The sequence below is a fragment of the Agromyces solani genome (assembly GCF_058349925.1).
Genome location: NZ_JBYRER010000001.1, coordinates 1,580,637 through 1,638,307, shown reverse-complemented (window position 1 = coordinate 1,638,307; position 57,671 = coordinate 1,580,637). Strand labels below are relative to the sequence as shown.

Annotated in this window: 47 protein-coding genes and 1 tRNA gene (2 of these 48 cut by a window edge); 19 read left to right on the top strand and 29 right to left on the bottom strand. The window is 70.8% G+C overall.

Annotated elements, in window-relative coordinates:
* The 7 genes from AC3RJ7_RS07520 to AC3RJ7_RS07490 all read left to right on the top strand — a co-directional run.
* On the top strand, nt 1-1,055 hold the 3' portion of the coding sequence (locus AC3RJ7_RS07520) for an ABC transporter substrate-binding protein (RefSeq protein WP_491455163.1). 604 nt of this gene lie to the left of the window's left edge; only the last 1,055 of its 1,659 coding nucleotides appear in the window; the start codon falls outside the window, past its left edge; the stop codon is at nt 1,053-1,055.
* Nucleotides 1,033-2,061 (top strand): ABC transporter permease, encoded by a 1,029-nt coding sequence (locus tag AC3RJ7_RS07515; protein ID WP_491455162.1) that lies wholly within the window; start codon nt 1,033-1,035, stop codon nt 2,059-2,061. Before AC3RJ7_RS07520 ends, AC3RJ7_RS07515 begins: the two co-directional genes overlap by 23 nt.
* Nucleotides 2,058-2,924, top strand: coding sequence for an ABC transporter permease (locus tag AC3RJ7_RS07510; protein WP_491455161.1), 867 nt, complete (start codon nt 2,058-2,060; stop codon nt 2,922-2,924). Before AC3RJ7_RS07515 ends, AC3RJ7_RS07510 begins: the two co-directional genes overlap by 4 nt.
* On the top strand, nt 2,921-4,627 hold the full coding sequence (locus AC3RJ7_RS07505; protein WP_491455160.1) for a dipeptide ABC transporter ATP-binding protein: 1,707 nt from the start codon (nt 2,921-2,923) through the stop codon (nt 4,625-4,627). Before AC3RJ7_RS07510 ends, AC3RJ7_RS07505 begins: the two co-directional genes overlap by 4 nt.
* 117 nt (nt 4,628-4,744) lie before the next feature.
* A complete protein-coding gene (valS, locus tag AC3RJ7_RS07500) occupies nt 4,745-7,327 on the top strand; it encodes a valine--tRNA ligase (RefSeq protein ID WP_491455159.1) in 2,583 nt (860 codons plus the stop codon).
* 8 nt (nt 7,328-7,335) lie between these two features.
* Entirely contained in the window at nt 7,336-7,782 is a 447-nt protein-coding gene (locus tag AC3RJ7_RS07495) for a GNAT family N-acetyltransferase (RefSeq protein WP_491455158.1), read from the top strand.
* Nucleotides 7,782-8,006: a hypothetical protein gene (locus AC3RJ7_RS07490; RefSeq protein WP_491455157.1), complete on the top strand. Its 225-nt coding sequence runs from the start codon at nt 7,782-7,784 to the stop codon at nt 8,004-8,006. The genes AC3RJ7_RS07495 and AC3RJ7_RS07490 overlap by 1 nt, the downstream gene beginning before the upstream one ends.
* Nucleotides 8,007-8,062: 56 nt before the next feature.
* Here AC3RJ7_RS07490 and AC3RJ7_RS07485 read toward each other — a convergent pair whose 3' ends face one another.
* Entirely contained in the window at nt 8,063-8,884 is an 822-nt protein-coding gene (locus AC3RJ7_RS07485) for a methyltransferase domain-containing protein (RefSeq protein ID WP_491455156.1), read from the bottom strand.
* Between the two features lie 9 nt (nt 8,885-8,893).
* On the bottom strand, nt 8,894-9,334 hold the full coding sequence (locus AC3RJ7_RS07480; protein WP_491455155.1) for a YdeI/OmpD-associated family protein: 441 nt from the start codon (nt 9,332-9,334) through the stop codon (nt 8,894-8,896).
* Between the two features lie 102 nt (nt 9,335-9,436).
* On the opposite strand from AC3RJ7_RS07480, the gene AC3RJ7_RS07475 reads away from it, so the two are divergent.
* The gene (locus AC3RJ7_RS07475) at nt 9,437-11,497 is read left to right on the top strand and encodes a M3 family metallopeptidase (RefSeq protein ID WP_491455154.1); all 2,061 of its coding nucleotides are present in this window, start codon (nt 9,437-9,439) and stop codon (nt 11,495-11,497) included.
* A gap of 66 nt (nt 11,498-11,563) precedes the next feature.
* Here the strand turns inward: AC3RJ7_RS07475 and AC3RJ7_RS07470 are convergent, their stop codons facing one another.
* The 5 genes from AC3RJ7_RS07470 to sufB are packed head-to-tail and all read right to left on the bottom strand — an operon-like array spanning nt 11,564 to nt 15,675.
* Nucleotides 11,564-11,893 carry a metal-sulfur cluster assembly factor gene (locus AC3RJ7_RS07470; protein WP_231430951.1) on the bottom strand — a complete coding sequence of 110 codons (330 nt, stop codon included), beginning with the start codon at nt 11,891-11,893 and terminating at the stop codon, nt 11,564-11,566.
* A gap of 20 nt (nt 11,894-11,913) precedes the next feature.
* Nucleotides 11,914-12,693: a Fe-S cluster assembly ATPase SufC gene (gene sufC / locus AC3RJ7_RS07465; RefSeq protein ID WP_491455153.1), complete on the bottom strand. Its 780-nt coding sequence runs from the start codon at nt 12,691-12,693 to the stop codon at nt 11,914-11,916.
* Nucleotides 12,694-12,743: 50 nt separating this feature from the next.
* Complete coding sequence (locus AC3RJ7_RS07460) at nt 12,744-13,070, bottom strand: non-heme iron oxygenase ferredoxin subunit (protein ID WP_491455152.1); 327 nt, start codon at nt 13,068-13,070, stop codon at nt 12,744-12,746.
* Nucleotide 13,071: 1 nt separating this feature from the next.
* Entirely contained in the window at nt 13,072-14,253 is a 1,182-nt protein-coding gene (gene sufD / locus AC3RJ7_RS07455) for a Fe-S cluster assembly protein SufD (protein ID WP_491455151.1), read from the bottom strand.
* A 3-nt stretch (nt 14,254-14,256) separates the two neighbouring features.
* On the bottom strand, nt 14,257-15,675 hold the full coding sequence (gene sufB / locus AC3RJ7_RS07450) for a Fe-S cluster assembly protein SufB (RefSeq protein WP_491455150.1): 1,419 nt from the start codon (nt 15,673-15,675) through the stop codon (nt 14,257-14,259).
* Between the two features lie 254 nt (nt 15,676-15,929).
* Between sufB and AC3RJ7_RS07445 the strand changes: the two genes are divergently transcribed.
* Nucleotides 15,930-16,838, top strand: a complete 909-nt coding sequence (locus AC3RJ7_RS07445; RefSeq protein ID WP_491455149.1) for a COX15/CtaA family protein — start codon at nt 15,930-15,932, stop codon at nt 16,836-16,838.
* A gap of 115 nt (nt 16,839-16,953) precedes the next feature.
* Nucleotides 16,954-17,199, top strand: coding sequence for a hypothetical protein (locus AC3RJ7_RS07440; RefSeq protein WP_491455148.1), 246 nt, complete (start codon nt 16,954-16,956; stop codon nt 17,197-17,199).
* Between the two features lie 36 nt (nt 17,200-17,235).
* Here the strand turns inward: AC3RJ7_RS07440 and AC3RJ7_RS07435 are convergent, their stop codons facing one another.
* On the bottom strand, nt 17,236-20,106 hold the full coding sequence (locus tag AC3RJ7_RS07435) for a helix-turn-helix transcriptional regulator (protein ID WP_491455147.1): 2,871 nt from the start codon (nt 20,104-20,106) through the stop codon (nt 17,236-17,238).
* Nucleotides 20,107-20,237: 131 nt separating this feature from the next.
* Between AC3RJ7_RS07435 and AC3RJ7_RS07430 the strand changes: the two genes are divergently transcribed.
* Nucleotides 20,238-20,468: a hypothetical protein gene (locus AC3RJ7_RS07430; protein WP_491455146.1), complete on the top strand. Its 231-nt coding sequence runs from the start codon at nt 20,238-20,240 to the stop codon at nt 20,466-20,468.
* 1 nt (nt 20,469) lies between these two features.
* Here the strand turns inward: AC3RJ7_RS07430 and AC3RJ7_RS07425 are convergent, their stop codons facing one another.
* Complete coding sequence (locus AC3RJ7_RS07425; RefSeq protein WP_491455145.1) at nt 20,470-21,390, bottom strand: heme o synthase; 921 nt, start codon at nt 21,388-21,390, stop codon at nt 20,470-20,472.
* A 315-nt stretch (nt 21,391-21,705) separates the two neighbouring features.
* Between AC3RJ7_RS07425 and tkt the strand changes: the two genes are divergently transcribed.
* From tkt to pgl, 6 genes are read left to right on the top strand one after another with little or no spacing between them, the layout of a single operon-like run.
* Nucleotides 21,706-23,799 (top strand): transketolase, encoded by a 2,094-nt coding sequence (gene tkt / locus AC3RJ7_RS07420; RefSeq protein WP_491455144.1) that lies wholly within the window; start codon nt 21,706-21,708, stop codon nt 23,797-23,799.
* Nucleotides 23,800-23,825: 26 nt separating this feature from the next.
* Nucleotides 23,826-24,935: a transaldolase gene (gene tal, locus AC3RJ7_RS07415; protein WP_491455143.1), complete on the top strand. Its 1,110-nt coding sequence runs from the start codon at nt 23,826-23,828 to the stop codon at nt 24,933-24,935.
* On the top strand, nt 24,932-26,536 hold the full coding sequence (locus tag AC3RJ7_RS07410) for a phosphoglucose isomerase-related protein (RefSeq protein ID WP_491455142.1): 1,605 nt from the start codon (nt 24,932-24,934) through the stop codon (nt 26,534-26,536). Before tal ends, AC3RJ7_RS07410 begins: the two co-directional genes overlap by 4 nt.
* A 20-nt stretch (nt 26,537-26,556) precedes the next feature.
* Nucleotides 26,557-28,098, top strand: a complete 1,542-nt coding sequence (gene zwf, locus AC3RJ7_RS07405; protein ID WP_491455141.1) for a glucose-6-phosphate dehydrogenase — start codon at nt 26,557-26,559, stop codon at nt 28,096-28,098.
* Nucleotides 28,095-29,054 carry a glucose-6-phosphate dehydrogenase assembly protein OpcA gene (locus tag AC3RJ7_RS07400; RefSeq protein WP_491455140.1) on the top strand — a complete coding sequence of 320 codons (960 nt, stop codon included), beginning with the start codon at nt 28,095-28,097 and terminating at the stop codon, nt 29,052-29,054. Before zwf ends, AC3RJ7_RS07400 begins: the two co-directional genes overlap by 4 nt.
* Complete coding sequence (gene pgl / locus AC3RJ7_RS07395) at nt 29,051-29,821, top strand: 6-phosphogluconolactonase (RefSeq protein WP_491455139.1); 771 nt, start codon at nt 29,051-29,053, stop codon at nt 29,819-29,821. Before AC3RJ7_RS07400 ends, pgl begins: the two co-directional genes overlap by 4 nt.
* A gap of 75 nt (nt 29,822-29,896) precedes the next feature.
* Here the strand turns inward: pgl and AC3RJ7_RS07390 are convergent, their stop codons facing one another.
* The 12 genes from AC3RJ7_RS07390 to coaE form a co-directional block, all read right to left on the bottom strand.
* Complete coding sequence (locus AC3RJ7_RS07390) at nt 29,897-30,262, bottom strand: RNA polymerase-binding protein RbpA (protein WP_491455138.1); 366 nt, start codon at nt 30,260-30,262, stop codon at nt 29,897-29,899.
* A 12-nt stretch (nt 30,263-30,274) separates the two neighbouring features.
* A complete protein-coding gene (gene secG, locus AC3RJ7_RS07385) occupies nt 30,275-30,526 on the bottom strand; it encodes a preprotein translocase subunit SecG (protein WP_491455137.1) in 252 nt (83 codons plus the stop codon).
* A 103-nt stretch (nt 30,527-30,629) separates the two neighbouring features.
* A complete protein-coding gene (gene tpiA / locus AC3RJ7_RS07380; protein WP_491455136.1) occupies nt 30,630-31,418 on the bottom strand; it encodes a triose-phosphate isomerase in 789 nt (262 codons plus the stop codon).
* Nucleotides 31,409-32,623 carry a phosphoglycerate kinase gene (locus AC3RJ7_RS07375; protein WP_491455135.1) on the bottom strand — a complete coding sequence of 405 codons (1,215 nt, stop codon included), beginning with the start codon at nt 32,621-32,623 and terminating at the stop codon, nt 31,409-31,411. Before AC3RJ7_RS07375 ends, tpiA begins: the two co-directional genes overlap by 10 nt.
* 11 nt (nt 32,624-32,634) lie before the next feature.
* Entirely contained in the window at nt 32,635-33,639 is a 1,005-nt protein-coding gene (gene gap, locus AC3RJ7_RS07370; RefSeq protein WP_491455134.1) for a type I glyceraldehyde-3-phosphate dehydrogenase, read from the bottom strand.
* A gap of 96 nt (nt 33,640-33,735) precedes the next feature.
* A complete protein-coding gene (locus AC3RJ7_RS07365) occupies nt 33,736-34,362 on the bottom strand; it encodes a superoxide dismutase (RefSeq protein WP_491455133.1) in 627 nt (208 codons plus the stop codon).
* A gap of 192 nt (nt 34,363-34,554) precedes the next feature.
* On the bottom strand, nt 34,555-35,535 hold the full coding sequence (gene whiA, locus AC3RJ7_RS07360) for a DNA-binding protein WhiA (protein ID WP_491455132.1): 981 nt from the start codon (nt 35,533-35,535) through the stop codon (nt 34,555-34,557).
* A gap of 33 nt (nt 35,536-35,568) precedes the next feature.
* Complete coding sequence (rapZ, locus tag AC3RJ7_RS07355) at nt 35,569-36,447, bottom strand: RNase adapter RapZ (protein ID WP_491455131.1); 879 nt, start codon at nt 36,445-36,447, stop codon at nt 35,569-35,571.
* 105 nt (nt 36,448-36,552) lie between these two features.
* On the bottom strand, nt 36,553-38,493 hold the full coding sequence (gene uvrC, locus AC3RJ7_RS07350; RefSeq protein WP_491455130.1) for an excinuclease ABC subunit UvrC: 1,941 nt from the start codon (nt 38,491-38,493) through the stop codon (nt 36,553-36,555).
* Between the two features lie 4 nt (nt 38,494-38,497).
* Nucleotides 38,498-41,389, bottom strand: a complete 2,892-nt coding sequence (uvrA, locus tag AC3RJ7_RS07345; protein WP_491455129.1) for an excinuclease ABC subunit UvrA — start codon at nt 41,387-41,389, stop codon at nt 38,498-38,500.
* Between the two features lie 123 nt (nt 41,390-41,512).
* Complete coding sequence (gene uvrB / locus AC3RJ7_RS07340; protein ID WP_491455128.1) at nt 41,513-43,579, bottom strand: excinuclease ABC subunit UvrB; 2,067 nt, start codon at nt 43,577-43,579, stop codon at nt 41,513-41,515.
* A 9-nt stretch (nt 43,580-43,588) separates the two neighbouring features.
* Nucleotides 43,589-44,218, bottom strand: a complete 630-nt coding sequence (coaE, locus tag AC3RJ7_RS07335; RefSeq protein WP_491455127.1) for a dephospho-CoA kinase — start codon at nt 44,216-44,218, stop codon at nt 43,589-43,591.
* 50 nt (nt 44,219-44,268) lie between these two features.
* On the opposite strand from coaE, the gene AC3RJ7_RS07330 reads away from it, so the two are divergent.
* On the top strand, nt 44,269-44,880 hold the full coding sequence (locus AC3RJ7_RS07330; protein WP_491455126.1) for a DUF4126 domain-containing protein: 612 nt from the start codon (nt 44,269-44,271) through the stop codon (nt 44,878-44,880).
* A gap of 119 nt (nt 44,881-44,999) precedes the next feature.
* On the opposite strand, the gene rpsA is transcribed toward AC3RJ7_RS07330, so the two are convergent.
* The 4 genes from rpsA to AC3RJ7_RS07310 all read right to left on the bottom strand — a co-directional run bounded on the left by rpsA (nt 45,000) and on the right by AC3RJ7_RS07310 (nt 51,809).
* Nucleotides 45,000-46,451 carry a 30S ribosomal protein S1 gene (rpsA, locus tag AC3RJ7_RS07325; protein ID WP_491455125.1) on the bottom strand — a complete coding sequence of 484 codons (1,452 nt, stop codon included), beginning with the start codon at nt 46,449-46,451 and terminating at the stop codon, nt 45,000-45,002.
* A gap of 179 nt (nt 46,452-46,630) precedes the next feature.
* On the bottom strand, nt 46,631-48,304 hold the full coding sequence (locus AC3RJ7_RS07320) for a DUF885 domain-containing protein (RefSeq protein WP_491455124.1): 1,674 nt from the start codon (nt 48,302-48,304) through the stop codon (nt 46,631-46,633).
* Nucleotides 48,305-48,370: 66 nt separating this feature from the next.
* Nucleotides 48,371-51,058, bottom strand: a complete 2,688-nt coding sequence (gene polA / locus AC3RJ7_RS07315) for a DNA polymerase I (RefSeq protein WP_491455123.1) — start codon at nt 51,056-51,058, stop codon at nt 48,371-48,373.
* Between the two features lie 142 nt (nt 51,059-51,200).
* Nucleotides 51,201-51,809 carry an ANTAR domain-containing response regulator gene (locus AC3RJ7_RS07310; protein WP_231430921.1) on the bottom strand — a complete coding sequence of 203 codons (609 nt, stop codon included), beginning with the start codon at nt 51,807-51,809 and terminating at the stop codon, nt 51,201-51,203.
* A gap of 36 nt (nt 51,810-51,845) precedes the next feature.
* Here AC3RJ7_RS07310 and AC3RJ7_RS07305 point away from each other — a divergent pair.
* Nucleotides 51,846-51,931, top strand: a tRNA-Leu gene (locus AC3RJ7_RS07305).
* Nucleotides 51,932-51,953: 22 nt separating this feature from the next.
* On the opposite strand, the gene AC3RJ7_RS07300 is transcribed toward AC3RJ7_RS07305, so the two are convergent.
* The 4 genes from AC3RJ7_RS07300 to gltB form a co-directional block, all read right to left on the bottom strand.
* Nucleotides 51,954-52,373: an SRPBCC family protein gene (locus AC3RJ7_RS07300; protein ID WP_491455122.1), complete on the bottom strand. Its 420-nt coding sequence runs from the start codon at nt 52,371-52,373 to the stop codon at nt 51,954-51,956.
* A gap of 135 nt (nt 52,374-52,508) precedes the next feature.
* A complete protein-coding gene (gene pyk, locus AC3RJ7_RS07295) occupies nt 52,509-53,924 on the bottom strand; it encodes a pyruvate kinase (RefSeq protein ID WP_491455121.1) in 1,416 nt (471 codons plus the stop codon).
* Between the two features lie 76 nt (nt 53,925-54,000).
* The gene (locus AC3RJ7_RS07290) at nt 54,001-55,458 is read right to left on the bottom strand and encodes a glutamate synthase subunit beta (RefSeq protein ID WP_491455120.1); all 1,458 of its coding nucleotides are present in this window, start codon (nt 55,456-55,458) and stop codon (nt 54,001-54,003) included.
* Between the two features lie 53 nt (nt 55,459-55,511).
* Nucleotides 55,512-57,671, bottom strand: the final stretch of a protein-coding gene (gene gltB / locus AC3RJ7_RS07285; protein WP_491455119.1) for a glutamate synthase large subunit. 2,433 nt of this gene lie beyond the right edge of the window; the window shows 2,160 of its 4,593 coding nt (coding positions 2,434-4,593); the start codon falls outside the window, past its right edge — the gene reads right to left on this strand; its stop codon occupies nt 55,512-55,514.

Genomic DNA, 57,671 nt, shown 5'->3' with positions numbered 1-57,671 from the left:
TCGGCACCGGCCCGTTCGTCGTCGACGGCTGGGTGAAGCAGGAGCGGGTCTCGCTCGTCCGGAACGACGACTACGTCTCGCCGCCCGCCGACGCCGGGCACGAGGGCGCCGCCTACCTCGAGGCGATCGACTGGCGGTTCATCCCCGACGCCGCCTCCCGCTACGCCGCACTCCAGGGCGGCCAGGTCGACGTCATCGACAACCCGCAGCCCGACACGGCGGCCGCGGCCGAGAAGTCGGGCGATCCCGTCTGGATCGACGCACCCCGCCCCGGCGCTTCCAACCGCATCGAGCTCAACTCGGGCCAGGCGCCCTTCGACGACGAGCGCGTGCGCGAGGCGTTCATCGCCGCCGCCGCCGTCGACGAGGGCATCGACGCGCTGTACTTCGGCACCGCCGAGCGCTCCTACTCGGCGCTCTCCTCCGTCGAAGCGCTCGCCTACTCCGACCCCGACCTGTTCGCGACCGACCTCGAGGCGGCGAACGCGCTGCTCGACGAGGCCGGCTGGACCGAGCGCGACGACGACGGCACCCGCATGAAGGACGGCGAGCGGCTCGTGCTGCGCTTCCCCGTGAGCACCAACCAGTCGGTGCCGGCCGAGCAGTCGCTCTTCGAGCAGGTGCAGGCGAACGCCAAGGAGGCCGGCTTCGACGTGCAGATCTCGCTGCTCGACCTGTCGAGCTGGTACGGGGCGCTCTTCGCCCACGAGTACGAGATCGTGAGCGCGCCCTACACGAAGGTCGGCCCCGACGTGCTGCGCATCCTCTACCACTCCGACAGCATCACCCCCGCGCCGAGCGGCTACTTCGCCAACCTCGCGCAGGTGGACGATCCCGAGATCGACGCGCTGCTGACCGACGCGGCCTCGACGAGCGACCCCGGCGAACGGGCCGACCTGTACGAGCGGGCGCAGGAGCTCATCCTCGGCGGCCACTACCTGCTGCCGCTCTACGACCAGCAGAACAGCTTCCTCGTCGCGAAGTCGGTGCACGGCGCCCGCGCGCTGCCGACCGTGTCGACGCCGACCTTCTATGACGCCTGGATCGCCGACTGACACGGCGCCGGTCGACGGCGAGGCATCCCCGCCGTCGACCGGTCGCCCGGCCGCCCGCGGAGCCGGGCCTGCCGCACGCCACCTCGCACTGCTGGTCGGCGGCGCGGTCTTCGTCATGTGGGCGGTCGCGACGCTCACGTTCTTCGCCATCCGGCTGATCCCGGGCGACCCGGCGCAGGCGATCCTCGGCGGGCCGGGGTCGCAGGCGTCCCAGGAGGCGCTCGACCAGGTGCGCCGGGACTACGGGCTCGACCAGCCGCTCGCCGTGCAGTACTTCGCGATGCTCGGCCGTCTCGTCACGGGCGACCTCGGCAGCTCGTACGCCCTCAAGGTCCCCGTCGCCGAGCTCCTCGGCGCGCAGGTCGGCGGCACCCTGCTGCTCGCCGTGTGCGCGCTCGCGCTCGCGTGGGTGCTCGCGACGCTCCTGTCGCTCTGGTCGACGGGCCGGGGCCGGCTCGCCGCCGCGATCGGCCAGGGCGTCGAGCTCGTCTCGGCGGCCCTGCCGCACTTCTTCCTCGCGGCCGTGCTGATCGCCGTGTTCAGCTCCGGGCTCGGGTGGCTGCCGCCCGTGTCGACCGGGACGCCCGTCGGGCTCGTCCTCCCGGTCGTGACGCTCGCCGTGCCGCTCGCCGGCTTCCTCGCGCAGATCATGCGGGAGAGCCTGCTCGAGGCGATGCGGCAGCCGTTCGTCGTCTCGGCGCGCGCCCGCGGCGAGAGCGCGCTCGGCATCCGGCTGCGGCACACCCTCCGTCATGCGGCCCTGCCCGCGATCGGCCTGTCGGGCTGGGCGCTCGGGTGGCTGCTCTCGGGCGCCGTCGTCGTCGAGACGATCTTCGCGATGCCCGGGCTCGGGCGCACCCTGCTCCAGGCGGTGACGCTCCGCGACATCCCGGTCGTGACGGGCGTCGTGCTGCTCGTCGCGCTCGTCTACGTGATCATGACGGTCGTGACCGACCTCGCGATGCGCATCGCCGATCCGCGCCTCGCCGGGGAGGCGAGAGGATGAGCGACCTCGAGCTCCAGCAGGCGACGGTCGACGCGGCGGTCGCACACACCCGTCGCACGGGCCGGCCGCGCATCGGCACGCTCGTGGCCGGCGCCTTCGCCGTCTTCCTCCTCGTGGCGACGTGCTTCCCCTCCCTCCTCGAGACCTACGACCCGACCGCGATCGCCCCGGCCGACGCGTTCGCGCCGCCGTCGGCGGTGCACTGGTTCGGCACGGACGAGTCCGGACGGGACATCTACAGCCGGGTGGTCGCCGGCACGGCGACCTCGCTCGCCATCGGGGTCGCCGCCACCGCGATCGGGCTCGCGCTCGGGCTGCTGCTCGGCGTCGCGGCGAGCTTCGGCGGCCGGACGGTCGACTTCGGGATCGGCCGCCTCGTCGAGGTGCTCTTCGCCTTCCCCGGCCTGCTGCTCGCACTGCTCGTGATCGTCGTCGCCGGGCCGGGGCCGGTGACCGCGACGATCGCCGTGGGGCTCTCGACGGCGCCCGGCTATGCCCGCATCATCCGCGGACAGCTCATCTCGATCCGCACCGCCCCGTACGTCGAGGCGGCCACCGTGCTGGGCCGTTCGCGTCCGCGCATCCTCGGCGTCCACATCCTGCCGAACGCGCTCCTGCCGCTCGTCGTGCTCGCGACGCTCGGCATCGGCCAGGCGATCGTGTGGGCGTCGGCACTCAGCTACCTCGGACTCGGCGCCGAGCCGCCGGCACCCGAGTGGGGTGCCATGCTCTCCGCCGGACGCACCTACCTCGCGACCGCGTGGTGGATGACGGTGTTCCCGGGCCTCATGATCGTCGGCACGACGATCGCGACGACCGTGCTCGGCCGCGCGCTCGCCCGGCGGGAACGGGGCGTCCGGTGAGCACGACGGGATCTCCGCTGCTCGAGGTCGACGGGCTCACCGTCGAGTTCGGCGCGACGCGCGTGGTCGACGGCGTCTCGTTCAGCGTCGATCCGGGCGAATGCGTCGCCCTCGTGGGCGAGTCCGGGTCGGGCAAGTCGGTGACCGCGCGCAGCCTGCTCGGCATGGCCGGCGACCGTGCGCGCGTCGAAGCGCGCGTGCTCCGCCTCGCGGGCCGCGACCTGCGTGCCGCGTCCGAACGCGAGTGGCGCGCCGTGCGCGGGCGCACCGCCGGCCTCGTGCTGCAGGACGCACTGGTCGCGCTCGACCCGCTCCGACCGGTCGGCCGCGAGGTCGAGGACGCCCTGCGGCTCCATGAGCGGATGCCTCGTGCCGAGCGCCGCGCTCGCGTGCTCGAGCTGCTCGACGCCGTCGGGATGCCCCACCCGGCGTCGGCCGCGCGCCAGCGGTCGGGCGAGCTCTCGGGCGGGCTGCGCCAGCGCGCGCTCATCGCGGCGGCGCTCGCGCTCGAGCCGCCCCTGCTCATCGCCGACGAGCCGACCACCGCGCTCGATGCGACCGTCCAGGCGCGCGTGCTCGACCTGCTCCTGGCGATCCGCGAACGCGGCACGGGCCTGCTGCTCATCAGTCACGACCTCGCCGTCGTCTCGCGACTCGCCGATCGGGTCCTCGTGATGCGGGGCGGCCGCGTACTGGAGCGCGGGCCGACGGACGAGGTGCTCGGCGCGCCGGCCGACCCCTACACCCGTCGGCTCATCGCCGCCGTGCCGACCGACGTCCCGCGCGGCGTCGCGCTCTCCCGCCCGCGACCCGCAGCGCCGTCGGATCCGGCTGCGAGTCCCCTCGTCGGGACCTCCGCGCCGGCCGGGCCCTCCGACGGCGGCACGACGGCGCCGCTCCTCGTCGTCGACCGCGTCGGCAAGTCGTTCAGCGCTCCCGGGCGTCGCCGGTTCGCGGCGGTCGAGGACGTGTCGCTCGTGGTCGCGCGGGGCGAGACCGTGGGACTCGTGGGCGAGTCGGGCTCGGGCAAGTCGACCCTCGCCCGACTCGTGCTCGCCCTGACCCGACCCGACAGCGGGACGATCGCGTTCGACAGCGAGGCGTGGTCGGAACTCGACGAGCCCGCACGGCGGCCCCGCCGCAGGCGCATCGGCGCGATCTACCAGGACGCGCTGAGCTCCTTCGACCCGCGCTGGACCGTCGGCCGCATCCTCGCCGATGCCGATGCCGATGCCGATGCCGATGCGCGTGACGCCGCGGCATCCCCGATCATCGAGCGCGCCGGCGCGCGCGCCGGCCGGGCCCGTCGCATCGCCCGGCTCCTCGACCGGGTCGGCCTCGCGGCCGACGTCGCGCACCGTGAGCCGCTCACCCTCTCCGGCGGGCAACGGCAGCGCGTGGCGATCGCACGCGCGATCGCGGCCAGGCCCGAACTCCTCGTCTGCGACGAGCCGGTCTCCGCGCTCGACGTCACGATCCAGGCGCAGATCCTCGACCTGCTCGACGAACTGCAGCGCGAGGCCGGCCTCGCGATGCTCTTCATCTCGCACGACCTCGGCGTCGTCGGTCACATGGCCGATCGGGTCGCGGTGATGCACGCCGGGCGGCTCGTCGAACAGGGCCCCGCCGACCGCGTCCTCGTCGCCCCCGAGCATCCGTACACCGCACGCCTCCTCGCCGACGCCCCTCGCCTCGTGCGCTGACCGCGCCGCCGCGACCCGGCCTCACCGGGCATTCCCCGCCGCGCTCCGCTAGGCTTGAGCGTCACATTCAGGCACCTCATCACGGACTCGGTGCCGCAGATATCGAACCGGAGCATCATGACCGACACCCCGCGCATTCCCGACAAGCCCGCTCTCGAAGGCCTCGAATCGGTCTGGGGAGGCGCGTGGGAGCGCGAGGGCACGTACCGGTTCGACCGCGACTCGGCCACGCGCGAGTGCATCTACTCGATCGACACTCCCCCGCCGACGGCCTCTGGCTCGCTGCACATCGGCCACGTGTTCTCGTACACGCACACCGACGTCGTGGCGCGCTTCCAGCGCATGCGGGGCATGAGCGTGTTCTACCCGATGGGCTGGGACGACAACGGCCTGCCGACCGAGCGTCGCGTGCAGAACTACTACGGCGTGCGCTGCGACCCCACACTGCCGTACGTCGAGGGCTTCGTCCCGCCGTTCGAGGGCGGCGACGGCAAGTCCACGAAGGCCGCCGACCAGGTACCGATCTCGCGCCGCAACTTCATCGAGCTCTGCGAGCGGCTCACCGTCGAGGACGAGCAGCAGTTCGAGGCGCTCTGGCGCATGCTCGGGCTCTCGGTCGACTGGACCCAGTCGTACCGCACGATCGCCGACGAAGCCCTGTTCACCTCCCAGCTCGCCTTCATCCGCAACGTCGAACGGGGCGAGGCGTACCAGGCGCTCGCACCGACCCTGTGGGACATCACGTTCCGCACCGCGGTCGCCCAGGCCGAGCTCGAAGACCGCGAGCAGCCGGGCCACTACCACCGGGTGTCGTTCCACCGCCCCGACGGCGGCGTCGTCGAGATCGAGACGAGCCGGCCCGAGCTCATCCCCGCGTGCGTCGCGCTCGTGGCCCACCCCGACGACGAGCGCTACCAGCCGCTGTTCGGCACGACCGTGACCACGCCCGTGTTCGGCGTCGAGGTGCCGGTCGTCGCGCACCACCTCGCCCAGAAGGACAAGGGCACCGGCATCGCCATGATCTGCACCTTCGGCGACGTCACCGACGTCGTGTGGTGGCGCGAGCTCGACCTCCCCAACCGGGCCATCATCGGCTTCGACGGCCGCGTCATCGCCGAGGCGCCCGAGGCGATCACGTCCGAGGCCGGCCGCGCCGCCTACGCCGAGCTCGCCGGCAAGACCACGTTCAGCGCCAAGCAGGCGGTCGTGCAGCAGCTGCGCGACTCGGGCGACCTGCTCGCCGACCCGAAGTCGATCACGCACCCGGTGAAGTTCTTCGAGAAGGGCGACAAGCCGCTCGAGATCGTCTCGACGCGCCAGTGGTACATCAAGAACGGCGCTCGCGACGAGGCGCTTCGCGAGCGGCTCCTCTCGCACGGCCGCGAGATCGACTGGCACCCCGACTTCATGCGCGTCCGCTACGAGAACTGGGTCGGCGGTCTCTCGGGCGACTGGCTCGTGTCGCGCCAGCGCTTCTTCGGCGTGCCGATCCCCGTCTGGTACCCGCTCGACGCCCAGGGCGACCCCGTGTTCGACGAGCCGATCGTCGCCACCCGGGACCTGCTGCCGGTCGACCCCTCCTCGGCGCCCGCACCCGGTTACGACGAGGCGCAGCGCGGCGAGCCCGGTGGCTTCGTCGGTGAGCACGACGTCATGGACACCTGGGCGACCTCGTCGCTCACCCCGCAGCTCGCGGGCGGCTGGGAGCGCGACCCCGAGCTGTGGAACCTCGTGTTCCCCTACTCGCTGCGCCCGCAGGGCCAGGACATCATCCGCACGTGGCTCTTCTCGACGACGCTGCGCGCCGAGCTCGAGCACGGCGTCGCCCCGTGGTCGAACGCGGCCATCTCGGGCTTCATCGTCGACCCCGACCGCAAGAAGATGTCGAAGTCGAAGGGCAACGTCGTGACGCCCGCGGGGCTCCTCGAGCAGCACGGCTCCGACGCCGTGCGCTACTGGGCCGCGTCGAGCCGCCTCGGCACCGACGCCGCCTTCGATCCGCAGAACCCGACGCAGGTCAAGATCGGCCGTCGCCTGGCGATCAAGGTCCTCAACGCGGCGAAGTTCATCCTCGGCTTCGAGGGCGCCGCCGATGCCGCCGTGACCGTGCCGATCGACCGCAGCATGCTCGCAGAGCTCACCACGGTGGTCGACCGCGCCACCCGCGCGCTCGACGCCTACGACCACGCCCGTGCGCTCGAGGTCGCCGAGACCTTCTTCTGGACGTTCTGCGACGACTACCTCGAACTCGTCAAGGAGCGCGCCTACGGCGAGCCGAGCCCCGCGCAGGCGTCCGCCGTCGCGGCGCTGAAGACGGCGCTCGGCGTGCTGCTGCGGCTCTTCGCCCCGGTGATCCCGTTCGCCACCGAAGAGGCGTGGCGCTGGTCGCACGACGGTTCTGTGCACCGGGCCGCCTGGCCGACCGTCGACGAGCTCGCCGCACGCGGCGAGGCGAGCGGTGAGCTCCTCGAGCTCGCGAGCCTCGCCCTCACCGGGATCCGACGGGCCAAGACCGACGTCAAGGCGTCGCAGAAGACGCCCGTCGCGCACGCGACGATCGCCGCGCCGGCCGCGACGGTCGAGCTGCTCGAGCACGTGGCGTCCGACCTGCGCGCCGTCGGCCGCATCGCCGAACTCGCCTTCACCGAGGCGGAGGAGTTCGCAGTCCGCGACGTCGTCTTCGAGGCGGCGTCCGAGTAGGGGGAACCATGACCAACGAGATCCGGATGGCCGAGGACGACGACTTCTTCGGGTGGCTGCCGCTCTTCGAGGCGTACTGCACGTTCTACGAGACCGAGCTCGACGACCAGAAGGCGCTCATCGTCTGGAACTGGCTGCGCGACGAGCACAACCCGCTGCAGGCGGCGCTCGCCGTCGACGACGAGGGCACGCCCGTGGGCCTCGCGCACTTCCGCCAGGTCCCCGAGACCCTGAGCGCAACCCACGGCATGTTCCTCGACGACCTGTACGTCGTGGAGTCGCAGCGCGGAACCGGCACCGGGCGCGCACTCATCGAGTTCGTGCATGCGCGCGCGGCCGAGGTCGGCCATGGCGGCGTCGCGTGGATCACGGCCGACGACAACGAGACCGCCCAGCAGCTCTACGACCGTCTCGCCAAGCGCACCCACTGGGTGATGTACGAGATGGGCGCCTGATGCGCCTCGGCACGAGGTGGGCGTTCGGCAGCGAGCCTCCGGTCTCGGTGCCGGGCGACCTCCGGCCCCGCATCGCTGCGGCGGAGGCCGCGTTCGAGGGAGACCCCACAGGGCGGCACTGGACGCTCACCTGGCTCGAGGGCCGGCCGATCGCCGAACTCGACGACGGCACCGTCGTGCGCGAGGTCATCGCCGACGCGCTCGACGCCGACGAGGACTGGTGAGTCGCCCCGCGAATCGATCAGGCTTCTAGGCGACGCCTCGAAGCCCGTCGCGGCGCTCACGCCCGGGCGAGCACCTCGCCGTGCGGCATGAGCAGCCACCCCTCGTCGTCGGCCGCCCAGTCGCGCCAGGCCTGCGCGATGCGCCGGAGCTCGTCGGGATTCGAATGGCCCGATTCGATCGCGTGCGCGGCGAAGCTCGACTCCGTCGCCCGCTCGGCCCACGATCCGCCCCACCATTCGCGCTCGAGGTCGCTCGCGAACACCCAGACGGAGCCCGATGCGACGATATCGGAGAAGCCGGCCTCGCGCGCCCACCGCTTGAGATGGCGGCCCGCGTGGGCATCCCCGCCGTTCCAGTCGTGCACGTCGTGGTACAGCTCGAGCCAGCGCTGGAGACCCGCCGAGGCGGGGCTCCAGATGATGCCGCCGTAGTCGACGTCTCGGACCGCGAGCAGCCCCCCGGGCCTCAGCACCCGGCGGAACTCGCGCAGGGCGTCGACGGGTCGCGCGAGGTGCTGCAGCACCTGGTGGGCGTGCACCACGTCGAAGACGCCGTCGTCGAAGTCGAGCGCGTACGCGTCGCCGGTGCGGAACTCGACATTGCGGACCCCCTCACTCTCGGCGAGGCCGGCGGCCTGACCGACGACGTCGGCGGAGGCGTCGATGCCGACGACCCGACCGGGGCGGACGCGGCGGGCGAGGTCGATCGTGATGGTGCCGGGGCCGCTGCCGACGTCGAGCACGTCGGCACCGGCCTCGAGGCGCGGCACGAGGTACGCGGCCGAGTTGTCGACGGTGCGCCACGCGTGGATACGCAGGACGCTCGCGTGGTGGCCGTGGGTGTACGCGTCGCGCGAGGACGCCGCTTCGCTCTCCATGACCAGAGCCTACGCGCGCAGAGCCTCGACTGCTGCCGCGATCCGGCGTTCGCGCGTCTCGGGTCGCTTCGCCTCGGCGACGCCGCGTGCGAGCTCCTTGCGCCGCGAGTACGACAGCGCTTCGAAGGCAGCACGGAGTGCGGGATCCTCATCGATCGCCGCCGCGAGGTCGTCCGGGACGACGACCTCGCGATCGACGGTATCGAGGTCCACGGTGGCCTCGACCGCGTCGCCGATCTCCACGCCGAGTTCGGCGCGAACCGCCTTCGACAGGCCGATGACGTTGCGGCCGTCCATGACGGCCAGGCGGACCCGGGCGGTGCGTCCCGCGATGCCCACGACGACCGCGGCCCGCTTGCCGCCGCCGAGCTCGTCGACCTGGCTGTCGGTGAGTTCGATGGCGGTGGCGGGGCCGAAGGGGGCGAGCACGGTGCTGATGCGGACGGTCATGCTCCGATCCTGCCTGGACGACGCCCCGAGCGGTAGCCGCCCGGCCGACCCCGCGCGAAGCGCCTCCGAGCCGGCGATGCGGCCCGACCCTATGGTTGACGGATGACCGACCCGCGCCGAAACCCGCTTCTCGAACCGAGCCCGCTGCCGTACCGGCTGCCGTTGTTCGAGCTCATCACGACCGACGACTTCCGCGAGGCGATCGAAGTCGGCATGCGCGAGCAGCGCGACGAGCTCGAACGCATCGCCGCCGAGGCCGACCAGCCGACCTTCGAGAACACGATCCTCGCCCTCGAACGGTCCGGTGCGACGCTCCGACGGGTGCTGCCGGTCTTCGAGAACCGCAGCTCGGCCGACGCCGACGAGGCCGTCGATGCCATCGAGGCCGAGTTCGCCCCGAGGCTCGCCGCGCACCGCGACGCGATGCTCCTCGAGCCCCGCCTGTTCGCGCGCCTCGACGCGCTCGTCGCCCGACTCGACGCCGGCGGACTCGAGCTCGCCGAGGACGAGGCGTACCTGCTGCGCCGCCGGCATCGCGTGGCCGTGCTCGCAGGCGCCCGCCTCGACGCTGGCGGCCGCACCGCGCTCGAACGGCTCAACGAGCGCATCGCCGGGCTCACGACCGCGTTCCAGCAGACACTCCTCGCCGACTCCAACGACCGGGCCGTGCACCTCGTCGACGAACACGAGCTGGCCGGACTCGACGACGGCCGCCGCGCTGCCGCGCGGGCCGCTGCGGCGGAGCGCGGACTCGACGGCTGGCTGATCCCGCTCGTGCTTCCGACGCAGCAGCCCGTGCTCGCCGATCTCGACTCCCCCGTGGCGCGCGATCGGCTGTTCGCCGCCTCGCGCGGGCGCGGCACGTCGGGAGGCGAGCACGACACCCGGGCGATCCTCCTCGGGCTGGTCGCGCTCCGCGCCGAGCGGGCGAACCTCCTCGGCTTCGCCGACCACGCGAGCGCGGTCACCGCCGACGAGACCGCCGGAACGGCCGAGGCCGTCGCCGAATTGCTCGAGCGGCTCGCACCGGCTGCGATGGCGAATGCGCGCCGCGAGGCGGCCGCCCTCGCGGCGCGGGCCGTGCACGACGGGCTGCGCACGTTCGAGGCATCCGACTGGACCCATCTGGCCCAGCGCGAGCGGGCCGAGCGCCACGACGTCGACCTGTCGGCGATGCGCCCGTACCTCGAGGCCGACCGGGTGCTCCGGGACGGCGTGTTCCACGCGGCGACGCGCCTCTACGGGCTCCGGTTCGCCGAGCGGCCCGATCTCGTCGGCCACCACCCCGACGCGCGGGTCTTCGAGGTGCGCGAGGCCGACGGCTCCCCCGTCGGCCTCTACCTGCTCGACCTCTACGCACGCTCGTCGAAGCGCGGCGGTGCCTGGATGAGCTCGCTCGTCGACCAGTCGGAGCTGACGGGCGACCTGCCGGTCGTCGTCAACCACCTGAACGTGCAGAAGCCCGCCGACGGGGACCCGACGCTCCTCACCGCCGACGAGGCCGAGACGCTCTTCCACGAATTCGGCCATGCCCTGCACGGACTGCTCGCGCGGGTGCGGTTCCCGAGCTTCGCCGGCACGAACGTCTTCCGCGACTTCGTCGAGCTGCCGAGCCAGGTGAACGAGCTCTGGATGCTCCGGCCCGAGATCCTCGAGCACTACGCCGTGCATCACGAGACGGGCGAACCGCTCCCCGCCGAGTACGTCGAACGGCTGCTCGCCTCCCGCACGTTCGGGGAGGGGTTCTCGACGACCGAGTACCTCGCCGCGGCCGTCCTGGACCAGGCGTGGCATCGACTCGGCGCCGGAGCCGCGGCGGCCCTCGGTCCCGAGGACGTCGCCGGGTTCGAGCGTGCGGCGCTCGAGGCCGCGGGCCTCGCCGACGAACTGCTGCCCCCTCGGTACTCGAGCGGATACTTCGCCCACGTCTTCGCGGGCGGCTACGACGCCGGCTACTACTCGTACGTCTGGAGCGAGGTGCCCGGCGCCGACATCATGGCGTGGTTCGAGGAGCACGGCGGCGCGACGGCTGAGAACGGTGCGCGCTACCGCGCCGAGATCCTCGCTCCCGGCGGCTCGCGCGATCCGCGCGAGTCCGTGCGGGCGCTGCTCGGCCGCGAGCCGCGGATCGACGCGCTGCTCGCCCGCCGCGGCCTGTCCTGAGACGACGGATGCCTCGTGCAGCGACTGCTGCACGAGGCATCCGGTTCGTGTCGGTGTTTCGGCGCGTCAGATCGCGAAGCCGAGGGCGCGCATCATGTCGCGACCGTCGTCGGTGATGCGCTCGGGGCCCCACGGCGGCATCCACACCCAGTTGATGCGGAACGCCTCGACGACCCCGTCGAGCGCCTCGGCGGTCTGCTCCTCGATGACGTCGGTCAGCGGGCAGCCGGCGCTCGTGAGTGTCATGTGGATGACGAGGGCGTCGTTCTCGTCGTCCCAGCCGAGGTCGTAGATGAGGCCGAGGTCGACGATGTTGACCCCGAGCTCCGGGTCCATGACGTCTTTCAGGGCCTCGGAGACCTCGTCGTAGCGCTCGGGCGCGAGTGAGGTGACCATGGTGCGAGTCTACCCGCGCCCTATTCGGCCGCGGCCGCCGACGCGGACTCGGCGACCTGGTACCGGTCGTAGCCCTCGTCCTCGAGGCGGTCGGCGAGCTCGGGGCCGCCCTGCTCCGCGATGCGGCCGGCGACGAACACGTGCACGAAATCGGGCTTGATGTAGCGGAGGATGCGCGTGTAGTGCGTGATCAGCAGGATGCCGAGGCCGGTGTTCGCCTTGGCGCGGTTCACGCCCTCCGAGACGATCTTGAGCGCGTCGACGTCGAGGCCGGAGTCGGTCTCGTCGAGGACGGCGAACTTCGGCTTCAGCAGCTCGAGCTGGAGGATCTCGTTGCGCTTCTTCTCGCCGCCCGAGAAGCCCTCGTTCACGTTGCGCTCGGCGAAGGCCGAGTCCATCTTGAGGTTCGACATCGACTCGCGGACGTCCTTGACCCACGTGCGCACGCTCGGCGCTTCGCCGTCGATGGCCGTCTTCGCGGTGCGGAGGAAGTTCGTGACGGTGACCCCGGGGATCTCGACCGGGTACTGCATCGCGAGGAAGAGACCGGCGCGGGCGCGCTCGTCGACCGACATCTCGAGGACGTTCTCACCGTCGAGCAGGATCTCGCCCTCGACCACCGTGTACTTCGGGTGACCGGCGATCGTGTAGGCGAGGGTCGACTTGCCGGAGCCGTTCGGGCCCATGATGGCGTGGATCTCGCCCTCGTTGATGACGAGGTCGACGCCGCGGAGGATCTCGCGGGTGCCCTGGTCGGTCTCGACGTTGACGTGCAGGTTCTTGATCTCGAGCACAGACATGTTCTGGGAGTTTCTCTTTCGGTAGCCGGCCGCGGCCGGGGAAGCGTGGGTCAGACGGTCAGCGTGACCGCGGGGTCGATGTGGACGTCGCCGCCCTCGATGTCGACCCGGTAGACGGGGACCGGCTCGTACGCCGGGAGGGTGAGGGGCTTGCCGGACTTCAGCGAGAACTTCGAGCCGTGGGCCCAGCACTCGAGCGTGTCGTCCTCGACGAAGCCCTCGGCGAGCGAGATGTCGCCGTGGGTGCAGGTGTCGCCGATGGCAAAGACGTCGCCGGCCGAGTCCTTCACGACGGCGATCGGCACACCGTCGAGCACGAAGCGCGACGCCTGGTTCTCGACGAGCTCGTCGAGCGAGCAGACACGAACGGCGGCCATGTCAGCTCCCCTGCAGTTCGGCTTCGAGCGCGGCGGTGAGGCGCTCCTCGAGCTCGGGCGACCCGATCTTCTGGACGATCTCGGTGAGGAACCCGCGCACGACGAGGCGGCGCGCCTCGTCCTCGCGGATGCCGCGGGCCATGAGGTAGAAGAGTTGCTCGTCGTCGAAGCGGCCGGTCGCCGACGCGTGGCCTGCGCCCTCGATGTCGCCCGTCTCGATCTCGAGGTTCGGCACCGAGTCGGCACGGGTGCCGTCGGTGAGCACGAGGTTGCGGTTCTGCTCGTAGCTGTCGGTGCCGGTCGCCTTCTGTCCGATCAGCACGTCGCCGATCCAGACCGTGCGCGCGCCTTCGCCCTGGAGCGCGCCCTTGTAGGTCACGCGGCTCTTGGTGTGCGGCGCGTCGTGGTGCACGTAGACCTGCTGCTCGAGGTGCTGACCGGCATCGGCGAAGTAGAGTCCGAGCGCCTCGACGTCGGCCCCCTGCTCGGCCAGGTGGGTCGAGGGATTGACCCGCACGACCTTGCCGCCGAGCGAGACGACGATGTGCTTGAGGAACGCGTCGCGACCGACCTTCGCGAACTGGCTCGCGAGGTGCACCGAGTCGTCGCTCCACTCCTGGAGCGAGACGACGGTCAGCTGCGCGCCGTCGCCGACGAGGATCTCGAGGTTCTCGGTGAGGCGCGCGTCGCCCGTGCCGCGGAGGACGACGAGGCCACGGCTGTTCGGGGCGATCTCGATGACGGTGTGCGCGGCGCGCGGCGCGGAGCCGAGGCCCGAGCGGGTGACCGTCGCGACCTTCTCGTCTTCGCCCGACACGGTGATGAGGAGGGCCTCGTCGAAGCTCGACCACGCGTTCGCGCTTGCGCGCTCCTCGGGCGTGCCGGCCGTGCCGATCCGAGCGTCGTCGCGGGCGACCCAGGAGACGGCCACGCCGTCGACCTCGTCGGCGTCGATCTCGGGGCGCGAGCCGTCGAGCTCGCCCGACGTCAGGTCGGCGAAGGCGGCGACGGGCGAGAGCTTCCACTCGTGCTCGCGGCCGTTGACCGGGGCGAAGTCGTCGACGTTCACCGAGCGGAAGCGCTCGGAGCGGGTCTGGACGGGGACGAACGCCCCGTCGGAGTGCGCGACGAGGCCGTGCTGCTCGGCCGTGGGCATGGCTGTGCTCTGCATTGCGGTGGTCATCCCTTAGCCGACCGATCCTTCCATGCCCATCTCGATGAGCTTGTTGAGTTCCATCGCGTATTCCATCGGCAGCTCGCGCGCGATCGGCTCGATGAACCCGCGCACGATCATGGCCATCGCCTCGTCTTCGGGGATGCCGCGGGCCATGAGGTAGAAGAGCTGCTCCTCCGAGACCTTCGAGACCGTGGCCTCGTGGCCGAGCTGCACGTCGTCGACGCGGATGTCGATCGCCGGGTACGTGTCGGAGCGGGAGATCGTGTCGACCAGCAGCGCGTCGCAGCGCACGGTGTTCGCCGAGTGGTGGGCGTTCGCGTCGACGCGGACCTCGCCGCGGTAGCCGGCGCGGCCGCCGCCGCGTGCGATCGACTTCGAGACGATCGACGACTGCGTGTACGGCGCCATGTGGATCATCTTCGCGCCCGCGTCCTGGTGCTGGCCCGGGCCGGCGAAGGCGACGGAGAGGGTCTCGCCCTTGGCGTGCTCGCCCATGAGGAAGATCGACGGGTACTTCATCGTGACCTTCGAGCCGATGTTGCCGTCGACCCATTCCATGGTGGCGCCCTCGGCGGCCGTGGCGCGCTTCGTGACGAGGTTGTAGACGTTGTTCGACCAGTTCTGGATCGTCGTGTAGCGCACGCGGGCGTTCTTCTTCACGATGATCTCGACGACGGCCGAGTGCAGCGAGTCGCTCTTGTAGATCGGGGCGGTGCAGCCCTCGATGTAGTGCACGTACGAGTCTTCGTCGGCGATGATGAGCGTGCGCTCGAACTGGCCCATGTTCTCGGTGTTGATCCGGAAGTAGGCCTGCAGCGGGATCTCGACGTGGACGCCCTTCGGCACGTAGACGAACGATCCGCCCGACCAGACGGCCGTGTTGAGCGCGGCGAACTTGTTGTCGCCGGCGGGGATGACGGTGCCGAAGTACTCCTCGAAGAACTCGGGGTGCTCGCGCAGGGCCGTGTCGGTGTCCATGAAGATGACGCCCTGGCGCTCGAGCTCTTCGTTGATCTGGTGGTAGACCACCTCGGACTCGTACTGGGCCGCGACGCCGGCGACCAGGCGCTGGCGCTCGGCCTCGGGGATGCCGAGCCGTTCGTAGGTGTTCTTGATGTCCTCGGGCAGGTCCTCCCAGGTCTGGGCCTGCTTCTCGGTCGACCGCACGAAGTACTTGATGTTGTCGAAGTCGATCTCGCTGAGGTCGGCACCCCAGGTGGGCATCGGCTTGCGGTCGAACAGCTGCAGGGCGCGCTGACGCCGCTGGAGCATCCACTCGGGCTCGTCCTTCAGCCGCGAGATGTCGGCGACGACCTCGGGCGACAGGCCGCGGCGGGCGGAGGCTCCCGCGGCATCGGAGTCGGCCCAACCGAACTCGTAATTGCCGAGCCCTTCGAGCTCGGGGCGGTCGATCAGTACGTCCGTCATGCTCTCTCTCTTCTCCTCCCGTCCGACCGGCTATCAGTCCGGCTCACCCCTGCTTGCGAGTCGAGGCTCTCGCCGAGCGGCGGATGATGTGCGGGTGGCTTCAGTGCGAACCTAAGATGGCTGGTGCCTGCGTGCCGCGCTCTCGCGCGCGTCGCGACAGTTGCGCCAACCACTCAAGTCTATAGGGTCGCCGCCGTGTGAGTCCCGGGACTCCCAGCCCCGTCACAGCGCGATCCGGATCAGGAACGACCAGCGTGCCCCGTTCACTCCGCATCTTCGCCTGGGCCTCCTTCGTGTTGAACGTGCTCATCATCGCGACCGGCGGCGCGGTGCGCCTCACGGATTCGGGGCTCGGGTGCAGCGACTGGCCCGTCTGCGTGCCGGGCTCGCTGACGCCGACGCCCGAGCTCGGCATCCACGGCTTCATCGAGTTCGCGAACCGCACGATCAGCGGTCCCCTCCTGATCGCCGCGATCGGCGTGCTCATCCTCGTCTGGCGGCACCGGCGCACGCGGCGCGACCTCTTCGTGCTGGCGGTGCTCGTGCTCGCCCTGGTGATCGTGCAGGCGCTCGTCGGCGCGTTCGTCGTCTGGCAGGAGCTCGCGGCGGCGCTCGTCGGCTTCCATTACACCGTCTCCGTCGTCATCGTCTGCATCGCGGCCGCGTTCCTCACTCGGATGTACGAGCCCGCCGGCGCCCGGGAGCCGGCCGTTCCGAAGCCGTTCATGATCCTCACACACGTCACGAGCCTCGTCCTCGCGGTGACGGTCGTCGTCGGCGTCTTCACGACCGCCGCAGGCCCGCACTCGGGCGATGCGGACGTCATCCGCACGGGCGTCGATGCGAGCCTGCTCGCACATGTGCACGCCTGGCCCGGGTACGCCCTGGGCACCCTCCTCGTGGTCCTCACCGCATGGGCGGCGGCGCGGCGCCTGCGCCCGTTCCGCTGGCTCGTCGCGACGCTGCTCGTCGTCCTCGTGCAGGTCGGCGTGGGGTTGTACCAGGCGCGCAGCGGCCTGCCCCCGGTGGCGGTCGGCATCCACATGGTGCTCGCCTCGCTCGTGGCCGCGTCGTACACCGTCGTGATCCTCCGCCTCAAGCGCCCCGTCACGGGAGGCGCTCCGTCGACCGACACGGCCCCCGCGGAGGCATCCGCGCGCTGAACGCCGCTCGCGCACCTCAGGGGTTCGCGTGCGAATCTCAGGGACCCCGCCCGATGCCGGCCCCTGCGATCGCGCGGATCGTGACTTCCGTCCCTTGGACGGGAAGGACACGATCATGAACATTCGCATGCTCCTCGTCGCCCCGGCCGCCGTCGCGGTGGCCGTGCTGGCGGGATGCGGGATCGGCGAGACCGACGGCGCCGAGGGAACGAGCGCGGTGCACATCCGGACGGGATCGACGGGTGCGTGCAGCGCGCCCCCGTTCATCCGCGAGCAGGCGCCGCGCGGGCTGTGCGACGCCCCGGTCGACGACGACCTCTCGCCGCTCGGCGGGATCCGGGCCCACCGACTCGCCGACTGATCGACGCGCCGCCGCCGTGAGGTCGGCGGCGCGCCGTCACCCTTCGACGCGGTGCACGAGCCGAGCGAGCTCGACCCGGTTCGTCGTACCGGTCTTCGCGAGCAGGTGCGAGACGTGCGTGCTCACCGTCTTCTCGCTGATCATGAGGGAGCGCGCGATCTCGCCGTAGGTTCGACCGACGGCGATGAGCTCGAGGATCTCGCGCTCGCGCGCGGTGAGGCCGGGAACGGGCTGCCGGATCTCCGACCCGCCCCGCGACGGCTCCTCGACCGGGATACGGGCGCGGCGGGCGAGGTCGAGCAGCTCCCGCTCGACGGGCAGCGCCCCCAGGCTCCGGGCGAGCCGGAGCCCGCTCCGGAGCTGGTCGGCCGCGGCACGCCGATCGCGCGACCGACCGAGCAGGGCCTCCGCGGCCCGCCAGCGGGTGTAGGCCTCCTCCCACGGCAGTCGTGCCTCGACGCATGCCTCCACCGCGGCCGACCATGTCGCCGCTTCGTCCCCTCCGCCGCGGGCCCGTCCCTGCTCGGCCGCGTACATCGCGTCGAAGGCGGACATCTGCCGCTCGATGAGCGGCGTGGCGATGCCGATGTCCCGGAGGGCGGCCGGAAACCGCTCCACGAGCGAGTCGAGCTCGGCGAGCACCGGACCGGGGTCCTCGCCCGCATCACGCGCGGCCCGGGAGAGATCGGCGAGCGCACGCGCCGCGAGCGGGAGGAGCCATTCGCACATGGTCGGCCGGACGCCGGGACCGGTCGCGCCGGCCATCGCCGCGTCGAACGCCCCGCGCGGATCCCGTCCTCCGAGGCGGACCTCGGCGCGGACGGCGTCGAACTCGAACGCGAGGAACGCCGACCCGTCGGCGAACAGCTCGTCGGCGCGGAGCAGGTGGTCCCCGGCCTCGCGCTGGCGGCCCTGCAGGGTCGCGAGCCGGGCCGCCGTGAGGCGGGCCGCGACGTCGCCGAGCGGACCGGCGTTCGATCCGAGCGCAATGCGGAGCCGCTCCTCGCACTCGACGCCGCGACCGATGGCGAGCAGGGCGCTCGCCTCGTTCGAGGAGAGCCACGCGACGTAGGCCGGCGGGCCGCCGCGCGCGACGAGCTCGAGCCGCCGCTCGGCCATGCGGTCGGCGAACCACGCCGATGCCCACGTCTCGATGGCGTTGGCCTCCCAGAGCACGGCGTGGACGAACGCCATCCAGTCCTGCGCAGCGAGCGCGGCCTCGACCGCCTCGGTGCCGTACGTGCTCGCGAGCGCCACGTCCTCCGCGAACGTCGCGGCCATCGAGCCGGCGGCGAGGGCGTGCGAAAGCGCGCGCGGGTCGTCCGCGCCGCGGGCCACCGCGATGGCTTCGCGCGCGTGCGCGGCGGCATCGGGCAGTTCGGCCCAGAGCTCGGCGTGGGCGAGTTCGGCGAGTGCGAGTGCGTACTCGCCGCTCGAGGGATCGATCGCCGCGAGACGGACCGCCTCGCGCATTTCGTCGACCTCGATGAAGCCCCGACCCGACATGAACCGGAGGTGCATCCTCCGGACCAGCAGCTCGGCGGTGACGAGGGCTCCGGCCCCGTGAGCGGCCCGGTCGAGCAGCGCCTCGACGGCTTCCAGCTCGTCGAGCGTGGCGCCCGCGGCGGCTGCGAGCTCGCGTTGACGCCGGAGCAGTCCGTCGAGCAGCACCCCATCGTCCGGGCCGTCACGGAGGAGTGCGCAGGCTCTCCGCAGCAGTCGGATCTGCTCGGTCCACGCCCCCGTGCCGTCGAGCGCCTCCACCGCCCGGACGGTCCAGGCGAGCGCGGCCGACCGCTCCCCGGACGCGGTCCGGTGGTCGGCGACGGCGACGATCGTCGCCGCGCGCTCGTCGCCGGGCACCGTCGCTTCGATCGCATCCGCGAAGCGCCGGTGCAGGTCGCGACGCTCGTCCTCCGGCAGCTGCGCCTCGAGCACCTCGGCGTTCAGCGGGTGGTGGAACCAGAACGCCCCGCCGTCGACGTTCTCGATCGTCCCGGCCGCGACGGCCTCGAGCAGCCGCGTGCGAACGAGCGCCACGTCCTCCCCCACGATCGCTGCGAGCTCGTTCGCGTGCATCGCACGACCGGCCACCGCGAGGACCGTCGCGAGCCGTCGCGTCGGGTCTGACAGGCGGAACCACGACTGCAGGACCGCCGAGCTGAGGTCCGGTGGGAACGCGGCCGGCGCGACCCGCGCATCGGGCGAGAGGCCGGCGACCATCAGCCGAGTGAAGTAGGGGTTGCCGCGGGTCCGGCCGTGCACGTCGTCGATCAGCGACTGGTGCGGGACGGCGCCGAGCAGCTCCCGGAGGTGATCGGCGGTGCCCGCCCGGTCCAGCGGCTCGAGCACGAGTTCCGACACCCGCGGCAGCCGGCGCACGTCGGCGAGCCAGCGTCGCAGCGGATGACCGAGGCCGACCTCGCCCGCCCGGAGCGTGACGATCACGCAGAGCCGTCGCTGCACCGGTCCGGCGACGACGTACATGAGCGCGTCCAACGTCGAGCCGTCCGCCCACTGCACGTCGTCGACGACGAGCACGACCGGGCGCTCCCGGCATCGCCGGTCGAGCCAGTCGTCGAGGCGCACGGTGACGTCCCGGGCGTCGTCGAGTGCGGAGAACCCGGGATCCTCGCCGAATCGCTCCCGGCGCAGCGCCGCACGGATCGGCATCAACGGGATGGTCATCGTGGTGAGCGGCAGGCACGCGCCCGCGAGCGTCAGCGCCGCCGACGGCGCCGCGCAGGCACGAGCGACGAGCGCGGTCTTTCCCACGCCGGCGTCTCCTGAGACGACGATCGACTGCGATTCCCCGTCCGCCGCGCGGTCGAGGAGTCGCCGGATGGTTCCGAGTTCGCGTTCCCGGCCCACGAGCACCGGTGCGGACGGCTCGGGCAGCACGGCCACCATCCAAGTCTGGCACCGGATCGCGCGCTGATCTCAGGTTTCCTCGCGCGGATCTCAGGGCTCGGTCCCGATGCGACCGTCGCGGCCGACGTCGAGGCTGGGCGCCGTCGAATCATCGGAAGGGAACGATCATGAACACCGCACGCCGCTTCGCCACCGGGGTCGTCGCCGCCGCCGCAGCGGCACTCCTCTCGGTCTCCGCCGCCGGCATCGCCTCTGCCCGGCCGGACATCGGCCCGATCGCGCCGCCCGGAGTATCCGCCGGGTGCACGCTGGAACGCATCGGAGCCCAGCTCGTCCGCTGCGACGACCTCACCGGCGCCGGCGTTCGGGCCTCCGCCTGGATTCCCGAACAGCCCTGACTCAGAAGGGCAGCAGCGGGTCGACGCCGACCGCGAGGAACAGCAGCGACAGGTAGGCGATCGAGCCGTGGAACACGCGCATCGGCGAGACCTGGACGTGGCGGATCGCGAGGTTGTAGAGGCGGTGGGTCTCGTAGATGAACCACACGCCCGTCACGACCGCCACCGTCGAGTAGACGAGTCCCATGTCGGCGACGGGGATCAGCAGCAGCGAGCAGGCCACCGTCGCCCACGCGTAGAGGATCACCTGGAGGCCGACCTGGGCGCGGCCGCGCACGACGGCGAGCATCGGCACACCGGCCGCCGCGTAGTCGTCCTTGTACTTCATGGACAGCGGCCAGTAGTGCGGCGGCGTCCACAGGAAGATGATCAGGAAGAGGATGAACGGCGCCCAGTCGAGGCTTCCGGTCACCGCCGCCCAGCCGATCAGCACGGGCATGCAGCCCGCGATGCCGCCCCACACGATGTTCTGCGCGGTGCGGCGCTTCAGGATGAGGCTGTAGAAGACGACGTACAGCAGGATCGCCGCGAGCGAGAGCAGCGCCGCGAGCCAGTTCGTGAAGACCCAGAGCCAGACGATGGATGCCGCGCCGAGTGCGTAGGCGAAGACGAGCGCCTCGCGGTCGGTGAGCTCGCCGGTGACGAGCGGGCGCCCCTGCGTGCGCTTCATGACGCGGTCGATGTCGCGGTCGATGTAGCAGTTGAACGCCCCCGCACTGCCGGCGCTCATCGCACCGCCGATGAGGGTCGCGAGCATGAGCCACAGGCTCGGGAGACCCTGCTGCGCGAGGATCATCGTGGGCGCGGTGACGACGAGGAGCAACTCGATCACGCGCGGTTTCGTCAGTGCGAGGTAGGCGGCGAGCTTGCGCCGAACGGTCATCGCCGGTCGGGCGTCACGGGTGTCTACGGCTGCCTGCATCGTTCCTCTTCCGAGGCGCGCGCGCAGGCCGATGCCGGGCGCCGCGCCGCCTCCCCACGATTCTAGGCCATCCGACCGCAGCGCCCCGGATCGGTGCCCGCGAACCTCACATGCACGGGCGTGCCGTGTGAGTCATACCCCGTCATCGCGCGTCACGAACTCCATATACTGAGGATTGCGCGCTTGGCGCTGCGATCCACGATTCCCCCGAGGCATCCCGTTCGGTTCGCACGCCCGGCGGTACCGCGCCGCAACGTCCTCGGCGGGTCGGGGACGAGTTCCCGTCGCCGTCACGAACGGAAGGAACTGCACCTCGTGGCAACTCTGCACTGGGAATCCATCGACGATCGCGCGGTGGACACCGCACGGGTGCTCGCGGCTGACGCCGTCGAGAAGGTCGGCAACGGCCACCCCGGAACGGCGATGAGCCTGGCCCCCGCCGCCTACCTCCTCTTCCAGAAGGTCATGCGCCGCGACCCGGCCGACCACGCCTGGCTCGGCCGCGACCGGTTCATCCTGTCGGCGGGGCATTCGTCGCTCACCCAGTACGTGCAGCTCTATTTCGCCGGCGACGGCCTCGAGCTCGACGACCTGAAGGCGCTGCGCACCTGGGGCTCCAAGACCCCCGGCCACCCCGAGTACGGCCACACCGCCGGCGTCGAGATCACGACGGGCCCGCTCGGTCAGGGCCTCGCCTCCGCGGTCGGGTTCGCCTACGCCGCCCGCTACGAGCGCGGCCTCTTCGACCCCGAGGCGCCCGCGGGCGAGAGCCCCTTCGACCACTTCGTGTACGTCATCGCCGGCGACGGCGACCTGCAGGAGGGCGTGACCAGCGAGGCGTCGAGCCTCGCGGGCCACCAGCAGCTCGGCAACCTCGTGGTCATCTACGACTCGAACCAGATCTCCATCGAGGACGACACGAACATCGCGTTCACCGAGGACGTGGCGAAGCGCTACGAGTCGTACGGCTGGCACGTCCAGACCGTCGACTGGAAGAAGACCGGCGAGTACGTCGAGGACGTCGCAGAGCTCCACCGCGCCGTCGAGGCCGCGAAGGCCGAGCAGGCGAAGCCGTCGATCATCATCCTGAAGACGATCATCGGCTGGCCCTCGCCCGGCAAGCAGAACTCCGGCAAGATCCACGGCTCGGCCCTGGGCGGCGCCGAGCTCGCCGCCACGAAGGAGGTGCTCGGCTTCGACCCCGAGGACAGCTTCGTCGTCGCCGAGGACGTGATCGCGCACACCCGAGCCGCGCGCGAGCGCGGTGCGGCCGCGCGCGCCGAGTGGCAGCAGGCCTTCGACGCCTGGGCCGACGCGAACCCCGAGCGCAAGGCGCTCCTCGATCGCCTCGAAGCCGGCGAGCTGCCCGAGGGCATCGCCGACGCGCTGCCCGTCTTCGAGGGCGGCACCGAGCTGTCGACCCGGGCGGCGTCGGGCAAGGTCATCAACGCCCTCGCCGCCGAGCTCCCCGAGCTCTGGGGCGGATCGGCCGACCTCGCCGAGTCGAACCTGACGACGATCAACGGCGGCGGCTCGTTCGTGCCGACCGAGCACTCGACCCACGAGTGGGCGGGCGACCCGTACGGCCGGGTGCTGCACTTCGGCATCCGCGAGCACGCGATGGGCGCGATCGTGAACGGCATCGTGCTGCACGGCCCGACGCGCGCGTTCGGCGGCACGTTCCTCATCTTCAGCGACTACATGCGCCCGGCCGTGCGCCTCGCCGCGCTCATGCACGTGCCGTCGATCTTCGTCTGGACCCACGACTCGGTCGCGCTCGGCGAGGACGGCCCCACGCACCAGCCGATCGAGCAACTCGCGACGCTCCGCGCGATCCCGGGCCTCGACGTCGTACGACCGGCCGACGCCAACGAGGTCGCCCACGCCTGGCTCGAGATCCTCAAGCGCCGCGGCGGGCCCGCCGGCATCGCCCTGACGCGCCAGAACATCCCCGTGTTCGAGCGTGGCGACGGCGAGGCATCCGGCGAGGTGCTCGCGAGCGCTGCGAACACCGCCAAGGGCGCGTACGTGCTCGCCGACGCCGCGTCGGGCGAGCCCGACGTGATCATCATCGCGACCGGCTCCGAGGTGCAGCTCGCGCTCGCGGCCCGCGAGACGCTCGCCGCCGAGGGCATCGGCGCGCGCGTCGTCTCGGCGCCCAGCCTCGAGTGGTTCGACGAGCAGGATGCCGCCTACCGCGAGTCCGTGCTCCCGAGCGGGGTGACCGCCCGGGTCTCGGTCGAGGCCGGCCTCGCCCTCACGTGGCACCGGTACATCGGCGACCGCGGCCGGGCGGTGTCGATCGAGCACTTCGGTGCGTCCGCCGACTACAAGACCCTGTTCCGCGAGTTCGGCATCACGGCCGAGGCCGTCGTCGCCGCCGCGAAGGAATCGCTCGCGTCGGCCTGACGCGAGCCAGAAGAGGAGACACTCCCATGACCAGCTCCCCCACCGCCGCCCTGTCCGAGGCCGGCGTCAGCATCTGGCTCGACGACCTCTCGCGCGAGCGTCTCGTGACGGGCGACCTCGCCCGCCTCATCGCCGACCGCAACGTCGTCGGCGTGACCACGAACCCGACGATCTTCGCGAACGCGCTCACCGCCGGCAACGGCTACACCGAGCACCTGCACGAGCTCGCCGTGGCCGGCGCCGACGTGAACACCGCCGTCTTCGACATCACGACCGACGACGTCCGCTCCGCGGCCGACGTTCTGCGCCGCGTCTACGACCGCACGGGCGGGGTCGACGGCCGCGTGTCGATCGAGGTCGAGCCGGGCCTGGCCCACGACACGGCGGGCACCGTCGCGCAGGCGAAGGCCCTGTGGGCGAAGGTCGACCGGCCGAACGCGATGATCAAGATCCCGGCGACGGTCGAAGGCCTCGACGCGATCCGCGAGACCATCGGCGCCGGCATCAGCGTCAACGTCACGCTCATCTTCAGCCTCGACCGTCACCGCCAGGTCATCGAGGCGTACCTCGCCGGGCTCGAGCAGGCGAAGGCCGCCGGCCACGACCTGTCGCAGATCCACTCGGTCGCGTCGTTCTTCGTCTCCCGCGTCGACACCGAGATCGACAAGCGCCTCGCCGCCATCGGCACGCCCGAGGCGCTCGCCCTCAAGAGCAAGGCCGGCGTCGCGAACGCGCGACTCGCCTACGAGCTGTTCGAGCAGCAGTTCGCCACCGAGCGGGCGCAGGCGCTCCTCGCGGCAGGGGCGAACCTCCAGCGCCCGCTCTGGGCGTCGACCGGCGTGAAGGACCCGGCGCTGCCCGACACCCTCTACGTGACCGAGCTCGTCGCCCGCGGAGTCGTCAACACCATGCCCGAGAAGACGCTCGAGGCGACCTTCGACCACGCGGTCATCGAGGGCGACACCGTGACCGGCAACTACGCGTCGGCCGGCGACGTGCTCGACGCGCTCGCGTCGGTCGGCGTCGACTACGACGACGTGACGGCGCTCCTCGAGCGCGAGGGCGTCGAGAAGTTCAACGTCTCGTGGGGCGAGCTGCTCGACTCCGTCCGCGCCGCGCTGGAGGCCGCCCGATGAGCTTCCGCATCTCCGTCTCGGGCCCCGCCGCCGACGCCGTCCGCCGCACGGTCCCGACGCTCGTCGCCGACCTCGTCGCGAGCGGCATCACCGCGCAGGACCCGGCCCTGTGGGGGCCGACGGCCGAGGACGAGGCCGGCAAGCGCCTCGGCTGGACCGAGGCCGTCGCGATCTCGCGCCCGCTCGTTCCCCAGATCGAAGCGCTTCGCGAAGAGCTCGAGGCGGCCGGCGTGCGGCACATCGTGCTCGCCGGCATGGGCGGCTCCTCGCTCGCGCCCGAGGTCATCACGCGCACCGCGCGGGTCGACCTCACGGTGCTCGACTCCACCGAGCCGGGGCAGGTCCGTGCCGCGCTCGGCGACCGGCTCGAGGCATCCGCCCTCGTCGTCTCGTCGAAGTCGGGCTCGACGGTCGAGACCGACAGCCAGCGCCGCGCCTACGAGCAGGCATTCCGCGACGCGGGCATCGACCCGGCCGGCCGCATCATCGTGGTCACCGACCCGGGCTCGCCGCTCGACGAGTCGGCCCGCGCGGCCGGCTACCGCGTCTTCAACGCCGACCCGAACGTCGGCGGACGCTACTCGGCGCTCACGGCCTTCGGGCTCGTGCCGTCGGGCCTCGCGGGCGTCGACATCGCCGAGATCCTCGACGAGGCCGAGACCATCGAACTCTCGCTCGCGATCGACTCCGCGGAGAACCCCGGCCTGGTGCTGGGCGCGGCGATCGCCGCGACCGCACCGCTGCGCGACAAGCTCGGCATCGTCGCCGACGGCACCCACATCGTGGGCTTCGCCGACTGGGCCGAGCAGCTCATCGCCGAGTCCACGGGCAAGGAGGGCACCGGCATCCTGCCCGTCGTCCTCGACGCCGAGGCCCCCGAGCTCCGCGAGGCGCTGCCCGACCTGCAGGTCGTGCGCCTCGTCGACGACGCCGGCGACGAGATCTTCTCCGACGACGCCTCGGGCGACATCCGGGTCTCGGGTACGCTCGGCGCGCAGCTGCTCGTGTGGGAGTACGCGACCGCCGTCGCCGGGCGCCTGCTCGGCATCAACCCGTTCGACCAGCCCGACGTCGAGTCTGCGAAGGTCGCCGCGCGCGGCCTGCTCGACGCCCGCCCCGCGCCCGAGCCCGCGGCGTTCGTCACCGACGGCATCGAGGTGCGCGGTACGCCCGAGGTGATCGGCGCGGCCAGCGACCTCGTCTCGGCCATCGATGTGCTGCTCGAGGAGCTGCCGGCGAACGGCTACGTGTCGATCCAGGCGTACGTCGACCGCGTCGCGCACCCCGAGGTCGCGAAGCTGCGCGACCTGATCGCCGCCCGGGCGGCCCGCCCCGTCACGTTCGGCTGGGGACCGCGGTTCCTCCACTCGACCGGCCAGTTCCACAAGGGCGGCCCCGCGGTCGGCGTGTTCCTGCAGCTCACGCAGACCCCGGTCGACGACCTCGCGATCCCCGAGCGTCCGTTCACGTTCGGGCAGCTCATCGCCGCCCAGGCCTCGGGCGACGCGAGCGTGCTCGCCGAGCACGGTCGACCCGTGCTCACGTTGACGCTCACCGATCCGGCCGCGAACCTCGGCCCGCTCATCGACGCCATCGGGTGACCGAACGAAAGGACCCGCACGTGGTTTCGGCAGAGATCTCGGCGCATCACAATCCCCTCCGATCTCCCAAGGACTACCGGCTCAACCGCATCGCGGGGCCGTCGAGCCTCATCATCTTCGGCGTGACGGGCGACCTGTCGCGCAAGAAGCTGATGCCGGCCGTGTACGACCTCGCCAACCGCGGCCTCCTGCCGCCCGGCTTCGCCCTCGTGGGGTTCGCCCGGCGCGACTGGGAGGACGAGGACTTCGCGCAGGTCGTGCACGACTCGGTGAAGCAGTACGCCCGCACCGAATTCCGCGAGGACGTCTGGCAGCAGCTCGCGCGCGGCATCCGCTTCGTCATGGGCACCTTCGACGACGACGCGGCGTTCGACCGGCTGCGCGACGTCGTCGAAACGCTCGACCGCGAGCGCGGCACGATGGGAAACCACGCGTTCTACCTGTCGATCCCGCCGAAGTCGTTCCCGCTCGTGACCGAGCAGCTCAAGCGCTCGGGGCTCACCGAACAGCGCGACGGGCAGTGGCGGCGCGTCGTGATCGAGAAGCCGTTCGGCAGCGACCTCGCGTCGGCACGGGAGCTCAACGACGTCGTGGCGAGCGTGTTCCCGCCCGACTCGGTGTTCCGCATCGATCACTACCTCGGCAAGGAGACGGTGCAGAACATCCTCGCGCTGCGCTTCGCCAACCAGCTGTACGAGCCGATCTGGAACGCGAACTACGTCGACCACGTGCAGATCACGATGGCCGAGGACATCGGCGTCGGCGGCCGGGCCGGCTACTACGACGGCATCGGCGCGGCGCGCGACGTCATCCAGAACCACCTGCTGCAGCTGCTCGCGCTCACCGCGATGGAGGAGCCGATCTCGTTCGACGCCGCCGACCTGCGCGCCGAGAAGGAGAAGATCCTCGCCGCGGTGCGAATTCCCGACGATCTCGCGACGGGCACCGCCAGAGGTCAGTACTCGGGCGGCTGGCAGGGCGGCGAGCAGGTCGTCGGGTTCCTCGACGAGGACGGGATGAACCCCGAGTCGACGACCGAGACATACGCGGCCATGAAGCTCACGATCGGCACCCGCCGCTGGGCGGGCGTGCCGTTCTACCTGCGGGCGGGCAAGCGCCTCGGCCGACGGGTCACCGAGATCGCCGTCGTGTTCAAGCGCGCGCCCCAGCAGCTCTTCGCCGACAGCCAGACCTCCGAGCTCGGCCAGAACGCGCTCGTGATCCGCGTGCAGCCCGACGAGGGCGTGACGATCCGCTTCGGCTCCAAGGTTCCCGGCGCCGGGATGCAGGTTCGCGACGTGACGATGGACTTCGGGTACGGTCACGCGTTCACCGAGGCGAGCCCCGAAGCCTACGAGCGACTGATCCTCGACGTCCTGCTCGGCGACCCTCCCCTCTTCCCCCGTCAGGAGGAGGTCGAGCTCAGCTGGAAGATCCTCGACCCGATCGAGCAGTTCTGGGCGACCCAGGGTCAGCCCGAGCAGTACCGACCCGGCACCTGGGGCCCGAGCTCGGCCGACGAGCTCCTCGCTCGCGACGGACGCACCTGGAGGCGACCATGATCGTCGAACTTCCCGACACGACCACCAGCCAGGTCTCGAAGACCCTCGTGAAGATCCGCGAGGACGGCGGCGTCGTCGCCCTCGGCCGCGTGCTCACCCTCGTCATCTCGACCACCCCCGACGCGGAGGAGGAGGCGATCGAGGCGGCGAACGACGCGTCGCGCGAGCATCCCATGCGCGTCATCGTGGTCTCCATCGCGCCCGGCAGCGCATCGGAGGCGGTCGCGCCCCGACTCGACGCCGAGATCCGGGTGGGCGGCGACGCCGGTGCGAGCGAGGTCATCATCCTCCGGGCGCGTGGCGACGCCGCGCGGTACGAGGAGAGCCTCGTCATGGCGCTGCTGCTGCCCGACGCCCCGGTCGTGACCTGGTGGCCGGGTGCGGCCCCCGAGGTGCCCGGCCGCTCGCCGCTCGGCCGCATCGCGCAGCGACGCATCACGGATGCCTCGACCCAACCCGATCCGCAGGCGGCGCTGCATGCGCTCGCGGCGAGCTACACCCCGGGCGACGCCGACTTCTCGTGGACCCGCCTCACCCTGTGGCGTGCGCAACTCGCCGCCGTGCTCGACCAGCCGCCCTACGAGCCGATCACCGCGGTGCATGTCTCGGGCGCGATCGACTCGCCCTCGACGACGCTGCTCGGCGCCTGGCTGCGCCTGCAGCTCGGCTGCTCGACCTCGGTCGAGCTCACGAGCGCCGACGAGGGCTCGCACGGCATCCACGGCGTGCGGCTCGACCGCCCGAGCGGCCCCATCGAGCTCGTGCGCGACGTGCCCGGCGTGGCCACACTGCGCCAGCCCGACCAGCCGCTGCACGACGTGGCGCTGCCGCGCCGGAGCCTTCGCGACTGCCTCGCCGACGAGCTCCGCCGGCTCGACCCCGACGAGCTGTACGGTGAAGTCATCGCGAAGGGGCTCCGCCTCCTCGCTGACGACGGCGCAGAGGAGATCGCGTGACGAACGAACGGCGGGTGCTCGTGCACCCCGACAAGGCGGCGCTCGCCGGCGCGGTGGCGGCACGATTCATCACCAAGACACTCGACCTGCTCGACGCCCAGCCCCTCGTCCACGTCGTCCTCACCGGGGGGTCGATGGGCGCTGCGGTCCTCGAGGCGGTGGCCGCCTCCCCCGCACGCATGTCGATCGACTGGTCGCGCGTCCACTTCTGGTGGGGCGACGAGCGCTGGGTGCCGACCGGCGACGCCGACCGCAACGACCGCCAGTCGCACGAGGCGCTGCTCGACGACCTCGACCTTCCCGACGACAACCTGCACCCGTTCCCGGCGTCCGACTCGGGCCTGACGCTCGACGAGGCCGCGGTGGAGTACGCGGCCGAGCTCGCCGATCACGCCGCCGAGGGCCTCGCCCACCCGGTCTTCGACATCACGTTCCTCGGCGTCGGTCCCGACGGCCACATCGCCTCGCTGTTCCCGCACCGTTCGGGCATCGAGGTGACCGATCTGACCGTCATCCCCGTTCGCGACTCGCCGAAGCCGCCGCCCGAGCGACTCAGCCTGACCCGACCGGTGCTCAACGCGTCCCAGCGAATCTGGATGGTGCTCGCGGGTGCCGACAAGGCCTCGGCACTCGGCCTGGCCCTCGCGGGCGCGAGCCGCGACGAGGTGCCCGTCGCGGGCATCAAGGGACGGCGCCGCACCGTCTTCTTCGTCGACAAGGATGCTGCCGCCGAGGTGCCCGAAGCACTCATCGCGCGCGAGTACTGACGCGCCGGGGCATCCCGGGATACGACGAGCGGGGCGGGCCATCAGGCCCGCCCCGTTCTCGTCGCCCGGAGGCGGTCAGTCCTTGGGAAGCTGTCCGCGGCGCGCGCGGAGCTGGTTGAGCGCCTCGTCCAGCAGTGCGGCCGCCTCGTCTTCGGTACGGCGTTCCTTCACGTAGGCGAGGTGCGTCTTGTACGGCTCGAGCTTCGACACCGCAGGCGGGTTCTCGCGGTCGCGACCGGCGGGAAGACCGGTCGACGGGCTGTCGATGACGTCGGGGATCTCCTCGTCGGGCAGGTTCGCCGCGAAGTAGCGGACGGTCTCGTTGCCCTGCGCGTCCCAGTAGCTGACCGCGACGCGGTCGGCGTGGAAGCCGCGGTCCTGCTCGCCCATGGGGCCCGCCCCGACGCGGGAGCCGCGAATGGCGCTGTTTCCTGATGCCATTTCTTCTCCTCGTCAGGCGCCGGTCTGGTACTTGGTGATGAGCCCGAGCACCACGATGCACGTGATCCACACGAGGCCGAGCACCACGGTGATGCGGTTCAGGTTGCGCTCCGCGACGCCGGAGGCGCCGAGGCTCGACGTCACGCCGCCGCCGAACATGTCGGACAGACCGCCACCGCGACCCTTGTGCAGGAGGATGAGCAGCGTCAGCAAGAGGCTCGTGAGACCGAGCAGCACCTCGAGCACGACTTGGAGAATCTCCACGGTGAACCTTTCCGGGCACGACGCAGGGGGTCGATGCCGACAATCGAGTATAGCCGGGCGCGGCGCCGAGGGCCGGTGACGCGCACCGGCCCTCGGGAGAAGATCAGGCGCCGACGTGCTTCTTGAACCGCACGATGCTCGAGAACTCGTCGATGTCGAGGCTCGCGCCGCCGACGAGCGCGCCGTCGACGTTCGGCTCGCGCAGGAACGCGGCGATGTTCGCGGCCTTCACCGAACCGCCGTAGAGGATGCGCGTCGAAGCCGCGATCTCGTCACCGGCGATCTCGGCGAGCACTCCGCGAAGGGCTGCGGCGACCTGCTCGGCCTGGGCCGGGGTTGCGGCCTGGCCCGAACCGATCGCCCAGACCGGTTCGTAGGCGACCACGAGCCCCTTCGAGGCGTCGACGCCCTCGAGTGCCGCACGCAGCTGCGCGACCGGCACGGCGCTCGCACCGTGCGCCTCGAGGTCCTCGGCCGTCTCACCGACGCAGAGCACCGGAACGATGCCGTGGCGATGCGCCGCGATGACCTTGGCGTTCACGTCGGCGTCGGTCTCCCCGTGGAGGGTGCGCCGCTCGGAGTGGCCGATGATGACGTACGCGCAGTCGAGCTGCTTGAGGAACGCACCGGAGATCTCGCCCGTGTACGCGCCCGAGTCGTGCTTCGACAGGTCCTGGGCGCCGTAGCCGATCGACAGCGAGTCGGCGGCGACGAGCGTCTGCACGCTGCGCAGGTCGGTGAACGGCGGGAAGACCGCAACCTCCGCGTCGGCGAAGTCGTGCTTCGCGTCGCCGAGCGCCCACGCGAGCTTCTGCACGAAGGCGATCGACTGCAGGTGGTCGAGGTTCATCTTCCAGTTGCCCGCGATGAACGGGGTGCGCTTCACTGCCATCCGAGGACCTCCAGTCCGGGGAGCTTCTTGCCTTCGAGGAACTCGAGGCTCGCGCCCCCGCCCGTCGAGATGTGTCCGAATCGTTCGTCGTCGAAGCCGAGCGCGCGCACGGCCGCGGCCGAGTCGCCCCCGCCGACGACGCTGAGGCCGTCGACCTCGGTGAGCGCCTCGGCGACCGCACGGGTGCCGGCCGCGAACGGGGCGAGCTCGAAGACGCCCATCGGGCCGTTCCAGAAGACGGTCTTCGAGTCGCGCACGAGCTCGGCGAACCGGGCCGCTGTCTCGGGGCCGATGTCGAGCCCGAGACCCGAGGCGCCGAACGGCGTCTCCTCGATGGAGTCGGCCGACGTGATGACGTGCTCGGCGTCGGCCGAGAACGATGCGGCGACGACGACGTCGGTGGGCAGCACGAGTTCGACGCCGCGTTCGGCGGCCTCGGCGAGATAGCCGTTCACCGTGTCGATCTGGTCGGCCTCGAGCAGGCTCGACGCCACCTTGTGGCCCTGGGCGGCGAGGAAGGTGAACAGCATGCCGCCGCCGATGAGCAGCCGGTCGACGCGCGGAAGCAGGTGCGCGATGACCCCGAGCTTGTCGGAGACCTTCGACCCGCCGAGCACGACCGTGTACGGGCGCTCGGGGTTCTCGGTGAGCTGGTCGAGCACGTCGAGCTCGGCCGCGATGAGCAGGCCGGCCGCGCTCGGGCGGAGCTCGGCGAGCTCGTAGACACTCGCCTGCTTGCGGTGCACGACGCCGAATCCATCGGAGACGACGGCATCGGCGAACGCCGCGAGCTCGCCCGCGAAGGCGGTGCGCTCGGCCTCGTTCTTCGACGTCTCCCCCGGGTTGAAGCGCAGGTTCTCGAGCACGAGCACCTCGCCGTCGCCGAGCGAGGCGACCTTCGCCGAGGCATCCTCGCCGACGGTGTCGGTCGCGAACGCGACCGGAGCCTCGAGCAGTTCGCCCAGTCGCGTCGCGACCGGCGCCAGGCTGTACTTCGGATCGGGCGCCCCGTCGGGGCGGCCGAGGTGGGAGACGACGATCACACGGGCGCCCTGCGAACGCAGGGCGTCGATCGTCGGCAACGACGCGCGCACGCGGCCGTCGTCCGTGATGACCCCGTCGTTCAGTGGAACGTTGAGATCGCAGCGGAGGACGACGCGCTTGCCCGCGAGGTCGCCGAGTGTGGAGATGGTTCGCAGGGTCACATTTCTCGCTTTCAGAGCCGGTCGGCCACGTACTCGGTCAGGTCGACGAGGCGGTTGGAGTAACCCCACTCGTTGTCGTACCAGCTCGAGAGCTTCACCTGGTCGCCGATCACGCGGACGAGGCCCGCATCGAAGATCGACGAGTGGGGGTCGGAGACGATGTCGGAGGAGACGAGTTCGTCCTCCGAGTACTTGAGGATGCCCTTGAGTGGGCCCTCGGCGGCGGCCTTGTAGGCGGCCTTGACCTCGTCGACGGTCACCGGGCGCGACGCCGTCACGGTGAGGTCGGTGATCGAACCGGTCGGCACGGGCACGCGGAGCGCGAAGCCGTCGAGCTTGCCGACGAGCTCGGGCAGCACGAGGCCGATCGCCTTGGCGGCGCCTGTCGAGGTCGGCACGATGTTGATGGCGGCGGCGCGGGCGCGACGGAGGTCGCGGTGCGGGCCGTCCTGCAGGTTCTGGTCGGCGGTGTAGGCGTGCACCGTCGTCATCAGCCCGCGCTCGATGCCGAAGGCGTCGTTGAAGACCTTCGCGAGCGGCGCGAGGCAGTTCGTGGTGCACGAGGCGTTCGAGATGATGTGGTGGCGCTCGGGAACGTAGGTGTCCTCGTTCACGCCCATGACGAAGGTCGCGTCCTCGTCGGTGGCGGGCGCCGAGATGAGCACCTTCTTCGCCCCCGCCTGCAGGTGCTTGCGGGCATCGCCGGCCTTCGTGAAGAAGCCCGTGGACTCGATGACGATGTCGACGCCGAGCTCGCCCCACGGCAGGTTCGCGGGGTCGCGCTCCGCGAAGGCGCGGATCGGGGTTCCGTCGACGATGATGTGCTCGTCGTCGTACTCGACGGTCGCGTCGAGCTGCCCCGTGACGGAGTCGAATTTCAGGAGATGGGCGAGGGTCTTGTTGTCGGTGAGGTCATTGACTGCGACGATCTCGAGGTCGGCGCCCTGGGCGAGTGCCGCGCGGAAGTAGTTCCGGCCGATGCGGCCGAAGCCGTTGATGCCGATCTTTACAGACACGGATGTCTCCTGAATGACGAGGCGCACGCGCGCCGTTTCACGGATGGACGGATCGGACGACGGTGTCCCCGGACGGCGCCGGGGACACCATCCGTTTTACGACAGTAGCAGCAGCCCTGAGGTCTTCTCACCAGCTGCGGTGAAGCGCTGCTGGACGTTCTCCCAGTCGACGATCGTCCAGAACGCCTTGACGTAGTCGGCCCGGACGTTCTTGTAGTCGAGGTAGTAGGCGTGCTCCCAGACGTCGAGCATCAACAGCGGCACGAGGCCCGCCGGCAGGTTGCCCTGCTGGTCGAAGAACTGCGCGACGATGAGGCGCTGGCCCAGCGAGTCCCAGGCGAGCACGGCCCAGCCGGAACCCTGGACCCCGAGCGCCGTGGCGGTGAAGTGGGCCTGGAACTTGTCGAACGATCCGAACTGGTCGTCGATCGCCGCGGCGAGTTCGCCGGTGGGCTTGTCGCCGCCGTTCGGCGACAGGTTCGTCCAGAAGATCGAGTGGTTGACGTGGCCGCCGAGGTTGAACGCGAGGTCCTTCTCGAGCTTGTTGACGTTGGCGAGGTTGCCCGAGTCGCGCGCCTCGGCGAGCTGCGCGAGCGCGGTGTTCGCACCGGTCACGTACGCCTGGTGGTGCTTCGAGTGGTGGAGCTCCATGATCGTGCCGCTGATCGCCGGCTCGAGTGCCGAGTAGTCGTAGGCGAGATCGGGGAGGGTGTAGTCAGCCATTGCTTCTCCTTGTCAGAGCGCCCGGGCGCCCGGGCGTCTCCCCCGGGTCTCCACGGCCGCTCTCCCGAGTCTATGCCCGACCCCGAGGCCCGCACCGGGCCATGTCATGCTGGGCAACGGCCAGTGGGATGCCTCGGCTCGGAGCTCGTCGGGGCCGCCGGGCACGACCGGCACCGCCTCGCCCCGGTGCCGTCAGACCTCGTCGAGGTCGGCAGGCAGGCTCGCCTCGGTGCCGGGGACACCGAGATCGGCGGCGCGCTTGTCGGCCATGGCGAGCAGCCGGCGGATGCGTCCGGCGACGGCGTCCTTCGTCATCGGCGGGTCGGCGTGGTGGCCGAGCTCGTCGAGGCTCGCGTCGCGGTGGGCCAGGCGCAGCTCGCCGGCGTACCGCAGGTGCTCGGGGATGTCGTCGCCGAGCAGTTCCATCGCCCGCTCGACGCGCGCGCACGCCGCGACCGCCGCCTGGGCCGACCGACGCAGGTTCGCGTCGTCGAAGTTGACGAGCCGGTTCGCCGTGGCGCGCACCTCGCGGCGCTGGCGCAGTTCCTCCCAGTTTCGCACCGTGCCGGTGGCACCCATCGCCGAGAGCATGGCGCTGATCGCCTCACCGTCACGGATGACCACCCGGTGCACGCCCCGGACCTCGCGCGCCTTGGCCGAGATGCCGAGCCGGCCTGCCGCCCCGACGAGCGCCATCGCGGTCTCGTTGCCGGGGCAGGTCACTTCGAGCGCGGCCGAACGGCCGGGATCGGTCAGGCTGCCCTGCGCGAGGAACGCCCCGCGCCAGACGGCCGCGATCTCGTCGCGGGAGCCGGTCGTGAGCTTGTTCGGCAGGCCTCGCACCTGACGTCGGCGCGCGTCCAGGAGGCCGGTCTGGCGGGCGAGGGTCTCGCCGCCGTCGAGCACGCGGATGAGGTACTGGTTGGTGCGCCGGACCCCCGACGGCGAGATCACCGAGACATCCGGCCGAACGCCGTAGATCTCGCCGAGGTCGCGCGTCACGCGCTTGGCGACCGTCTTCGAGTCGAGCTCGGCCTCGATCGCGATGCGGTTCTGGATGATGTGGAGTCCGCCGGCGAAACGCAGCACGGAGGCGAGCTCGGCGACGCGCACGCTCGTCTTGGAGACCTCGACGCGGGCGAGCTCCTCTTTCACATCAGCGGTCAGTGGCACGTGGTGTTCCTATCTTCCTTGCGTGGCCCGGCGTCATTCGCGACCGAGGTCGCGATGCTTGACGCTCACGACGACACCGGGCATCTTCGCGACGCGCTCGCTCAGCTCTCGGACCATGGTCACCGAGCGGTGCTTGCCGCCCGTGCAACCGATCGCGATCGTCGCGTGCCGCTTGTTCTCTCGTTGGTAGCCGGCGAGCACCGGTTCGAGCGCCGTGGCATAGGCGTCGATGAACTCCATCGCGCCCGGCTGGCCGAGCACGAAATCGCGCACCGGGGCGTCTTCGCCCGTGAGGTGGCGGAGCTCGGGGTTCCAGAACGGATTGGGGAGGAAGCGGGCGTCGGCGATGAGGTCGGCATCGGTCGGGGCGCCGTACTTGAATCCGAAGCTCTGCATCGTGACGCGGAGGCCCGCGTGGTCGGCATCGGCGAACGTCTCGGTGATGAGGTTCGCGAGCTGGTGGATGTTGAGGTCGGACGTGTCGACGACGAAGTCGCTCGCCTCGCGAAGGGTCGCGAGCCGCACGCGCTCGGCGCCGATGCCGTCGAGGAGGGTGCCGTTGCCCTGCAGCGGGTGCGGCCGGCGCACCGCCTCGAACCGGCGCACGAGCACGGCGTCGTTCGCGTCGAGGAAGACGACGCGGACGTTGACGCCCGTGCGGAGGGCTTGGATGATGTCCTGGAGTTCGGCGAAGAAGTCGCGCCCGCGGATGTCGACGACGGCGGCGATGCGCGGCAGCGAGGTGCCGGCGCGCTCGACCAGCTCGACGAGCGGGCGCAGCATCTGCGGCGGCAGGTTGTCGACGACGTACCAGCCCAGGTCTTCGAGCGCATTGCCGACGGTCGACCGGCCGGCGCCGGACATCCCCGTGACGATGAGCATCTCCTGCCGCTCGGGCTCCCCCGCCGCCATTCCGGCCCCCTTCTCGTACCGACACACCAGCCTAGCGGGGTGACGGCGCGACGGGGACTCGACCCGGCCCCCGTCGCCGCCCGCGGCCGCCCTCGGGCCGCGCACCTAGCGCGGTGCGGGCGCGGAATCGGCGTGCAACTGCGCATGCACCGTGGCCGCGAGCGTCGGCCCGATGCCTTTCACCTCGGCGATCGCCGCCTCGTCGGCGGCACGCAGCCGGGCGACCGAGCCGAAGTGCCGCAGCAGCTCCTTCACCCGGGCGGGGCCGAGGCCGGGGATGTCGGCGAGCACCGTGCCGATGTCGCGCTTGCGACGCTGGCGCTGGTGCGTGATGGCGAAGCGGTGCGCCTCGTCGCGGACCCGCTGGAACAGGAAGAGCGCGTCGCTGTTGCGCGGCAGGATGACCGGGAAGTCGCCGTCCGGCGTCCAGATCTCCTCCAGTCGCTTCGCGATGCCGCACAGGTAGACGCCCTGCACACCCGACTCGCGCAACGCGCGCTCGGCGGCCGCGACCTGCGGCTGGCCGCCGTCGACGACGAGCAGGTTGGGGGCGTAGGCGAACTTCTTGCGCTTCTCGGGCACGACGGGCGTGCCGGGTTCGTCGCCCGAGCCGCCGCCCCCGGTGACGTCCTCGGCCCCGTCGTCGGCCGGTGCGAGATAGGCGAGCCGGCGCGTGAGCACCTGGTGGATCGAGTCGGTGTCGTCGCTCGACTGGGGGATCGTGAACCGGCGGTACTCGTCTTTGCGCGGCAGGCCGTCCTCGAAGACCACCATGGATGCCACGATGTTGGTGCCGCTCAGGTGCGACACGTCGTAGCACTCGATGCGGAGCGGCGCGTCGGCCATGCCGAGCGCTTCCTGGATGTCTTCGAGCGCTCGTGAGCGCGTCGTGAAGTCGGCGCTACGACGGGTCTTGTAGAGCATGAGCGTCTGCCGCGCGTTCTGCGTCGCCGTGGCGAGGAGCGAAGCCTTGTCGCCGCGCTGGGCGACCCGGAGCCGCACCTTGCGACCCGCCTCACCGCCGAGCCAGTCTTCGAGCGCCGTCGCGTCGTCGGGGAGCTCGGGCACGACGACCTCGGCGGGCGGGGTGAGCCCGTCGGCGTAGGCGTTCTGCACGATCGAGTCCACGAGGTCGCCGAGCGGCACGTCGAGCTCCTTGTCGACCGTCCACGAGTGCACGCCGCGCACGCGACCGCCCCGGACGATGAACAGCTGCACCGCGGCCGCGAGTTCGTCGTGGTCGACCCCGAAGACGTCGAGGTCGACCTTGTCGCCCAGCACCACCGCGCTCTTCTCGAAGAAGGCGTTCGCCGCCTGGAGCCGGTCGCGGTAGCGCGCCGCCGCCTCGTACTCCTGCGCCGCGGCTGCGGCCTGCATGCGGTCGGTGAGCTCGCCGATGATGCGGCGATCCTGGTTCTGCATGAATCCCACGAAGCGATCGACGTTCTCGCGGTGCTCCTCGATCGTGACGAGGCCCGAGCACGGCCCGAAGCATCGACCGATCTGCCCGGCGAAGCACGGCTTGCCGCTCGCCATCGCCCGTCGGTAGTCGCTGTCTTTGCACGTGCGGATCGGGAAGAGCTTCAAGAGGATCTCGAGCGTCTCGTTGATCGCCCACACCTTCGGGTACGGGCCGAAGTAGCGCGCGCCGCGGATCCTCCGGTTCCGCGTGACGAAGGCGCGCGGCGCCTCGTCGGCCATCGTCACGGCGAGGTACGGGTACGACTTGTCGTCCTTGAAGCGGACGTTGAACGGCGGGTGGAACTCGTTGATCCACGTGATCTCGAGCTGCAGCGCCTCGACCTCGCTTCCGACGACGGTCCACTCGACCGACGACGCGCTCGTGACCATCCGCCGGGTGCGCTCGTGGAGGCTGCGGAGCGGTGCGAAGTAGTTCGAGAGCCGTGCGCGGAGGTTCTTCGCCTTGCCGACGTACAGCACCCGCCGCTCGGCGTCGCGGAAGCGGTAGACGCCCGGGCTGGTCGGGATCTCCCCCGACTTGGGGCGGTATGGAACGGAGTCGGTGCTCGGCCGGGCGCTCGCCATCGGTTCAGCTGGCGACGTCGGCGCGGTCGGAAGCCGCGTCGAAGATCTCGCGGAGGAAGTAGCCGGTGTGGCTCTCGGCGACCGTCGCGACGTGCTCGGGAGTACCGGTCGCCACGATCTGGCCGCCGCCCGAGCCGCCCTCGGGACCGAGGTCGATGATCCAGTCGGCCGACTTGATCACGTCGAGCGAATGCTCGATCACGATCACCGTGTTGCCCTTGTCGACGAGCTTGCCGAGCACCCGGAGGAGCTTCTGCACGTCTTCGAAGTGGAGGCCCGTCGTCGGCTCGTCGAGCACGTACACGCTGCGTCCGTTCGACCGTCGCTGCAGCTCGGTCGCGAGCTTGACGCGCTGGGCCTCGCCGCCCGAAAGCGTCGTCGCGCTCTGGCCCAGCTGCACGTAGCCGAGTCCGACGTCGACGAGCGTCTTGAGGTAGCGGTGGATGGCCGAGATCGGCTCGAAGAACTCGGCCGCCTCGGAGATCGGCATCTCGAGCACCTCGGCGATGTTCTTGCCCTTGTAGTGCACCTGCAGGGTCTCGCGGTTGTACCGCTTGCCGCCGCAGACCTCGCACGCGACGTAGACGTCGGGCAGGAAGTTCATCTCGATCTTGATCGTGCCGTCGCCCGAGCACGCCTCGCAGCGCCCGCCCTTGACGTTGAAGCTGAAGCGACCGGGCAGGTAGCCGCGAGCCTTCGCCTCGGTCGTCTCGGAGAACAGCGTGCGGATGCGATCGAACACGCCGGTGTACGTCGCGGGGTTCGACCGCGGCGTGCGGCCGATCGGCGCCTGGTCGACGTGCACGACCTTGTCGAGCTGTTCGAGCCCCGTGACCCGGCGGTGCTTGCCCGGCACCTTCCGGGCACCGTTGAGCTTGTTCGCGAGCACCCGGTACAGGATGTCGTTGACGAGCGACGACTTGCCGGAGCCGCTCACGCCGGTGACGGCCGTGAACGTGCCGAGCGGGAACTCCACGTCGACCCCGCGGAGGTTGTTCGCCGCGGCGCCCTGCACCGAGATCATGCGCTCCCGGTCGATCGGCCGGCGCCGCGCGGGGATCGCGATCTCCTTGCGACCGGACAGGTAGTCGCCCGTGAGGGAACGCGTGTTCTTCAGCAGGTCGTCGTAGCTGCCCGAGTGCACCACGGTGCCGCCGTTGACCCCCGCGCCCGGGCCGATGTCGACGATCCAGTCGGCGGTGCGAATGGTGTCTTCGTCGTGCTCGACCACGATGAGCGTGTTGCCCAGGTCGCGCAGCGCCACGAGCGTGTCGATGAGTCGCCGGTTGTCGCGCTGGTGCAGTCCGATGCTCGGCTCGTCGAGCACGTAGAGGACGCCCGTCAGCCCGGAGCCGATCTGCGTCGCCAGGCGGATGCGCTGCGCCTCGCCGCCCGACAGGGTGCCTGCGGCCCGCGCGAGGTCGAGATAGCTGAGCCCGACGCGGATCAGGAAGTCGAGCCGGAGCTTGATCTCGCGCAGCACCTGTGCACCGATCGCCTGCTCGCGATCGGTGAGTTCGAGCCGGTCCATGAACGCGCGGGCGTCGGTGAGGCTCAAGAGGCCCACGTCCGCGATGCTGTGGTCGTGGATGAGCACCGACAGCACCTCGGGCTTCAGCCGCTTGCCGTCGCACACCGGGCACGGCACCTCGCGGAGGTACTCGGCCCAGCGCGCCCGCTGCACATCGGTCTCGGCCTGCAGGTATTGCCGCTCGATGTAGGGCACGACGCCCTCGAACCCCGAGGTGTAGCTCATCTCGCGGCCGTACCGGTTGCGCCAGCGCACCTTGACCTCGAAGTTCTGCCCGCGCAGCACGGCCTGCCGCGCCTCGTCGGGCAGCTCTGCCCAGGGGGTGTCGAGCGAGAACCCGAGGTCGCGCGCGAGCCCGTCGAGCAGCTTCTCGTAGTAGTTGTAGAGGCTCTTCCCCTGCGAGGTCCACGGGAGGATCACACCGTCGGCGATCGAGAGCGCGGGGTCGCCGAGCAGCAGTTCCTCGTCGACCGACATGCGGGTGCCGAGGCCCGAGCATTCGGGACACGCCCCGAACGGCGCGTTGAACGAGAACGTGCGCGGCTCGATCTCGGTCAGCTGGATCGGGTGCTGGTTCGGGCATGAGAGCTTCTCGGAGAAGGTGTGCCAGGCGTCGGGCCCGTCTTCGTCGACGAAGTTGACCTGCACGAGCCCATCGGTGAGCCGCAACGCCGTCTCGAGCGAATCGGTGAGCCGGCCCAGCACGTCGGGACCGGCGACGAGCCGGTCGACGACGACCGAGATGTCGTGCTTGACCTGCTTCTTGAGCTTGGGCGGCTCGTCCAGCCGGATGAGTTCGCCGTCGACGACGGCCCGTGAGTACCCCTGCGCCGCCAGCTCGCGGAAGAGGTCGACGAACTCGCCCTTCTTCTTCGACACGACCGGGCTGAGCACCTGGAAGCGAGTACCCGCTTCCAGCTCCATCAAGCGGTCAGCGATCTGCTGCACCGTCTGGCGCTGGATCTTCTCCCCGCAGACCGGGCAGTGCGGGACCCCGATGCGCGCCCACAGCAGGCGCATGTAGTCGTAGATCTCGGTGATCGTGCCGACCGTCGACCGGGGGTTGCGGTTCGTCGACTTCTGGTCGATCGAGACGGCGGGACTCAGCCCCTCGATGAAGTCGACGTCGGGTCGGTCGACCTGACCGAGGAACTGGCGGGCGTACGCGGACAACGACTCGACGTACCGTCGCTGGCCCTCGGCGAAGATCGTGTCGAAGGCGAGCGAGGACTTGCCCGAGCCCGACAGGCCCGTGAACACGACCATCGCATCGCGCGGGAGCTCGACGTCGACGTTGTGCAGGTTGTGCACGCGGGCACCGCGGACACTCAGGCGCGAATGGGCATCGAGACGTGAAACTGGCACCCTTCGAGTCTAGAGAGGACCACCGACACCGCCGCCCGGATGGGTCCGCTGTGGGCGAACACATGTTCGAACACGGCGGATGTTCGGCGATGCTGCGGCTCCCGCTCCCCCGGTCGCCGCGCCTCAGCCGAGGTGGCCGGCCTTCTCCATCTGCCGCAGCTCGCGCTTGAGCTCGGACACCTCGTCGCGGAGGCGCGCTGCGAGCTCGAACTTGAGTTCGCCGGCCGCTTCGAGCATCTGGTCGTTGAGGTCGCGGATGAGGTCTTCGAGGTCGTTCGCGCCCTCGGCCGCGATGCCCTCGGTGCGGAGGTTGGGAACCGGCGACTTCTTGCGGCCGTCGCGACCCGCCAGGAGCGCGGCGGTGTCGGCCTCTTCGCGGGCGAGCACCTCGGTGATGTCGGCGATGCGCTTTCGCAGCGGCTGCGGGTCGATGCCGTTGACGCGGTTGTACTCGAGCTGCTTGTCGCGCCGGCGCGTGGTCTCGTCGATCGCCAGCTTCATCGAGTCGGTGAGGACGTCGGCGTACATGTGCACCTCGCCCGACACGTTGCGCGCTGCGCGCCCGATCGTCTGGATGAGCGAGGTCGACGACCGCAGGAACCCCTCTTTGTCGGCGTCGAGGATCGCGACGAGCGACACCTCGGGCAGGTCGAGGCCCTCGCGCAGCAGGTTGATGCCGACGAGCACGTCGTACACGCCCGCGCGCAGTTCGGTGAGCAGTTCGACGCGTCGGAGCGTGTCGACGTCGGAGTGGAGGTAGCGCACGCGGACGCCGGCCTCGGTGAGGAAGTCGGTCAGCTCCTCGGCCATCTTCTTCGTGAGGGTGGTGACGAGCACGCGCTCATCGCGCTCGGCGCGCTTGCGGATCTCCTCCAGCAGGTCGTCGATCTGCCCCTTCGACGGCTTGACCACGATCTGCGGGTCGACGAGGCCGGTCGGGCGGATGATCTGCTCGACGACGCCGTCGGCGATGCCCATCTCGTAGCGGCCCGGGGTCGCCGACAGGTAGACCGTCTGGCCCACCCTTGCCTTGAACTCGTCCCACTTGAGCGGGCGGTTGTCGAGCGCGCTCGGCAGCCGGAACCCGTGCTCGACGAGGGTGCGCTTGCGCGACGAGTCGCCCTCGTACATCGCGCCGATCTGCGGCACCGTCACGTGCGACTCGTCGATCACCACGAGGAAGTCGTCGGCGAAGTAGTCGAGCAGGCAGTGCGGCGCCTCGCCGGGCGCTCGGCCGTCGATGTGTCGCGAATAGTTCTCGATGCCCGAGCAAAAGCCGATCTGCTCCATCATCTCGAGGTCGAACGTCGTGCGCATGCGCAGCCGCTGCGCCTCGAGCAGCTTGCCCTCCCGCTCCAGTTCGGCGAGGCGCTCGTCGAGCTCGTCGCGGATGGTGCCGATGGCGCGCTGCATGACGTCGGTCGAGGCGACGTAGTGCGAGCCGGGGAAGACGGGCACGGCGTCGAGCTTGGCCACCACCTGGCCCGTGAGCGGATGCAGGCTGTAGAGCGCCTCGATCTCGTCGCCGAACATCTCGATGCGGATCGCGAGCTCTTCGTAGATCGGGATGATCTCGATGGTGTCGCCGCGTACCCGGAAGTTGCCTCGGGAGAAGTCGACGTCGTTGCGCTGGTACTGCATGGAGACGAACTTGCGGATGAGCCAGTCGCGGTCGACCCGCTGGCCGACCTGCAGCGGCATCATCGCCCCGAGGTACTCCTCGGGCGTGCCGAGGCCGTAGATGCACGACACGGTCGACACCACCACGACGTCGCGGCGGCTCAGCAGCGAGTTCGTCGTCGAGTGGCGGAGCCGCTCGACCTCGGCGTTGATCGAGCTGTCCTTCTCGATGAAGGTGTCGGTCTGCGGGACGTAGGCCTCGGGCTGGTAGTAGTCGTAGTACGAGACGAAGTACTCGACGGCGTTGTTCGGCAGCAGTTCGCGGAACTCGGTCGCGAGCTGCGCCGCGAGCGTCTTGTTGTGCGCGAGCACGAGCGTGGGCCGCTGCACCTGCTCGATGAGCCAGGCGGTGGTCGCCGACTTGCCCGTACCGGTCGCGCCGAGCAGCACGACGTCGGTCTCGCCCGCGTTGATACGACCGGCGAGCTCGGCGATCGCCTGCGGTTGGTCACCGCTCGGACGGTACTCGCTGACGACCTCGAAGGGACGGACTGAGCGCGTGGCCTGCATGCTCCAAGTCTAGGAGCGGCCTCCGACATCACGTCCGGAACGCTCGTCGACGATCCGCGCCCACAGTGCGTCGGCCTGGCTCATCGTGTGGGCGAGCGAGCCGTCGGTGTCGATGACCACGTCGGCGATCTCGAGCCGGCGGGTGTTGTCGACCTGGGCGTCGACGCGCGCCTCGGCCTGCATCAGGTCGAACCCGCGCTCCTCCACCAGGCGCTTCACCTGGGTGCGACGCGGCGCATTCGTCACCACGATGAGGTCGAACGGGTGGTCGACGGATGCCTCGACGAGCAGCGGCACGTCGTACACGACGACGGCGTCGGGGTCTTCGGCCTCGGCGCGCTCGATGAGGCGTGACGAGAGTTCGCGCACGGCCGGGTGCACGATGCCGTTCAGGCGCGCCCGTGCGGCGTCGTCGTTGAAGACGACCTCCCCGAGCTTCGCGCGGTCGAGCGATCCGTCGGGCCGCAGCACGCCCTCGCCGAACTCCGCGACGACCGCCGCCAGCCCGGGCGTTCCCGGTTCTACGACGCGCCGCGCGAGGTCATCGGCGTCGATATGCACCGCGCCGTGTTCGTACAGTCTGCGCGCGACGGTCGATTTCCCCGAGGCGATCCCGCCAGTGAGCCCGATCAGATACACGTGACCACTCTAACCGTGCGACACTCGACTCGACCGACGATGGGACGCGGATGCTCGAACTGCTGACCGGCACGGGCCTCGCGCTCGCGGCCGGGCTCAACGCCTGGATCCCGCTCGTCGTGCTCGGCGCGCTCGACCGGTTCACCGGCCTCGTCGAGCTGCCGCCGGCCTGGGCCTGGCTCTCGAACGAGTGGGTGCTGCTCGTGCTCGTCGCGCTCCTCGCGGTCGAGTTCATCGCCGACAAGGTTCCGGGGCTCGACTCCGTGAACGACATCGTGCAGACCGTGGTGCGCCCCACGGCGGGCGGGATCGTGTTCGGAACCGGGATCGACGCGACGACCGCCGTCGTGACCGACCCCGAATCGTTCTTCACCACGAACGCCTGGGTTCCCGTCGCGATCGGCGCCGGCCTGGCACTCCTCGTGCACCTCGTGAAGGCGGCGGCGCGTCCGGTCGTGAATGCGACGACCTTCGGATTCGGCGGACCCGCCGTCAGCGCCGCCGAGGATGCCGGGAGCTTCGCGCTCGCGTTCGCGGCCGTGCTCGCACCGGTGCTCGTCGTGTTCGGCATCGTGGCGCTCGTGGTCGGACTCGTGTTCGTCGTCCGGCGCCGGCGTGCCCGGCGAGCGGCCGCCTCGAGGCATCCGGTCTCTTCGCCCTGAGCCGTCGCCGGAGCCTCCCGGTCCGGGCTCCGAGACCAGCGGCGAGGCATCCCGGCGCCCTGGAACGGCCGAAGGCCGGTTCCCGAGGGAACCGGCCTTCAGTCGTGTCGCAGGTGCGATCAGTTGTTGCTCGAGAGCTTCTCGCGGAGCGCCGCGAGCGAAGCGTCGTCGGCGAGGGTGCCGCCGGCCGAGGAGTCGCTCGAGTACGAAGCACCGGCGCCCGAGAACGAGTCGTCGGCAGCCTGGGCGGCGAGCGAAGCAGCGACCTGCTTCTTGTGCGCCTCCCAGCGAGCCTGAGCGGCAGCGTAGTCCTGCTCCCACTTCTCGCGCTGGGCCTCGAAGCCCTCGCGCCACTCGTTGGTCTCGGGGTCGAAGCCCTCGGGGTACTTGTAGTTGCCCTGCTCGTCGTACTCGGTGAGCATGCCGTAGAGCGCCGGGTCGAACTCGGTGCCCTCGGGGTCGACGCCCTCGTTCGCCTGCTTCAGCGAGAGCGAGATGCGGCGACGCTCGAGGTCGATGTCGATGACCTTGACGAAGACCTCTTCGCCGACCGACACGACCTGCTCGGCGAGCTCGACGTGCTTGCCCGACAGCTCCGAGATGTGCACGAGGCCCTCGATGCCGTCGGCCACGCGGACGAACGCACCGAACGGCACGAGCTTCGTGACCTTGCCCGGTGCGACCTGGCCGATCGCGTGGGTCCGGGCGAAGACCTGCCACGGGTCCTCCTGCGTCGCCTTGAGAGACAGCGAGACGCGCTCGCGGTCGAGCTCGACGGAGAGCACCTCGACGGTGACCTCCTGGCCGACCTCGACGACCTCGCTGGCGTGCTCGATGTGCTTCCACGACAGCTCGGAGACGTGGACGAGACCGTCGACGCCGCCGAGGTCGACGAACGCACCGAAGTTGACGATCGACGAGATGACACCCTTGCGGATCTGGCCCGGGTGCAGGTTCGCGAGGAACGTCGAGCGCGACTCGGACTGCGTCTGCTCGAGGAGCGCGCGGCGCGAGAGCACGACGTTGTTGCGGTTCTTGTCGAGCTCGAGGATCTTCGCCTCGATCTCCTGGCCGAGGTACGGCGTGAGGTCGCGCACGCGGCGGAGCTCGATGAGCGACGCCGGGAGGAAGCCGCGGAGGCCGATGTCGACGATCAGGCCGCCCTTGACGACCTCGATGACCGAACCGGTCACGACGCCGTCGGCCTCCTTGATCTTCTCCACGTCGCCCCACGCGCGCTCGTACTGCGCACGCTTCTTCGACAGGATGAGGCGGCCTTCCTTGTCCTCCTTCTGGAGAACCAGGGCCTCGACGGTGTCGCCGACGCCGACGACCTCGCTGGGGTCGACGTCGTGCTTGATGGAAAGCTCGCGCGAGGGGATGACGCCCTCGGTCTTGTAGCCGACGTCGAGGAGGACCTCGTCGCGGTCGATCTTCACGACGGTGCCCTCGATGAGGTCGCCGTCGTTGAAGAACTTCAGAGTCTTCTCGACCGCGGCGAGGAAATCGTCAGCAGATCCGATGTCGTTGATCGCGACCTGCTTGGGCGCCTTGGTCGTTGCGGTTGTCATGTAGTGAATGCTCCGTAAAGGACAATATCGAGCCCATCGCGCGGTAGAGCGTTGTGTGTTTCCGCGATGGGCATGCGGACAGGGATGTCACACGAGTGACGCTCCATCCTAACGGAACCGCTCCGTTCGCGGCAACCGCACGCTTTCGCCGGCCTTCCGCCCCACCCTGCCCGCCCGGCTCAGCCGAGCAGCGCCGACTTCAGCGTGTCCAGCCCGACGCCGCCGAGGCCGAGCGCCCGCCGGTGGAACTCGCGGATGTCGAAGGCGGCGCCCTCCCGGCGGGCGACCTCGTCGCGCAGCTGCTCCCAGATGCGCTGGCCGACCTTGTACGATGGGGCCTGGCCCGGCCAGCCGAGATAGCGGTGCACCTCGAAGCGCACGAAGCCCTCGTTCATGTTGACGTTGCGCCCCAGGAACTCGAACGCGTAGTCGCCCGTCCAGACTCCCTGCCCGTCGGGGCGCTGCTTGCCCAGGTGCACCCCGATGTCGAGAACGACGCGGGCGGCGCGCATTCGCTGTCCGTCGAGCATGCCGAGGCGGTCGGCCGGGTCGTCGAGGTAGCCGAGGCCCTCCATGAGCCGCTCGGCGTAGAGCGCCCAGCCCTCGGCGTGGCCCGACGTGCCGGCGAGCTGGCGGCGCCAGGTGTTGAGCTGCCCGCGGTTCACCACCGCCTGGCCGATCTGCAGGTGGTGACCGGGAACGCCCTCGTGGTACACGGTCGTGAGCTCGCGCCAGGTGTCGAACTCGGTGACGCCCTCGGGCACCGACCACCACATGCGCCCGGGCCGCGTGAAGTCGTCGCTCGGGCCCGTGTAGTAGATGCCGCCCTCCTGCGTGGGGGCGATCATGCACTCGAGGGTGCGGATCTCCGCGGGGATGTCGAACTGGGTGCCCGCGAGCTCGGCGACAGCGCGATCGCTCGTCTCCTGCATCCACCGCTGGAGCGCGTCGGTGCCGTGCAGCTTGCGGCTCGGGTCGCCGTCGAGATGCGCGATGGCCTCGGCGACGGATGCCCCGGGCTTGATCTCGTTCGCGATCGATTCCTGCTCGGCGACCATGCGCGCGAGCTCTTCGATACCCCACTCGTAGGTCTCGTCGAGGTCGATGACCGCCCCGAGGAAGCGACGCGACTCGAGCGCGTAGATCTCGCGGCCGACGGCGTCGACCGCAGCCGCGACGGGCGCGAGCTCGGACTCGAGGAACTCGGCGAGCCGGCCGTACGCCTCGCTCGCCGTGCCGGCGCCCGACTCGAGGTCGCGCCGGAGCGACGCCGGCAGGTCGGACTCCCCCGCCTTGGCACCGGCCGCGAACGTCGCGAAGAAGCCGTCGGCCTTCGCGATGCGACGCGCCTGGGCCGCCACCTCGTGCACCTGGCGCACGGCTGGCACGGTACCCGCGGCGATGCCGGCGCGGAGCGTCGCGACGTACCCGTCGAGCGCGCCGGGCACGGCAGCCAGCCGGGTGGCGATGCGCGACCAGTCGTCGACGTCGGCCGTCGGCATGAGGTCGAACACGTCGCGGATCTCCTGCGCCGGGCTCGCGATCACGTTGAGGTCGCGCAGGTGGAGGCCGGCCTCGTGCCGCTCGAGGTCGAGTTCGAGCTGCGAACCGAGGTCGGCGACCGTGATGCGGTCGACCTCGTCGGCCGCCGTGGCCGCGCGAAGCGCAGCCGCGGTGTCGCGGATCGCCGCAATGCGCTGCTCGTGCCCCGCCGGCGAGTAGTCGGCGAGGCGGTCGTCGTGGCTCGTACGCCCGATGTACGTGCCGATGCTCGGGTCGAGGTCGACGAGGGTGTCGACCCAGCCTTCGGCGATGCGGTCGACGTCGGTCGGGGTGCGCTCACTCGATGCCATCCCTCGAACCTAGGACAGCCACCCCGCCCGTGTCGACGTCGAGGATCCCTCGACCGGGCGACCCGCCTAGTGGGCCGCGTCCTCCCAGTTCCGACCACGGCCGACCTGCACGTCGAGCGGCACCTGGAGCTCGGCCGCGTTCGCCATCTTGTCTCGGACGACGGCCTCGAGGGCCTCGGACTCACCGGCTGCGACCTCGAAGATGAGCTCGTCGTGCACGGTGAGCAGCATGCGGCTGGCGAGCCCCTGCGCCTGGATCTCGCGCTCGACCCCGACCATCGCGAGCTTCATGATGTCGGCGGCGGAGCCCTGGATCGGCGAGTTGAGCGCCGCGCGCTCGGCGTTCTCGCGGAGCACCCGGTTGGGGCTGTTGAGGTCGGGGAACGGACGGCGCCGGCCGAAGATCGTCTCCGTGTAGCCGTCGATCTTCGCCTGCTCGACGACGCCGCGCAGGTAGTCGCGCACCGCGCCGAAGCGCTCGAAGTACTCGCGCATGAGCTGCTGCGCCTCGGCGCGCTCGATGCGGAGCTGCTTCGACAAGCCGAAGGCGCTCAGCCCGTAGGCGAGGCCGTACGACATGGCCTTCACCTTGGTGCGCATGAGCGGCGTGACGTCGGCCGGGTCGACCGCGAAGACCCGTGCGCCGACGAATCGGTGCAGGTCTTCGCCGGCGTTGAAGGCCTCGATGAGCCCGGGGTCGCCCGAGAGGTGCGCCATGATGCGCATCTCGATCTGCGAGTAGTCGGCCGTGAGCAGCTCGACGTAGTCGGCGCCGTGCCGGAAGGCCTTGCGGATGCGACGCCCGTCTTCGGTGCGGATCGGGATGTTCTGGAGGTTCGGGTCGTTCGACGACATGCGACCGGTCGCCGCGCCGATCTGGCCGTAGTTCGTGTGGATGCGGCCGTCGGCGGCGATCGACTTGTCGAGCGCGTCGACGATCTGCCGGAGCTTCGTCGCGTCGCGGTGCTCGAGCAGGTAGCCGAGGAACGGGTGCGGGCTCGACTCCTGCAGGTCGGCCAGCGCGTTCGCGTCGGTCGTGTAGCCGGTCTTCGTCGCGCGCGTCTTCGGCATGCCGAGCTGGTCGAACAGCACCTCCTGCAACTGCTTGGGCGAACCGAGGTTCACCTCGCGGCCGATCTCGGCGTACGCCGCCTCGGCGAGGCCGGCCGCGCGCTCTCCGAGCTCGGCCGACAGGGCGGCGAGCTCGTCGTGGTCGACCGTGACGCCGCGGAGCTCCATCGCGGCGAGCACCGGCACGAGCGGCATCTCGATGTCGGCGAGCAGCTGCCGCGACCGCTCTGGCAGTGCGCGCAGCACCGCCGGGGCCACCCGCACGGCGAACCACGCGTACTCGGGCGCACCGGCGTCGGTGCCCTCCTCGGGGACGAGCTGGGCCGGGTCGGCCTGCGGCACCGTCTCACCGAGATAGCGGTCGACGAGATCTGGAAGGCTCTTCTCGACGAGATTCGGGCGCACCAGCCAGCCGGCGACGAGGACGTCGAGCACGAGTCCGTCGAACTCGAGGCCGGTTCGCGCCAGGGCTTCGAGCTGCGGCTTCGCGTCGCTCATGACCTTCGGCGAATCCGACGCGAGCCACGCCTCGAACGGCGCGGCGTCGGCCGACCCCGCCTGCCACGCGACGTGCGCGGTCTCGGTCGTCGTCGCGACGCCGGCCCCGACGACGACCCCGTCGATGACCTCGAGGCTGAGGCCCAGGCCCGCAGGCTCGGCCGCCACGGCACGCTCGAGCCACGCCGCGAGGTCGGCGCCGACCGGGCGCTGCGAGGTCGGCATCGTGGGCGCGGCGATGAGCGGCGCGGGTTCGGCGGCGGGCGCGCCGCCGTTGCCGTTGCCGTTCGCCTCACCCGTCGCGAGCTTGCGCAGCCGCTCGAAGAGCGTGCGGAACTCGAGTCGCTCGAAGAGGGGCCGGACCGCCTCGACGTCGATCGGGCGCGCCTCGAGCTCGGGGATCGCGAGGTCGAGCTCGACGTCGTCGACGAGGCGGTTGAGCTTGCGATTGCGGATCGCGTTCTCCTTCTCGTCGCGCAGGTTCTGCCCGACGACGCCCTTGATCTCGTCGGCGTGGGCGAGGATGCCGTCGAGGTCGCCGTACAGGCCGAGCCACTTGACCGCGGTCTTCTCACCCACCTTCGTGATGCCGATGAGGTTGTCGCTCGTCTCGCCGACGAGCGCGGCGACGTCGGGGTACTGCTCGGGCCGGATGCCGTAGCGCTCGACGACCGCCTCGGGGTCGTAGCGCTTCAGCTGCGAGACGCCCTGGGCGTTCGGGTAGAGCAGCGTGACGTCGTCGTTGACGAGCTGGATCGTGTCGCGATCGCCCGAGACGAGGAGGACCCGATAGCCGTCGGCACGCCCGCGTGCGGCGAGCGTCGCGAGGATGTCGTCGGCCTCGAAGTCCTCTTTCTCGAGCACGCGGATGCCCATCGCCTGCAACGCCTCCTGGAGGAGCGGCACCTGGCCCTTGAACTCGGGTGGGGTCTCGCCGCGGGTGCCCTTGTACTCGGCGTACTCGCGCGTGCGGAACGAGTGGCGGGACACGTCGAACGCGACCGCGAGGTGCGTCGGCTTCTCGTTCTGGAGCAGCAGCAGCAGCATCGAGAGGAAGCCGTGGATGGCGTTCGTGTGCTGGCCGTCGCGCGTCGTGAAGCTGTCGACCGGGAGGGCGTAGAAGGCTCGGAAGGCCAGCGAGTGGCCGTCGACGACGAGGAGGGTGGGCTTGTCTGCGTCCGTCACCGGACCAGCCTACAAGCGGCCGCCGACACCGCCCGACGCGCCCGGCGCACGCACCGGGCGGGCGCCCCCGGCGACGACGAACGGCGGATGCCTCGACGAGACCGTGCTCGTCGAGGCATCCGCCGGTCGGGGTCGCGAGACCCTACTTCTTGGGGGCGAGCTGCTCGATGATCGCCTGCGAGACGTCCTTCATCGTGAGGCGGCGGTCCATCGACGCCTTCTGGATCCAGCGGAACGCCTCGGGCTCGGAGAGGCCCATCTTCTCGTTGAGCAGGCCCTTCGCCCGGTCGACGAGCTTGCGGGTCTCGAACCGCTCGACGAGGTCGCCGACCTCGGCCTCGAGGGCGATGATCTGCGCGTGCCGGGCCAGGGCGATCTCGATCGCGGGGAGCAGGTCGTTGGGCGTGAAGGGCTTCACGACGTAGGCCAGCGCGCCGGCCTCGCTCGCGCGCTCGACGAGCTCCTTCTGGCTGAAGGCGGTCAGCAGCACGACGGGGGCGATGTGCCCCTTCGAGAGGCGCTCGGCCGCGGAGATGCCGTCGAGCTGCGGCATCTTGACGTCCATGATGACGAGATCGGGGCGCAGCTCGGTCGCGAGCGCCACGGCGGTCTCGCCGTCGCCCGCCTCGCCGACGACCTCGTAGCCGTTGTCGCGCAGGATCTCGACGATGTCGAGGCGGATGAGCGACTCATCTTCTGCCACGACCACGCGGCGCGGAGCTGCCGGCTGGGTTGATTCGGTGTCAGTCACGCAGGAAAGCCTACGGTATTCTGGGCGAGGCCTCTGGCCGGTGTGGCGGAATGGCAGACGCGGAGCACTCAAAATGCTTTGCCCGAAAGGGCGTGTGGGTTCGACCCCCACCACCGGCACCATCACCCGTGCGACGGTCGCGGATCACGTCCCTCCGGCCCGCGCCAGGTGCGCGTTGCGCGTCTCGATCAGGCGACGCAGGTAGGGTCCGAGCACGTGCTCCGCGACCCGCCCGACCGGCCCGAACGGCGCGACGAACTCGATCTCGTCGGTCATGACGGTGCCGGCACCGTCCGCCGTGGGCGCGAACCGGTGCACATGACGGAACGACCGGAACGGACCTCGCAACTGCTCGTCGACGAACGATCGCGGTGCGTCGAAGCCCGTGATGCGGCTCGTCATCCGGAACGGGACCCCGAAATGCCACGCGCGCCACGTCACCTGCTCGCCGGGCCCGATCCTGCCCGAGGTCACTCCGCCGACGGCACGCTCTCGGGAGCGCGCCATCGACGCCATGTGCAGGTCGATGTCCAGCGAGCGGGCGAACGCCTCGGACGGCGCCATCCCGAGGACGGTCCGGCATTCGAATCTCACGACCACGATCGGATTCTGCCACGACGCGAGCCCGAGGCATCCCGACCACGGCACGCGGGTACGGCGAAGGGCCGGCCCGTGGCGGGCCGGCCCTTCGTGGAACCGCTAGAGCACCTCGCCCACGACGTGCACGCGCACGTCGTTCGTGGTGCCGGGGATGCCGGGAGGCGAGCCCGAGATGATGACGACCTTCTCGCCGTTGACCGCCTTGCCGGTCTTCGCGAGCGCCTCGTCGACCTGGCCGACCATCTGGTCCGTGTGGGTGACGCGCGAGACGACGAACGACTCGACGCCCCAGTTGAGCGCCATGCGACGACGGATCGCGGGATCGGGCGTGAACGCGAGGATCGGGATCTTCGAGCGGAGTCGCGTCATGCGGCGCACCGTCTCGCCCGACTCGGTGAACACGCAGAGGTACTTCGCCTCGACGAAGTCGGCGACCTCCACCGCGGCGGCCGTGATGGCGCCCGACTGGGTGCGCGGCTTCGTACCGAGCGGCGCGATGCGGTCGAGCCCGTGCTGCTCGGTCGACTCGATGATGCGCGCCATGGTCTGGACCGTGATGACCGGGTACTCCCCCACGCTCGTCTCGCCCGAGAGCATGACCGCGTCGGCGCCGTCGAGGACGGCGTTCGCGACGTCGGACGTCTCGGCGCGGGTCGGCACCGGGCTGTGGATCATCGACTCGAGCATCTGCGTCGCGACGATGACGGGCTTCGCGAGGCGCCGGGCGATCTCGACCGCGCGCTTCTGCACGATCGGCACGGCCTCGAGCGGCAGCTCGACGCCGAGGTCGCCGCGCGCGACCATGACCGCGTCGAACGCCTCGGTGATCTCCTCGAGCGCGTCGACGGCCTGCGGCTTCTCGACCTTCGCGACGACCGGCACGCGGCGGCCGACCTCGTCCATGATCTCGTGGACGCGCGTGATGTCGGCGGCGTTGCGCACGAACGAGAGGGCGATGAGGTCGGCGCCGAGCTCGAGGCCCCAGCGCAGGTCGGCCTCGTCCTTCTCCGAGAGCGCGGGCACGTTGACCGCCACGCCGGGCAGGTTGATGCCCTTGTTGTTCGAGACGGGCCCGGCGACGACGACCTTGGTCGTGACGACCGTGCCATCGGTCTCGAGCACCTCGACGCGGACCTTGCCGTCGTCGATGAGCAGGAAGTCACCGGGCTTCACGTCCTGCGGGAGCCCCTTGAACGTCGTGCCGACGAGCTCCTTCGTGCCGACGACGTCTTCGGTGGTGATCTTGAAGATGTCGCCCTCGGCGAGCTCGTGGGGACCGTCGGCGAACTTGCCGAGGCGGATCTTCGGCCCCTGCAGGTCGACGAGCACGGCAACCGCGCGACCGGAGTCGGCCGCGGCCTTGCGCACGTTCTGGTAGACGCCCTCGTGGACGTCGTAGCTGCCGTGGCTGAGGTTCATGCGGGCGACGTCGACGCCCGCATCGATGATCGCCCGGATCTGCTCGTAGCTCGATGTCGCCGGCCCGAGGGTGGCGACGATCTTCGCTCGTCTCATGTGGTGATACTCCCGGTGTTCCGCGCCGTGGCGCTGATCGTGTGGTTCGGACGACGCGCCGGGCGGCGCGCGTGGTTCAGACGGCGATGGCCCTGGCCGTCGCCGCGATGGGACTCGGCAGCGAGGTCTCGCCCTCAAGGTACCGGTCGACGGCGGCGGCCGCAGCACGGCCCTCCGCGATCGCCCAGACGATGAGCGACTGCCCGCGGCCCGCGTCACCCGCGACGAAGACGCCGGGCTCGGCCGTCGCATACGCCGCGTCGCGCGCGATGTTGCCGCGATCGGTGGTGGCGAGCTGGAGCTGCTCGTCGAGCTCGCCGGTCTCCGGTCCGGTGAAGCCGAGGGCGAGCAGCACGAGGTCGGCGGGGATCTCGCGCTCGGTGCCCGCCTTCGGCACTCGGCGGCCGTCGAGGTACTCGGTCTCGGCGACGCGGATGGCTCGCACCTGGCCGGCCTCGTTCGCGAGGAACTCGACCGTGGACGCGAGGAACTCGCGCCGGCCGCCCTCTTCGTGGGCGCTCTGCACCTCGAAGACGGTCGGGTGCATGGGCCACGGCTGGTGGTCGGGGCGCTCCTGCCCCGGCTGCTTGCCGATCGCGAGATTCGTGACCGACAGCGCGCCCTGGCGGTGCGCCGTGCCGATGCAGTCCGCACCGGTGTCGCCGCCGCCGAGGACGACGACGTGCTTGCCCTCGGCAGAGATCTGGTCGAAGACCTCGTCGCCCGCGACGTGGCGGTTCGACTGGGTGAGGTACTCCATGGCGAAGTGCACGCCGGACAGGTCGCGCCCCGGGACCGGCAGGTCGCGGGGCACCATGGCGCCCGTCGCGATGACGATGGCGTCGTAGCGCTCGCGGAGCTGGTCCCACGTGATGTCGACGCCGATGTTCATGCCCGCGCGGAATCGCGTGCCCTCGGCGGTCATCTGGGCGAGGCGCGCGTCGAGGTGCTTCTTCTCCATCTTGAAGTCGGGGATCCCGTAACGCAGCAGGCCGCCGATGCGGTCGTCGCGCTCGAAGACTGCGACGGTGTGCCCCGCACGCGTGAGCTGCTGCGCGGCGGCGAGCCCGGCGGGACCCGAGCCGACGACGGCGACGGTCTTGCCGGTGAGGCGGCCGGGCGGCTGCGGCTGCACCCAGCCGTTGCCGAAGGCCTGGTCGATGATCGAGACCTCTACCTGCTTGATGGTCACCGCGGGCTGGTTGATGCCGAGCACGCACGCCGATTCGCACGGCGCCGGACAGAGCCGACCGGTGAACTCGGGGAAGTTGTTCGTCGCGTGCAGTCGTTCGATGGCGGCACGGCCCTCGCCGCGGTACATGAGGTCGTTCCACTCGGGGATGAGGTTGCCGAGCGGGCAGCCCTGATGGCAGAACGGGATGCCGCAGTCCATGCAGCGACCGGCCTGCCGGCGGAGTTGCGCGGGGTCGCCCTGCTCGTAGACCTCTCGCCAGTCCATGATGCGCACCGGCACGGGACGCCGCTTGGGCAGCTCGCGCTCGGTGACCTTCAGGAAGCCCTTGGGGTCAGCCATTCGTCACCTCCATGTCGTTCGTGAGCACTGCCGTGTCGATCATCGAAGCCGACTCAGCCATTCGTCACCTCGAGGATTCGCGTCCAGACGACGTCGCCGTCGGGGTCGAGTCCCTCGTCGACGGCGCTCTGGCGCGTGCGGAGCACTGCTGCGTAGTCCCGCGGCAGCACCTTCGTGAATCGGTCGAACGCGTCGTCGCCCTCGGCGAGGAGCGCCGCGGCGACCGCGGAATCGGTTTCTTCGACGTGCTGCTCGAGCAGGTCGCGCACGATCTCGCGGTCGGCACTGCCGAGCGGGAGGAGTTCGAGCTCGCCGGCCGCGAGCGACTCGCGGTTGACCCGGCCTTCGCGCAGGTCGAGGACGTACGCCGTGCCGCCGGACATGCCGGCGCCGAGGTTGCGCCCCGTCTCGCCGAGGATGAGCGCGAGCCCGCCCGTCATGTACTCGAGCGCGTGGTCCCCCACGCCCTCGACGACCGCGGTAGCACCGGAGTTGCGGACGAGGAAGCGCTCGCCGACGATGCCGCGGATGAACATGCTGCCGCTCGTCGCGCCGTACCCGATCACGTTGCCGGCGATGACGTTGCGCTCGGCGACGAAACCGCTGTCGGGCGCCGGCCGGACGACGATGCGGCCGCCCGAGAGGCCCTTGCCGACGTAGTCGTTCGAGTCGCCCTCGAGCCGGATCGTGATGCCGCCCGGCAGGAACGCGCCGAGCGACTGCCCGGCCGACCCGCTGAGCGTGACGTCGATCGAGCCCGTCGGCAGCCCCTGCTCCCCGTGTCGCGACGTGACCTCGTGGCCGAGCATCGTGCCGACCGCGCGCTCGGTGTTCTTGATCGGCAGCTCGATCGCGACCGAACCGCCGTCCTCGAGGACGATGCCGGCGCGGCGGATGAGCTCGTTGTCGAAGTGCTCGTCGAGCTCGTGGTCCTGGGGGCGGGCGTTGCGGCGCGCGTCGGCCTCGGAGAAGTCCGGGCCGACGAGCACCGGGGTGAGGTCGAGCCCCGACGCCTTCCAGTGGTCGACGGCGCGGTCGACGTCGAGGAGCTCGCGCCGGCCGACGATCTCGTCGATCGAACGGTACCCGAGGGCGGCGAGGTACTCGCGCACCTCCTGGGCGATGAACTCGAAGAAGTTCACGACGAACTCGGGCTTGCCGCTGAACCGCTTGCGGAGCTCGGGGTTCTGCGTCGCGACGCCCACGGGGCAGGTGTCGAGGTGGCAGACCCGCATCATGACGCAGCCCTCGACGACGAGCGGCGCCGTCGCGAAGCCGAACTCCTCGGCGCCCAGCAGCGCGCCGATCACGACGTCGCGGCCGGTCTTCAGCTGGCCGTCGACCTGCACGACGACGCGGTCGCGCATGCCGTTGAGCATGAGCGTCTGCTGCGTCTCCGCGAGGCCGAGCTCCCACGGCGTGCCGGCATGCTTGAGCGAGTTGAGCGGGCTCGCGCCCGTGCCGCCGTCGTGACCGGACACGAGGATGACGTCGGCGAGCGCCTTCGCGGTGCCGGCGGCGACCGCGCCGATGCCCGACTGGCTGACGAGCTTCACGTGGATGCGCGCCTTCGGGTTCGCCCGCTTCAGGTCGAAGATGAGCTGCTTGAGGTCCTCGATCGAATAGATGTCGTGATGCGGAGGCGGCGAGATGAGCCCGACTCCGGCGGTCGCGTGCCGCGTGCGGGCGACCCACGGGTACACCTTCGTCGGCGGCAGCTGGCCGCCCTCGCCCGGCTTCGCGCCCTGCGCGAGCTTGATCTGGATGTCGTCGGCGTGCGTCAGGTACATGCTCGTGACGCCGAAGCGGCCGGAGGCGACCTGCTTGATCGCGCTGCGCCGCTCGGGGTCGAGCAGGCGGTCGAGGTCCTCGCCACCCTCGCCGGTGTTCGACTTGGCGCCGAGCCGGTTCATCGCGATCGCGAGGGTCTCGTGCGCCTCCTTCGAGATGGAGCCATAGCTCATCGCCCCGGTCGAGAACCGCTTGACGATGGACGAGACCGGCTCGACCTCGTCGATGGGCACTGCCGGGCGCGTGCCGGTGCGCAACGCGAACATGCCGCGGAGCGTCAGCAGTTCCTCCGCCTGCGAGTCGACGAGCGAGGTGTACTCCCGGAACACGTCGTACCGGCGGTTGCGGGTCGAGTGCTGCAGCCGGAACACCGTCTCGGGGTTGAAGAGGTGCGGCGACCCGTCGCGGCGCCACTGGTACTC

Coding starts and splice junctions, on each gene's coding strand:
- AC3RJ7_RS07440 (WP_491455148.1), top strand. CDS start 16,954: ATGAACATTCGCATGCTCCTCGTCGCCCCGGCCGCCGTCGCGGTGGCC.
- AC3RJ7_RS07425 (WP_491455145.1), bottom strand. CDS start 21,390: ATGCAGGCAGCCGTAGACACCCGTGACGCCCGACCGGCGATGACCGTT.
- AC3RJ7_RS07410 (WP_491455142.1), top strand. CDS start 24,932: ATGAGCTTCCGCATCTCCGTCTCGGGCCCCGCCGCCGACGCCGTCCGC.
- AC3RJ7_RS07390 (WP_491455138.1), bottom strand. CDS start 30,262: ATGGCATCAGGAAACAGCGCCATTCGCGGCTCCCGCGTCGGGGCGGGC.
- AC3RJ7_RS07515 (WP_491455162.1), top strand. CDS start 1,033: ATGACGCCTGGATCGCCGACTGACACGGCGCCGGTCGACGGCGAGGCA.
- tal (WP_491455143.1), top strand. CDS start 23,826: ATGACCAGCTCCCCCACCGCCGCCCTGTCCGAGGCCGGCGTCAGCATC.
- AC3RJ7_RS07330 (WP_491455126.1), top strand. CDS start 44,269: ATGCTCGAACTGCTGACCGGCACGGGCCTCGCGCTCGCGGCCGGGCTC.
- uvrB (WP_491455128.1), bottom strand. CDS start 43,579: ATGCAGGCCACGCGCTCAGTCCGTCCCTTCGAGGTCGTCAGCGAGTAC.
- AC3RJ7_RS07490 (WP_491455157.1), top strand. CDS start 7,782: ATGCGCCTCGGCACGAGGTGGGCGTTCGGCAGCGAGCCTCCGGTCTCG.
- sufB (WP_491455150.1), bottom strand. CDS start 15,675: ATGACGGACGTACTGATCGACCGCCCCGAGCTCGAAGGGCTCGGCAAT.
- AC3RJ7_RS07485 (WP_491455156.1), bottom strand. CDS start 8,884: ATGGAGAGCGAAGCGGCGTCCTCGCGCGACGCGTACACCCACGGCCAC.
- AC3RJ7_RS07470 (WP_231430951.1), bottom strand. CDS start 11,893: ATGGTCACCTCACTCGCGCCCGAGCGCTACGACGAGGTCTCCGAGGCC.
- pyk (WP_491455121.1), bottom strand. CDS start 53,924: ATGAGACGAGCGAAGATCGTCGCCACCCTCGGGCCGGCGACATCGAGC.
- AC3RJ7_RS07460 (WP_491455152.1), bottom strand. CDS start 13,070: ATGGCCGCCGTTCGTGTCTGCTCGCTCGACGAGCTCGTCGAGAACCAG.
- AC3RJ7_RS07430 (WP_491455146.1), top strand. CDS start 20,238: ATGAACACCGCACGCCGCTTCGCCACCGGGGTCGTCGCCGCCGCCGCA.
- uvrC (WP_491455130.1), bottom strand. CDS start 38,493: ATGGCGAGCGCCCGGCCGAGCACCGACTCCGTTCCATACCGCCCCAAG.
- AC3RJ7_RS07290 (WP_491455120.1), bottom strand. CDS start 55,458: ATGGCTGACCCCAAGGGCTTCCTGAAGGTCACCGAGCGCGAGCTGCCC.
- AC3RJ7_RS07400 (WP_491455140.1), top strand. CDS start 28,095: ATGATCGTCGAACTTCCCGACACGACCACCAGCCAGGTCTCGAAGACC.
- AC3RJ7_RS07510 (WP_491455161.1), top strand. CDS start 2,058: ATGAGCGACCTCGAGCTCCAGCAGGCGACGGTCGACGCGGCGGTCGCA.
- tpiA (WP_491455136.1), bottom strand. CDS start 31,418: ATGGCAGTGAAGCGCACCCCGTTCATCGCGGGCAACTGGAAGATGAAC.
- rpsA (WP_491455125.1), bottom strand. CDS start 46,451: ATGACAACCGCAACGACCAAGGCGCCCAAGCAGGTCGCGATCAACGAC.
- rapZ (WP_491455131.1), bottom strand. CDS start 36,447: ATGGCGGCGGGGGAGCCCGAGCGGCAGGAGATGCTCATCGTCACGGGG.
- sufC (WP_491455153.1), bottom strand. CDS start 12,693: ATGTCTGTGCTCGAGATCAAGAACCTGCACGTCAACGTCGAGACCGAC.
- valS (WP_491455159.1), top strand. CDS start 4,745: ATGACCGACACCCCGCGCATTCCCGACAAGCCCGCTCTCGAAGGCCTC.
- AC3RJ7_RS07300 (WP_491455122.1), bottom strand. CDS start 52,373: ATGGCGCCGTCCGAGGCGTTCGCCCGCTCGCTGGACATCGACCTGCAC.
- AC3RJ7_RS07475 (WP_491455154.1), top strand. CDS start 9,437: ATGACCGACCCGCGCCGAAACCCGCTTCTCGAACCGAGCCCGCTGCCG.
- AC3RJ7_RS07320 (WP_491455124.1), bottom strand. CDS start 48,304: ATGGCATCGAGTGAGCGCACCCCGACCGACGTCGACCGCATCGCCGAA.
- AC3RJ7_RS07495 (WP_491455158.1), top strand. CDS start 7,336: ATGACCAACGAGATCCGGATGGCCGAGGACGACGACTTCTTCGGGTGG.
- AC3RJ7_RS07480 (WP_491455155.1), bottom strand. CDS start 9,334: ATGACCGTCCGCATCAGCACCGTGCTCGCCCCCTTCGGCCCCGCCACC.
- sufD (WP_491455151.1), bottom strand. CDS start 14,253: ATGACCACCGCAATGCAGAGCACAGCCATGCCCACGGCCGAGCAGCAC.
- AC3RJ7_RS07365 (WP_491455133.1), bottom strand. CDS start 34,362: ATGGCTGACTACACCCTCCCCGATCTCGCCTACGACTACTCGGCACTC.